This window comes from Stenotrophomonas sp. S39 (genome assembly GCF_016624665.1).
GTDB lineage: Bacteria > Pseudomonadota > Gammaproteobacteria > Xanthomonadales > Xanthomonadaceae > Stenotrophomonas.
Genome location: NZ_JACVTT010000019.1, coordinates 1 through 54,191, shown reverse-complemented (window position 1 = coordinate 54,191; position 54,191 = coordinate 1). Strand labels below are relative to the sequence as shown.

General features: G+C 67.2%; 54 protein-coding genes, 1 other RNA gene and 1 riboswitch. Of the genes, 22 read left to right on the top strand and 33 right to left on the bottom strand.

Annotated elements, in window-relative coordinates:
• Positions 1-396 precede the first annotated feature (396 nt).
• Together IAE41_RS07490 and IAE41_RS07485 are read right to left on the bottom strand one after the other, a co-directional pair.
• Entirely contained in the window at positions 397-1,719 is a 1,323-nt protein-coding gene (locus IAE41_RS07490; protein WP_200732638.1) for an aminopeptidase P N-terminal domain-containing protein, read from the bottom strand.
• Between the two features lie 5 nt (positions 1,720-1,724).
• Positions 1,725-2,273 (bottom strand): UPF0149 family protein, encoded by a 549-nt coding sequence (locus tag IAE41_RS07485; protein ID WP_079223078.1) that lies wholly within the window; start codon positions 2,271-2,273, stop codon positions 1,725-1,727.
• A 152-nt stretch (positions 2,274-2,425) separates the two neighbouring features.
• On the opposite strand from IAE41_RS07485, the gene IAE41_RS07480 reads away from it, so the two are divergent.
• From IAE41_RS07480 to IAE41_RS07445, 8 genes are all read left to right on the top strand, one after another.
• On the top strand, positions 2,426-2,647 hold the full coding sequence (locus IAE41_RS07480; RefSeq protein WP_079223080.1) for a TIGR02449 family protein: 222 nt from the start codon (positions 2,426-2,428) through the stop codon (positions 2,645-2,647).
• Complete coding sequence (locus IAE41_RS07475; protein ID WP_108747297.1) at positions 2,644-2,940, top strand: cell division protein ZapA; 297 nt, start codon at positions 2,644-2,646, stop codon at positions 2,938-2,940. The genes IAE41_RS07480 and IAE41_RS07475 overlap by 4 nt, the downstream gene beginning before the upstream one ends.
• 97 nt (positions 2,941-3,037) lie before the next feature.
• A non-coding RNA gene (gene ssrS, locus IAE41_RS07470) (6S RNA) lies at positions 3,038-3,223 on the top strand.
• 84 nt (positions 3,224-3,307) lie between these two features.
• Positions 3,308-3,901 carry a 5-formyltetrahydrofolate cyclo-ligase gene (locus tag IAE41_RS07465; RefSeq protein ID WP_200732635.1) on the top strand — a complete coding sequence of 198 codons (594 nt, stop codon included), beginning with the start codon at positions 3,308-3,310 and terminating at the stop codon, positions 3,899-3,901.
• Positions 3,898-4,377 (top strand): EVE domain-containing protein, encoded by a 480-nt coding sequence (locus IAE41_RS07460; RefSeq protein ID WP_200732634.1) that lies wholly within the window; start codon positions 3,898-3,900, stop codon positions 4,375-4,377. Before IAE41_RS07465 ends, IAE41_RS07460 begins: the two co-directional genes overlap by 4 nt.
• Before the next feature lie 23 nt (positions 4,378-4,400).
• Complete coding sequence (gene rpiA, locus IAE41_RS07455) at positions 4,401-5,048, top strand: ribose-5-phosphate isomerase RpiA (protein WP_200732633.1); 648 nt, start codon at positions 4,401-4,403, stop codon at positions 5,046-5,048.
• Positions 5,049-5,067: 19 nt separating this feature from the next.
• Positions 5,068-5,511, top strand: coding sequence for a DUF192 domain-containing protein (locus tag IAE41_RS07450; protein ID WP_200732632.1), 444 nt, complete (start codon positions 5,068-5,070; stop codon positions 5,509-5,511).
• Between the two features lie 126 nt (positions 5,512-5,637).
• Complete coding sequence (locus IAE41_RS07445) at positions 5,638-6,483, top strand: SirB1 family protein (protein WP_079223091.1); 846 nt, start codon at positions 5,638-5,640, stop codon at positions 6,481-6,483.
• A gap of 76 nt (positions 6,484-6,559) precedes the next feature.
• Here the strand turns inward: IAE41_RS07445 and IAE41_RS07440 are convergent, their stop codons facing one another.
• Positions 6,560-6,784 (bottom strand): rubredoxin, encoded by a 225-nt coding sequence (locus tag IAE41_RS07440; RefSeq protein WP_079223092.1) that lies wholly within the window; start codon positions 6,782-6,784, stop codon positions 6,560-6,562.
• Positions 6,785-6,818: 34 nt separating this feature from the next.
• On the opposite strand from IAE41_RS07440, the gene thiE reads away from it, so the two are divergent.
• Entirely contained in the window at positions 6,819-7,445 is a 627-nt protein-coding gene (gene thiE / locus IAE41_RS07435; RefSeq protein ID WP_200732631.1) for a thiamine phosphate synthase, read from the top strand.
• 16 nt (positions 7,446-7,461) lie between these two features.
• Positions 7,462-8,751: a glutamate-1-semialdehyde 2,1-aminomutase gene (gene hemL, locus IAE41_RS07430; RefSeq protein WP_200732630.1), complete on the top strand. Its 1,290-nt coding sequence runs from the start codon at positions 7,462-7,464 to the stop codon at positions 8,749-8,751.
• A 139-nt stretch (positions 8,752-8,890) separates the two neighbouring features.
• On the opposite strand, the gene azu is transcribed toward hemL, so the two are convergent.
• Positions 8,891-9,340 (bottom strand): azurin, encoded by a 450-nt coding sequence (azu, locus tag IAE41_RS07425; protein WP_200732629.1) that lies wholly within the window; start codon positions 9,338-9,340, stop codon positions 8,891-8,893.
• 122 nt (positions 9,341-9,462) lie between these two features.
• Between azu and IAE41_RS07420 the strand changes: the two genes are divergently transcribed.
• A complete protein-coding gene (locus IAE41_RS07420; RefSeq protein WP_200732628.1) occupies positions 9,463-10,065 on the top strand; it encodes an HAD-IA family hydrolase in 603 nt (200 codons plus the stop codon).
• An 86-nt stretch (positions 10,066-10,151) separates the two neighbouring features.
• Here IAE41_RS07420 and IAE41_RS07415 read toward each other — a convergent pair whose 3' ends face one another.
• Complete coding sequence (locus IAE41_RS07415) at positions 10,152-11,378, bottom strand: acetylornithine transaminase (protein ID WP_079223099.1); 1,227 nt, start codon at positions 11,376-11,378, stop codon at positions 10,152-10,154.
• Between the two features lie 63 nt (positions 11,379-11,441).
• Between IAE41_RS07415 and IAE41_RS07410 the strand changes: the two genes are divergently transcribed.
• Complete coding sequence (locus IAE41_RS07410) at positions 11,442-12,314, top strand: ion transporter (protein WP_108760427.1); 873 nt, start codon at positions 11,442-11,444, stop codon at positions 12,312-12,314.
• A 119-nt stretch (positions 12,315-12,433) separates the two neighbouring features.
• On the opposite strand, the gene IAE41_RS07405 is transcribed toward IAE41_RS07410, so the two are convergent.
• The 4 genes from IAE41_RS07405 to IAE41_RS07390 all read right to left on the bottom strand — a co-directional run bounded on the left by IAE41_RS07405 (position 12,434) and on the right by IAE41_RS07390 (position 16,380).
• Entirely contained in the window at positions 12,434-13,384 is a 951-nt protein-coding gene (locus tag IAE41_RS07405) for a YiiG family protein (RefSeq protein WP_200732627.1), read from the bottom strand.
• A 33-nt stretch (positions 13,385-13,417) separates the two neighbouring features.
• Positions 13,418-14,413, bottom strand: coding sequence for a YiiG family protein (locus IAE41_RS07400; RefSeq protein WP_200732637.1), 996 nt, complete (start codon positions 14,411-14,413; stop codon positions 13,418-13,420).
• An 80-nt stretch (positions 14,414-14,493) separates the two neighbouring features.
• Positions 14,494-15,513, bottom strand: a complete 1,020-nt coding sequence (locus tag IAE41_RS07395; protein ID WP_200732626.1) for a DUF3829 domain-containing protein — start codon at positions 15,511-15,513, stop codon at positions 14,494-14,496.
• Between the two features lie 24 nt (positions 15,514-15,537).
• Positions 15,538-16,380, bottom strand: a complete 843-nt coding sequence (locus IAE41_RS07390) for an NAD(P)-dependent oxidoreductase (RefSeq protein WP_079223103.1) — start codon at positions 16,378-16,380, stop codon at positions 15,538-15,540.
• Positions 16,381-16,464: 84 nt separating this feature from the next.
• Here IAE41_RS07390 and IAE41_RS07385 point away from each other — a divergent pair, with 84 nt between their 5' ends.
• A complete protein-coding gene (locus IAE41_RS07385; protein ID WP_200732625.1) occupies positions 16,465-17,145 on the top strand; it encodes a hypothetical protein in 681 nt (226 codons plus the stop codon).
• A 66-nt stretch (positions 17,146-17,211) separates the two neighbouring features.
• On the opposite strand, the gene IAE41_RS07380 is transcribed toward IAE41_RS07385, so the two are convergent.
• The 5 genes from IAE41_RS07380 to IAE41_RS07360 all read right to left on the bottom strand — a co-directional run bounded on the left by IAE41_RS07380 (position 17,212) and on the right by IAE41_RS07360 (position 20,517).
• Positions 17,212-17,574 (bottom strand): DUF4288 domain-containing protein, encoded by a 363-nt coding sequence (locus IAE41_RS07380; protein ID WP_200732624.1) that lies wholly within the window; start codon positions 17,572-17,574, stop codon positions 17,212-17,214.
• A gap of 32 nt (positions 17,575-17,606) precedes the next feature.
• Positions 17,607-18,110, bottom strand: coding sequence for a hypothetical protein (locus IAE41_RS07375; RefSeq protein ID WP_200732623.1), 504 nt, complete (start codon positions 18,108-18,110; stop codon positions 17,607-17,609).
• Between the two features lie 125 nt (positions 18,111-18,235).
• Positions 18,236-18,706: a hypothetical protein gene (locus tag IAE41_RS07370; RefSeq protein WP_200732622.1), complete on the bottom strand. Its 471-nt coding sequence runs from the start codon at positions 18,704-18,706 to the stop codon at positions 18,236-18,238.
• Between the two features lie 645 nt (positions 18,707-19,351).
• Positions 19,352-19,858 (bottom strand): DUF2867 domain-containing protein, encoded by a 507-nt coding sequence (locus tag IAE41_RS07365; RefSeq protein ID WP_200732621.1) that lies wholly within the window; start codon positions 19,856-19,858, stop codon positions 19,352-19,354.
• Complete coding sequence (locus tag IAE41_RS07360; RefSeq protein WP_079223107.1) at positions 19,855-20,517, bottom strand: serine/threonine-protein kinase; 663 nt, start codon at positions 20,515-20,517, stop codon at positions 19,855-19,857. Before IAE41_RS07360 ends, IAE41_RS07365 begins: the two co-directional genes overlap by 4 nt.
• A gap of 85 nt (positions 20,518-20,602) precedes the next feature.
• On the opposite strand from IAE41_RS07360, the gene IAE41_RS07355 reads away from it, so the two are divergent.
• Positions 20,603-22,597 (top strand): bifunctional DedA family/phosphatase PAP2 family protein, encoded by a 1,995-nt coding sequence (locus IAE41_RS07355; protein ID WP_200732620.1) that lies wholly within the window; start codon positions 20,603-20,605, stop codon positions 22,595-22,597.
• Between the two features lie 167 nt (positions 22,598-22,764).
• Here the strand turns inward: IAE41_RS07355 and IAE41_RS07350 are convergent, their stop codons facing one another.
• The 3 genes from IAE41_RS07350 to IAE41_RS07340 form a co-directional block, all read right to left on the bottom strand.
• Complete coding sequence (locus tag IAE41_RS07350; RefSeq protein ID WP_079223110.1) at positions 22,765-23,343, bottom strand: LON peptidase substrate-binding domain-containing protein; 579 nt, start codon at positions 23,341-23,343, stop codon at positions 22,765-22,767.
• Positions 23,340-24,704 (bottom strand): UDP-N-acetylmuramate:L-alanyl-gamma-D-glutamyl-meso-diaminopimelate ligase, encoded by a 1,365-nt coding sequence (mpl, locus tag IAE41_RS07345; protein ID WP_200732619.1) that lies wholly within the window; start codon positions 24,702-24,704, stop codon positions 23,340-23,342. The genes IAE41_RS07350 and mpl overlap by 4 nt, the downstream gene beginning before the upstream one ends.
• A gap of 330 nt (positions 24,705-25,034) precedes the next feature.
• Positions 25,035-25,598: an adenylate kinase gene (locus tag IAE41_RS07340; protein WP_079223114.1), complete on the bottom strand. Its 564-nt coding sequence runs from the start codon at positions 25,596-25,598 to the stop codon at positions 25,035-25,037.
• A 136-nt stretch (positions 25,599-25,734) separates the two neighbouring features.
• Between IAE41_RS07340 and IAE41_RS07335 the strand changes: the two genes are divergently transcribed.
• From IAE41_RS07335 to IAE41_RS07325, 3 genes are all read left to right on the top strand, one after another.
• Entirely contained in the window at positions 25,735-26,991 is a 1,257-nt protein-coding gene (locus IAE41_RS07335) for a 6-phosphofructokinase (RefSeq protein ID WP_079223116.1), read from the top strand.
• A gap of 183 nt (positions 26,992-27,174) precedes the next feature.
• On the top strand, positions 27,175-27,969 hold the full coding sequence (locus IAE41_RS07330; protein ID WP_200732618.1) for a hypothetical protein: 795 nt from the start codon (positions 27,175-27,177) through the stop codon (positions 27,967-27,969).
• Positions 27,970-28,095: 126 nt separating this feature from the next.
• Positions 28,096-28,488, top strand: a complete 393-nt coding sequence (locus IAE41_RS07325) for a DUF488 family protein (RefSeq protein ID WP_200732617.1) — start codon at positions 28,096-28,098, stop codon at positions 28,486-28,488.
• Between the two features lie 114 nt (positions 28,489-28,602).
• On the opposite strand, the gene IAE41_RS07320 is transcribed toward IAE41_RS07325, so the two are convergent.
• Positions 28,603-29,106, bottom strand: coding sequence for a hypothetical protein (locus IAE41_RS07320; RefSeq protein ID WP_200732616.1), 504 nt, complete (start codon positions 29,104-29,106; stop codon positions 28,603-28,605).
• Between the two features lie 347 nt (positions 29,107-29,453).
• On the opposite strand from IAE41_RS07320, the gene IAE41_RS07315 reads away from it, so the two are divergent.
• Positions 29,454-31,481: a sodium-translocating pyrophosphatase gene (locus IAE41_RS07315; protein ID WP_200732615.1), complete on the top strand. Its 2,028-nt coding sequence runs from the start codon at positions 29,454-29,456 to the stop codon at positions 31,479-31,481.
• Positions 31,482-31,516: 35 nt separating this feature from the next.
• On the opposite strand, the gene IAE41_RS07310 is transcribed toward IAE41_RS07315, so the two are convergent.
• Genes IAE41_RS07310 through IAE41_RS07290 form a run of 5 tightly spaced genes read right to left on the bottom strand, consistent with a single transcriptional unit; the run spans position 31,517 to position 34,442 of the window.
• Positions 31,517-32,236 carry an energy transducer TonB gene (locus IAE41_RS07310; RefSeq protein ID WP_200732614.1) on the bottom strand — a complete coding sequence of 240 codons (720 nt, stop codon included), beginning with the start codon at positions 32,234-32,236 and terminating at the stop codon, positions 31,517-31,519.
• Entirely contained in the window at positions 32,233-32,658 is a 426-nt protein-coding gene (gene exbD, locus IAE41_RS07305; protein ID WP_200732613.1) for a TonB system transport protein ExbD, read from the bottom strand. Before exbD ends, IAE41_RS07310 begins: the two co-directional genes overlap by 4 nt.
• Positions 32,659-33,387 carry a tonB-system energizer ExbB gene (gene exbB / locus IAE41_RS07300; RefSeq protein ID WP_200732612.1) on the bottom strand — a complete coding sequence of 243 codons (729 nt, stop codon included), beginning with the start codon at positions 33,385-33,387 and terminating at the stop codon, positions 32,659-32,661.
• Positions 33,374-33,838: a YbaN family protein gene (locus IAE41_RS07295; RefSeq protein ID WP_200732636.1), complete on the bottom strand. Its 465-nt coding sequence runs from the start codon at positions 33,836-33,838 to the stop codon at positions 33,374-33,376. Before IAE41_RS07295 ends, exbB begins: the two co-directional genes overlap by 14 nt.
• 13 nt (positions 33,839-33,851) lie before the next feature.
• On the bottom strand, positions 33,852-34,442 hold the full coding sequence (locus IAE41_RS07290; protein ID WP_108760410.1) for a biliverdin-producing heme oxygenase: 591 nt from the start codon (positions 34,440-34,442) through the stop codon (positions 33,852-33,854).
• A gap of 110 nt (positions 34,443-34,552) precedes the next feature.
• On the opposite strand from IAE41_RS07290, the gene IAE41_RS07285 reads away from it, so the two are divergent.
• Complete coding sequence (locus IAE41_RS07285; protein WP_200732611.1) at positions 34,553-34,810, top strand: DUF2789 domain-containing protein; 258 nt, start codon at positions 34,553-34,555, stop codon at positions 34,808-34,810.
• A 142-nt stretch (positions 34,811-34,952) separates the two neighbouring features.
• On the opposite strand, the gene IAE41_RS07280 is transcribed toward IAE41_RS07285, so the two are convergent.
• The 5 genes from IAE41_RS07280 to IAE41_RS07260 all read right to left on the bottom strand — a co-directional run bounded on the left by IAE41_RS07280 (position 34,953) and on the right by IAE41_RS07260 (position 40,725).
• Entirely contained in the window at positions 34,953-37,868 is a 2,916-nt protein-coding gene (locus IAE41_RS07280) for a TonB-dependent receptor (protein WP_200732610.1), read from the bottom strand.
• 235 nt (positions 37,869-38,103) lie between these two features.
• Positions 38,104-39,066: a FecR domain-containing protein gene (locus IAE41_RS07275; RefSeq protein WP_200732609.1), complete on the bottom strand. Its 963-nt coding sequence runs from the start codon at positions 39,064-39,066 to the stop codon at positions 38,104-38,106.
• Between the two features lie 103 nt (positions 39,067-39,169).
• The gene (locus IAE41_RS07270) at positions 39,170-39,670 is read right to left on the bottom strand and encodes an RNA polymerase sigma factor (protein WP_079223135.1); all 501 of its coding nucleotides are present in this window, start codon (positions 39,668-39,670) and stop codon (positions 39,170-39,172) included.
• Positions 39,671-39,757: 87 nt separating this feature from the next.
• Complete coding sequence (locus IAE41_RS07265; protein WP_200732608.1) at positions 39,758-40,234, bottom strand: hypothetical protein; 477 nt, start codon at positions 40,232-40,234, stop codon at positions 39,758-39,760.
• Positions 40,234-40,725, bottom strand: a complete 492-nt coding sequence (locus IAE41_RS07260; protein WP_200732607.1) for a hypothetical protein — start codon at positions 40,723-40,725, stop codon at positions 40,234-40,236. The genes IAE41_RS07265 and IAE41_RS07260 overlap by 1 nt, the downstream gene beginning before the upstream one ends.
• 185 nt (positions 40,726-40,910) lie before the next feature.
• On the opposite strand from IAE41_RS07260, the gene ppa reads away from it, so the two are divergent.
• Positions 40,911-41,447, top strand: a complete 537-nt coding sequence (gene ppa, locus IAE41_RS07255; RefSeq protein ID WP_005410935.1) for an inorganic diphosphatase — start codon at positions 40,911-40,913, stop codon at positions 41,445-41,447.
• Between the two features lie 151 nt (positions 41,448-41,598).
• Complete coding sequence (locus IAE41_RS07250; protein ID WP_079223137.1) at positions 41,599-42,720, top strand: HDOD domain-containing protein; 1,122 nt, start codon at positions 41,599-41,601, stop codon at positions 42,718-42,720.
• A 153-nt stretch (positions 42,721-42,873) separates the two neighbouring features.
• Here IAE41_RS07250 and IAE41_RS07245 read toward each other — a convergent pair whose 3' ends face one another.
• The 5 genes from IAE41_RS07245 to thiC all read right to left on the bottom strand — a co-directional run bounded on the left by IAE41_RS07245 (position 42,874) and on the right by thiC (position 51,969).
• The gene (locus IAE41_RS07245; protein WP_200732606.1) at positions 42,874-45,741 is read right to left on the bottom strand and encodes a TonB-dependent receptor; all 2,868 of its coding nucleotides are present in this window, start codon (positions 45,739-45,741) and stop codon (positions 42,874-42,876) included.
• 49 nt (positions 45,742-45,790) lie between these two features.
• Positions 45,791-46,690: a helix-turn-helix transcriptional regulator gene (locus IAE41_RS07240; RefSeq protein WP_079223139.1), complete on the bottom strand. Its 900-nt coding sequence runs from the start codon at positions 46,688-46,690 to the stop codon at positions 45,791-45,793.
• Between the two features lie 115 nt (positions 46,691-46,805).
• The gene (locus tag IAE41_RS07235; RefSeq protein ID WP_200732605.1) at positions 46,806-49,121 is read right to left on the bottom strand and encodes a winged helix-turn-helix domain-containing protein; all 2,316 of its coding nucleotides are present in this window, start codon (positions 49,119-49,121) and stop codon (positions 46,806-46,808) included.
• 258 nt (positions 49,122-49,379) lie between these two features.
• A complete protein-coding gene (locus IAE41_RS07230) occupies positions 49,380-50,051 on the bottom strand; it encodes an ion channel (protein ID WP_079223143.1) in 672 nt (223 codons plus the stop codon).
• A gap of 121 nt (positions 50,052-50,172) precedes the next feature.
• A complete protein-coding gene (gene thiC / locus IAE41_RS07225) occupies positions 50,173-51,969 on the bottom strand; it encodes a phosphomethylpyrimidine synthase ThiC (RefSeq protein ID WP_200732604.1) in 1,797 nt (598 codons plus the stop codon).
• 83 nt (positions 51,970-52,052) lie between these two features.
• Positions 52,053-52,153: riboswitch (TPP riboswitch) on the bottom strand.
• Between the two features lie 138 nt (positions 52,154-52,291).
• Between thiC and IAE41_RS07220 the strand changes: the two genes are divergently transcribed.
• Positions 52,292-53,869: a BCCT family transporter gene (locus tag IAE41_RS07220; RefSeq protein ID WP_200732603.1), complete on the top strand. Its 1,578-nt coding sequence runs from the start codon at positions 52,292-52,294 to the stop codon at positions 53,867-53,869.
• The last annotated feature ends 322 nt before the right edge of the window (positions 53,870-54,191 follow it).

The window sequence follows — 54,191 nt, the reverse complement described above, 5'->3', positions numbered from 1 at the left end:
GATACCTGACCGATGTGCCGACCAACGGTCGGCACCCACCAACAGCAACCGTTGCCAGTAGATCCACGCCATGCGTGGATGATTCATTCGATACCTGACAGATGTGCCGACCCACGGTCGGCACCCACCAACAGCCGCCGTTGCCAGTAGATCCACGCCATGCGTGGATGATTCATTCGATACCTGACCGATGTGCCGACCAACGGTCGGCACCCACCAACCGCCGCCGTTGCCAGTAGATCCACGCCATGCGTGGATGATTCACTCGATACCTGACCGATGTGCCGACCAACGGTCGGCACCCACCAACCGCCGCCGGCACCAGTGCTGTTGAGGTTGCCGGCCAGCGGCCGGCACTACCGCAGGTGCAGGGCTGCAAGCCCTGCAAACAAACCCTCAACCCGCCATCACCGCTTCAATCTCGTCGGCACTACGCGCCAATCCTTCGGTCAGCACGCGATGACCCTCATCGGTAATCAGCACGTCGTCCTCGGTGCGGATGCCGATACCACGCCAGCGCGGCTCCACCGTCGTGTCGTCGGCGCTGACGTACAGCCCCGGCTCGATGGTGAACGCCATGCCCGGTTCCAGCAGGCGCGAATCGCCGGCCAGGCGGTAGTCGCCCACGTCATGCACGTCCAGCCCGATCCAATGCCCGGTCTTGTGCCGGTAGAAGCGCTGGTACAGGCCCTCGGACAGGTTCTTCTCCAGCGTGCCCTTCAGCAGGCCCAGCCGCAGCAGGCCCTCGGTCAGGGTCTGCACCGCCGCCAGGTGGCCGGTCTCGTAGGCCACGCCCGGCTTGGCCTGGGCCAGCGCCGCCGCCTGTGCTTCACCCACCAGGTCGTGCAGCGCACGCTGCTCGGCACTGAAGCGGCCATTCACCGGGAACGTCCGGGTGATGTCGCTGGCGTAGCCGCGGTACTCGGCACCGGCATCGATCAGCACCAGCTCGCCATCGCGCGACCGTGCGTTGTTGTCGCGGTAATGCAGGATGCAGCCGTTGCGGCCGGCGCCCACGATGCTGCAGTAGGCCGGCACGGCGTCGTTGGCGCGGAACACGCGCTCCAGTTCGGCCTGCAGTTCGTACTCGTGGATGCCCGCCTTCGCCGCGCGCATTGCTGCCAGGTGCGCACGCACGCTGATCTGCGCGGCGTGGTGCATCAGCGCCACTTCCGCACCGGATTTGAACAGGCGCTGTTCGTGCAGCAGATGGCCCAGTTCCAGGAACTCATGCGGCGGTTGCGCGCCGTGGCGCACCTGCGAACGCACGCGGTTGACCCAGCCGATCAGCTTCAGGTCGAAATCCGCATCGCGGCCGAAGTGGTAATAGACACGCGACCGCCCTTCCAGCAGGCCCGGCAGGATGTCGTCCAGATCGTCGATCGGGTAGGCATCGTCCATGCCGTACTGCGCGACCGCGCCTTCCTGGCCGGCGCGACCGCCGTCCCAGGCCTCGCGTTCGGCATCGCGCTCACGGCAGAACAGGATCACCTCACCGTGGCGGCGGCCGGGAATCAGCACCAGCACCGCTTCCGGCTCGGGGAAGCCGCTGAGGTACTGGAAATCCGAATCCTGGCGGTACGGGTAATGCGTATCCAGGCTGCGCACCTTCTCCGATGCGGCCGGCAGCACCAGGATCGCGTCATCGCCGGCCATGTCCATCAACTGGCGGCGGCGACGCTTGTACTCGCCGGCCGCGATGCCGGTGCGCTGCTTGATGTCCATCAGTTCAGGCGCTGGCGGTGGCGCGCGGCCAGCACCACGTCACCGTGCAGCAGCAGCACCGCCACGCGGATGAACTCCTCGATCTCGGACAGGGCTTCGTCGTCGTCCTCGCCACCGGCCTCGAAATCCTCGCTGGAGGCACGGGCCAGGCTGGCCATGTCGGTCAGCGCTTCCTCACCCTCTTCGGACAGGGTCGGGCGGCGGCCGCCGCTGCCCAGGCCGAAGCCACCGAGGAAGCTGCGGGTCCAGGCAAACATCGCGTCGGCCTGCGCGGCCACGTCGTCGTTGTCGGTCAGCAGCAGTTCGAAGGCGAAGTCGCGGTCTTCCAGCTGCTTGATGGTGGCTTCCAGCAGCTGCGCCAGCGCACTGCCGTCAGCCACCGGGGCCAGGTTGTCGTCGGCCAGCACGCGTGCCGGCCAGTCATTGCCGGGCGCGCCGCCGGCGGCCAGCCAGCCGCACAGGCCGCCATGCAGCTCGGCAGCGGTGGCGCCCAGGCCCAGTTCCTGGCTGGCGCGGGAAACGTCGTCGACGGAGGGAAGTTCGGTCATCGTGCGGCTCGTTCGTAAAGGGAAACCCGGGGTGCGCACGCGCGCGCCCGTGAGCCCGGTAGTGTAGCAACCCAACCGGGTCCTCCCCGTGGCAGCCCGGCCCTGCTGCGGCAACGCTTGACCGCCCTTGCCCGGCTTGCCTATCGTGCGGCATGGAACCCGCCGACCCCCTTGCCCAGTTGCAGGCCTTCGCCGCCCGCGTGGAAGCGTTGCTCGAACGCAACCAGCGCCTGGCCGAGGAGAACCGCAGCCTGCGCCACCAGCAGGAACAGCTGGTGGCCGAGCGCTCGACGCTGCTGGCCAAGAACGAGCAGGCACGCTCGCGGGTGGAAGCGATGATCAGCCGGCTCAAATCCCTGGAGCAGCACACATGAGCGCCGAACCGGTCAGTGTCCGCATCCTCGACCGTGAATACACGGTGGGCGTGGGTGGCGATGAACGCGACAGCCTGATGGCCGCCGCCCGCCTGCTCGATGCGCGCATGCGCGAGATCCGCGGCAGCAACCGCATGGCCGCGGTCGACCGGGTCGCGGTGCTGGCCGCACTCAACCTGGCCCACGAGCTGCAGCAGCTGCGGGATGAGAATGCCCGGCAGGCCGTGGCCCTGCAGCAGACCCTGGCCGATCTGAACCGGCGCCTGGACCGGGCGATCGACAGCAGCACGTGAGAAGGGTGTGCATCGCGCCTTTTCATAACTGAATTGGCACGTACTGTTGCCGACGAACGGCCTATCCAGATCGCGCGCGCTGGCTATAATGGCCACGCGTTCTCTGCGGTACTCGACGGCATGTGCAAACATTCGCCTTGTCCCTTAAGAACGACACCGGGAGCGCGACAGCGCCGGGAGTGCAGGTCCGCCTTGTAGCGGGAAGCCCGATGGTTCTCCAGCGTTCCCACTTGAGCCCCCGGGTTCAAGGTCGTTTCGCATGCATCGACATTGCGGAGAATGCAATATTCCAGCAAGGGCGGCGTCTTCGGGCGTCGCCCTTGTTCTTTCCGGCACAATGACGGCTGTTCCCCCGCCGCACGCTGCCATGACCGACCCGCGCCAGGCCCTGCGCCACGAACTGCGGCAACGCCGCCGCGATCTTTCCGCGCCCGCGCGCATCGCCGCCGCCGAATCGCTGGCCGATGCCCTGCTTGCCCTGTCCTTCGCCCCGCGCACCGGCCCGGTGGCAGGCTACTGGGCGCTGGATGGCGAGATCGCCCTGCACCGCTGGCAGCTGCAGTTGCCCGAAGGCCTCACCTACTGCCTGCCGGTGCTGGCCGGCGAGGTGCTGCGCTTCGCACCGTGGCGCCCCGGCCAACCGCTGACCAGCAACCGCTACGGCATCCCCGAACCCGACGTGGCGCTGGCAGACACCCTGGAACCGGCGCAGATGGCGCTGGTGGTGACCCCGCTGGTGGGCTTCGACCACCAGTGTCGGCGGCTGGGCATGGGGGGCGGCTGGTATGATCGCAGCTTCGCCTTCCGCCACGACCGGCCGGCGCCGCCCTGGCTGGTCGGTGCTGCATTCGCGGTGCAGCAGGTCGAGTCCTTGCCGGTGGCGTCGTGGGACGTGCCGGTGGATGCGATCTGCACCGAAGACGGCACCCTGTTCCCCTCCGCTGCCCCCGTGAACGCATGACCGCCCGCAAGCGCTATTGGCTGATGAAGTCCGAACCGGACGCTTTTTCCATCGATGACCTGGCCAAGGTGAAGGTCGAGCCCTGGAACGGGGTGCGCAACTACCAGGCGCGCAACTTCATGCGCGATGGCATGCAGGTCGGCGACGGCATCCTGTTCTATCACTCCAATACCAAGGTGCCCGGCATCGTCGGCCTGGCCACGGTGGCCAGTGCGGCCTACCCGGACGACACCCAGTTCGATCCCGAATCCGACTACCACGACCCCAAGAGCACGCGCGAGAATCCGCGCTGGATGCTGGTGGACGTGGGCTTCGACCGCAAGCTGAAGCAGGTGATCGCGCTGGACGAGATCAAGCTGCACGCCGAGGAGCTTGGCGAAGGCTTCCCGCTGGTTGCCAAGGGCAACCGCCTGTCGGTGTTCCCGGTGACCGCCACGCAGTGGAAGCTGCTGCTGTCGCTGGAAAAGAAATCCTGATTCCCTGCCTGAGAGTTCTTCCCATGTCCGAAGCCAAGCGCCTGGCCGCCGAGAAAGCCATCGAGTACGTTGAAGACGGCATGATCGTCGGTGTCGGCACCGGTTCCACCGTGGCCTATTTCATCGATGCCCTGGCCCGCATCCAGCACCGCATCAAGGGCGCGGTGTCCAGCTCCGAGCAGAGCACCGCGCGCCTGAAGCAGCACGGCATCGAGGTGATCGAGCTGAACCATGCCGGCACCCTGTCGCTGTACGTGGACGGCGCCGATGAGTGCGATGCCAACAAGTGCCTGATCAAGGGCGGCGGTGCCGCGCTGACCCGCGAGAAGATCATCGCCGAGGCCAGCGAGCGCTTCGTCTGCATCGTCGACCCGAGCAAGCAGGTGCCGGTGCTGGGCAGGTTCCCGCTGCCGGTGGAAGTGATCCCGATGGCGCGCAGCCTGGTGGCCCGCCAGATCCGCGACATGACCGGCGGCCAGCCGACCTGGCGCGAGGGCGTGGTGACCGACAACGGCAACCAGATCCTGGACATCCACAACCTGGAGATCACCGATCCGGAAAAGCTGGAGCGCGAGCTCAACCAGCTGCCGGGCGTGGTCTGCGTCGGCCTGTTCGCCCGCCGTCGCGCCGATGTGGTGATCGTCGGCGGCGAACCGCCGGTCGTGCTCTGATTTACGGAAGGATGCTGACATGTCGCTGCGCTCGCTGCTGATCCTCCCGCTGCTGGCCCTGACCGGCTGTGCCACCGATGCCGCCCGCCACTGGGTGGAACTGAATGGCGCCCGCTACCAGGTCGAGCTGGCCACCAATGACGAAACCCGCGCCCGCGGGCTGATGTTCCGCGACCAGATGCAGGCCGACCACGGCATGCTGTTCGTCCACGACCGCGAGGAAATGCAGGCGTACTGGATGAAGAACACCAAGATCGCGCTGGACATCCTGTACTTCGACAGCGAGCGCAAGCTGGTCAGCCAGCAGCGCGACGTGCCGCCGTGCTCGGCCGGTGACATGTGCCCGCCCTACCCCAGCGGCGGCCCGGCGCGGTACGTGCTGGAGCTCAATGCCGGGCAGGCCGAGAAGTTGAAGCTGAAGGACGGCACCCCGCTGACCTTCGGCCCGGGCATCGACAAATAAGGCCGCCGGAATCCGGTGTCGGATCCCTTTCGCGCGCGGAAGGGCTCCGGCCCCGCTTCTTCATGGCGCTGTTCTTTTCACGCCACACCGCTTGAAACCGCCTGCAATTGCCTCCAGTCTGTGGCCATGCAGGACCGGATCACACTCCCCGACTGGGACGCACTGGCCGACGTCGATGACGAGGCGCTGCCACTGTTGCCGACCGCGTTGCTGATCGCGCGCGATGAATACCCCGACCTGCAGCCCGGCGTGTACGACGCGCTGGTGCAGAGCCATGTCGACCACCTGCGTGCGGAAGTGGACACCATCGAGCGCTGGCCGCTGAAGATGGCCGCGGTCAACCGCCACCTGTTCGACGAACTGGGCTACAGCGGCGACCACCAGGAGTACTACGACCCGCGCAACAGCTACCTCAACCAGGTGTTCGAGCGACGGCTGGGCAATCCCATTTCGCTGGCCCTGGTGCAGATGGAAGTCGCCCGGCGGCTGGGCATTCCGCTGGATGGCGTGTCCTTCCCCGGCCACTTCCTGGTGCGCCTGCCGGTGGATGACGGCGTGCTGGTGATGGACCCGTTCAATGGTGGCCGCCCGCTGGACGTGGACGAACTGCGCGAGCGGGCCAAGTCACACCTCGGCGGGCAGGCCCCGGACGACCAGGTGCTGGCGCAGATCCTCGACCCGGCGCCGACGCGCGCGATCCTCATCCGCATGCTGCGCAACCTGCACGGCGTGTATGCCGAAGCCAGCGAGTGGGACCGCGCCGCGCGCAGTGCCGACCGCCTGCTGAAGCTGGCCCCGGAACAGGACGACGCCCTGCGCGACCGTGGCCTGGCCTACCTGCAGCTGGATTACCTGGCCGGCGCCCGCCACGACCTTGGCCAGTACCTGCGCCGCAACCCCGAGGCCAGCGATGCGCAGTGGCTGCGCGAGAAGCTGATCGACCTGGGTGGGCCGATGCCGCGGCTGCATTGATTTGCCGCTGTGCGGACCAACGGTCCGCACCCACCCCAACGGTCCGCACCCACAGCAAGGGCCCGGCGGCCCTCGATCAATCGATCTCGACCATCTCGAAGTCGTCCTTGGTCACCCCGCAGTCCGGGCAGGTCCACGTCTCGGGAATGTCCTCCCAGCGCGTGCCCGGGGCGATGCCTTCTTCCGGCAGACCGTCCGCTTCGCGGTAGATGAAGCCGCAGACCACGCACATCCAGGTACGCAAGGTGGTGGGGGTGGCGTCGGTCATCGGATAATCAGGGCTGGATTCACGGGCTGCCATTGTCCCATCGCGGCCCACTCACCGGTAGCCATCAATGACTTCTGCTTCCCCGGCGCCTCGCGGCGTCTACCTGATCACCCCGGATGAACCCGATACCGCACGCCTGCTGGCGCGCACGGCGCCGCTGCTGGCCGCCGGTGCCACCTGGCTGCAGTACCGCAACAAGACCGCCAGCGATGCGCTGCGGCGGGAGCAGGCCACCGCCCTGCAGGCGCTGTGCGCCGCCCACGGCGTGCCGCTCATCATCAACGACGACCCGCAGCTGGCCCTAGCCGTGGGCGCGGCCGGCGTGCACCTGGGCGGCACCGACGGCGATATCCCCAGCGCGCGCGCCCTGCTCGGCCCGGCCGCCATCATCGGCGCGTCCTGCTACGACCAGCTGGCCAATGCCGAAAAGGCCGTGGCCGCCGGTGCCAGCTACGTGGCTTTTGGCGCCTTCTTCCCCACCACCACCAAGGTCACCAGCAGCCGCGCCCATGCCGACCTGCTGCGGCAAAGCGCCGCACTGGGTGTGCCGCGGGTGGCGATCGGTGGCCTGACGCCGGACAATGTCGGTCCCATCATCGATGCCGGCGCCGACCTGGTGGCCGTGGTCAGCGGCATCTACGCCGCACAGGACCCGGTCGCGACCCAGCGCGCCTTCCTCGCCCAGTTCGCGTAACGCCCAGGAAAGCCCCATGAACCACGACCAGTCCCACGCCCTGTTCTCCCGCGCCCAGCAACTGCTGCCGGGTGGCGTCAATTCGCCGGTGCGCGCGTTCAAGTCCGTCGGCGGCGAGCCGTTCTTCGTCGAGCGCGCCGATGGCGCCTACCTGCATGACGTCGACGGCAACCGCTACATCGACTACGTCGGTTCCTGGGGCCCGATGATCGTCGGCCACAACCACCCGGCCGTGCGCCAGGCGGTGAAGAAGGCCATCGACAACGGCCTGTCCTTCGGCGCGCCCTGTGCGGCCGAAGTGACCATGGCCGAGACCATCACCCGCCTGGTGCCGTCCTGCGAGATGGTGCGCATGGTCAACTCGGGCACCGAAGCCACGCTGTCGGCCATCCGCCTGGCCCGTGGCGCCACCGGCCGCAACCGCATCGTCAAGTTCGAAGGCTGCTACCACGGCCACGGCGACTCGTTCCTGGTCAAGGCCGGCAGCGGCATGCTGACCCTGGGCGTGCCGACCTCGCCGGGCGTACCGGCCGGCCTGAGCGAACTGACCCTGACCCTGCCCTACAACGACTTCGAAGCCGCTACCGCGCTGTTCGAAGCGCAGGGCAGCGACATCGCCGGCCTCATCATCGAACCGGTGGTGGGCAACGCCAACTGCATCCCGCCGCGCGAGGGCTACCTGCAGCACCTGCGCGACCTGTGCACCCAGCATGGTGCGCTGCTGATCTTCGACGAAGTGATGACCGGTTTTCGCGTCGCCCTGGGCGGTGCGCAGGCGCATTACGGCGTCACCCCGGACCTGAGCACCTTCGGCAAGATCATCGGCGGCGGCATGCCGGTGGGCGCCTACGGTGGCCGCCGCGACCTGATGCAGCAGATCGCCCCGGCCGGCCCGATCTACCAGGCCGGCACGCTGAGCGGCAATCCGGTGGCGATGGCTGCGGGTTTGGCGATGCTGGAACTGGTGTCGCAGCCGGGCTTCCACGCTGACCTGGCCGAGCGCACCGCGCGCCTGTGTGCAGGCCTGGAAACGGCCGCCGCCGAAGCGGGCGTGGCCGTGACCACCACCTGCGTGGGCGCGATGTTCGGGCTGTTCTTCACCAATGAAAAGGTGGAGACCTATGCGCAGGCCACCGCCTGTGACATCCCGGCGTTCAACCGCTTCTTCCACGCGATGCTGGAACAGGGCGTGTTCCTGGCACCGTCGGCCTACGAGGCCGGCTTCATGTCCAGCGCGCACGACGACGCGGTGATCGAGGCCACCCTGGCCGCTGCCCGCGTGGCGTTCAAGGCTGCCAAGGGGTAAGCCTCCGGTGGGTGCCAACCCTGGTTGGCACCTCCGGACCATCATCCACGCATGGCGTGGATCTACCACGCATTGCCGTGGCACGGCATCCAAGCATGGCGTGGATCTACCGGTAGAGCCACGCCATGCGTGGCTGCCATCAACCGAAGACGAAGCTGCCCTTCATCATCGCGAAGTGGCCGGGGAACGAGCAGAAGAAGGTGTAATCGCCGCCCTTCTGCAGGCCCTTGGTGGAGAAACGCACGCGCGTGGTTTCGCCGCCGCCGATCACCTTGGTGTGCGCCAGCACGCGCTTGTCGGCCTTGGGCAGATAGCTGTCGGCCAGGGTCATGCGCATGCCGGCCATCGCCACCGGCTGGTAGTCGGCGGTGCGGGTCAGCACCCAGTTGTGGCCCATCGCCGTGGCGGCCAGCTTGCCGGTGTGGCGCAGGGTCAGGTCCACTTCGCTGCAGTCGGCGGCCACCTTGATCTGGCGCGTGCTGAAGCTCATCTGGTCGGTGCTGTCGATGCTCACCGCGCACACGCGCGCCATCGCCGACGGCGCCAGCATCAGCGCGCCCAGTCCCACTGCCACCATCCAAGCCTTCATCGTTGCGTCTCCTTCTGGTTCACCGGCCATTCTAGGCAGGGCCATGCGCTACCGGCTGCGACCGTCTGTCGCACGCGCACGCCGCGGTATTCGCGCTTCCACGGCGATGGCATGCTCAGGCCATGCGGATCGACCTGTTGCTGCTCGATGTGGACGGCGTGCTGGTGCAGTACCAGCGCGCGCAGCGCGTACTGCATCTGGCGCAGGCGCTGGACGTGAGCGCCGATGCCGTGCAGGCGGCGCTGTATGACAGTGGGCTGGAAGCGGCACACGACAGCGGCGCGCTGGATGGCGCGACCTATCTGGCACGTCTTGGCGAACTGCTGGGCCGCAGCGTGGATGCGCAGACCTGGATCGCCGCACGCCAGGCCGCCAGCCATCCGCAGGACGCGGTGCTGCAGCGCCTTGAGCACCTGCAGGTGCCGCTGGCGGTGCTGACCAACAACGGCGCGCTGATGGTGCAGGCGCTGCCCCAACTGCTGCCGGGCCTGTTTCCTGCGCTGCACGGGCGGGTGTTCTGCAGTGCCGATTTCGGCCTGCGCAAACCCCAGCCGGCGGTGTTCCAGCGTGTGCTCGACGTGCTGCAGGTTGCGCCTGCGCACACGTTGTTCGTCGATGATCTGTTCGCCAACGTGCGCGGCGCACGCGCGGCCGGCCTGCACGCGGAAACGGTGCGCGACGGGCGCGGGCTGGGGAAGGTGCTGAGGCGCTACGCGATCCTGTAGAGCCGAGCCCATGCTCGGCTGCCGTTGCCTGGCATCGCGATGAGCCGAGCATGGGCTCGGCTCTACAGTGCCCCCCGACGCCGGGATCAGCGCGCGGCGACGAACGCGGCGATTGCGGCGTGCAGGCGCTTGAGGCCTTCGGCCACTTCTTCGTCGGTGATGTTCAGCGACGGCACGAAGCGCAGCACGTCCGGGCCGGCCTGCAGGGTCAGCAGGCCCTGGTCGGCGGCATGGTCGAGGATCGCACCGGCCTGGCCGGCGAAGGCCGGGCTCAGCACCGCGCCCAGCATCAGGCCGCGGCCCCGCACGCCACTGAACACGCCGAACTCTTCGCTGATGCGGGCAAACCCATCGCGCAGCGCCTTCGACTGGCGGCTGACGTTGGCGGCGATCTCCGGCGAGGCCAGCTTGCGCAGGGCCACGCGGGCCACGGCAGCGGCCAGCGGGTTGCCACCAAAGGTGGTGCCGTGGGCGCCGAACTGCATGGTCTCGGCCACCTTCGGGCCGGCCAGCATCGCGCCGATCGGGAAGCCACCGCCCAGTGCCTTGGCCAGGGTGACCATGTCCGGCACCACGTCGTCCTGCCAGTGCGCGAACAGGGTACCGGTGCGGCCCATGCCGGCCTGGATCTCGTCCAGCACCAGCAGGGCATCGTGCTGGTCGCACAGCTCGCGCACGCGCTTGAGGAAGCCGGACTTGGCCGGCATCACGCCGCCCTCGCCCTGCACCGGCTCAAGCATGACGGCGGCCACGTCGCCGGCGGCCATCGCGGTTTCCAGCTGCACTTCATCGTTGAAGTCGATGTAGCGGAAACCACCGGGCAGCGGCTCGTAACCTTCCTGGTACTTCGGCTGGGCGGTGGCGGTCACCGCGCCCATGGTGCGGCCGTGGAAGCTGCCGCGGAAGGTGATGATGACGCGCTTGTCGGCCGGGCGACCCTTGCTGGAGGCCCACTTGCGGACCATCTTGATCGCCACTTCGTTGGCTTCGGCGCCGGAATTGCACAGGAACACGCGCTCGGCGAAGCGGCTGGCCTGCACCAGTTCCTCGGCCAGGTGCAGCGGCGGCGCGCTGTAGAACACGTTGCTGGTGTGCCACAGCTTGCCAGCCTGCTCGACCAGCGCGGCCACCAGGTCCGGGTCGTTATGGCCCAGGCCACACACGGCAATGCCGGCGGCCAGGTCGATGAACTCGCGGCCCTGGCTGTCCCACACGCGGGCGCCCTGGCCTCGCTCCAGCACCACCTGGCGGGGCTTGTACACCGGCAGGTAGTAGTGCGACAGGGAGATCAACGGATCGGTAGCGGCGGTCATGGCAGTGGAGTGGGTTCAGGAACCCCCATTCTCGCCCCCCAGCCCCTGCGGCACAATGTGCGGATGCGCCCGTTTTCCGCCCCCCAGCTGAACCCCGCCACCGCTTCCGGCTGGCGCCGGACCTGGTTCGACATCATCTACCGCCACGACACCCGGCCGTCCCGCAATTTCGACCTGATCCTGGTGGTGGCCATCATCGCCAGCATCCTGGTGGTGATGATCGACAGCGTGCAGCACCTGCACGTGGCGTGGTCGGACTGGCTGTACGTCATCGAATGGGGCTTCACCGCCCTGTTCACGATCGAGTACCTGCTGCGGCTGGCGGTGGTGAAGCGGCCGCTGCGCTACGCGGTCAGCATCTGGGGCATCATCGACCTGCTGTCGATCCTGCCGGCCTATCTGTCGCTGTTCATCCCCGGCGCGCAGAGCCTGCTGGTGGTGCGCGCACTGCGCATGCTGCGGGTGTTCCGCATCCTCAAGCTGACCCGCTACATCGAGGAAAGCGGCGTCCTGCTGCAGTCGCTGTGGCGCAGCCGGCGCAAGATCCTGCTGTTCCTGTTCACGGTCATCACCATCACGATCATCGCCGGCACCCTGATGTACATCATCGAGGGCCCGGCGCATGGGTTCAGCAACATCCCGGCCAGCATGTACTGGGCGGTGGTGACCATGGCCACGGTCGGCTTCGGCGACATCGTGCCGCAGACCGTGCTGGGCCGCTTCGTCACCTCGGTGCTGATCCTGATCGGCTACAGCATCATCGCCGTGCCCACCGGCATCTACACCGCCGAGCTGGCCAGCACCATGCGCGAGGCCGACATGGCGGCGCGCCGGGATGCGCGTGGCTGCCCGCACTGCGGGCTGGAAGGCCACGAACCCGACGCGCGCCATTGCCGCAGGTGCGGCAGTGCCCTGCCGGACACCTTCAACACGTAGATCCACGCCATCCTGAGCCAGTAGATCCACGCCATGCGTGGATAAGACCCGGCACAGTGCGGACCAACGGTCCGCACCCACCAGAGTCAGTAGATCCACGCCATGCGTGGATGCACCCGTCAGCGCATGCGGTTGCTGGTGGTCACCAGGTCGTTGTACGCATCCAGGATGTCCGACTGCGCGCCTTCCGGGGCCGAGGTGAGCCAGCTGCCGGAGGCCTTGCGCTCGGCAGCCAGACCTTCGGCGCTGATCGGCTTGCCCTGCTCGATGCGTTCGATGCCACGGCCGGCCTTGCGGATCAGCATCTCGGCCGAGCGCTGCACATGGCCCCACATCGGGTCGTCCTTGCCGATGCCGGCGGCCTGCATCTCCTTCACCAGCGCCTCGTAATCCGCCAGGCGCGTACGCAGCGCGGTGACGTCCGGCTTCTCATCCTGGAAGGCCACCGCAAGCTGCTTGCCCTCGCCCACCAGGCGCAGGTGGTAATAGGCCATCGAGCGGCCTTCGCTCTTTTCGATCTGCTTCAGCTGCGCGGTACGGCGGTCTTCCTCGTTCTTTTCCAGCGCCACGTCCAGTGCGTCGCTGGCCTTGAAGAAGGCCGCATAGGCCTGCATCAGCGGCGCATGCTGGCTGCGCATGCCTTCGCCACCATCGCGACGGAACTCTTCGCGGGTGAAGTAGCCATCGGCCTGCTCGATCTTCGCGTACAAGGCCTGGAATGCCTGCTGGTAGTCGCGCACCGACGCATCCATCGGCGTCGCCGGTGCCATCACCAGGGCATCGGTCAGCGGCTGGCCGCAGTACTCCACCCGGTGCGAAAGCACCTTGCCCGGCGAGCGCGGCTGCGCCTCCTTGCCGGTCGGGCCGGCCTCGACATCCTTGATCCAGCCGGTGTAGGTCTCGAAGCCCTCGTGGATGGGCTGCTCCACACCGTTGTAGCACTCGATGTAGGCATTGACCTTGGCCAGGCTGGGATCAGCCAGCGACAGGCCGGTGGAGTTGTTGCAGCCGGCCAGGCCGGCCACGGCGCCGAGCAGCAGCACCGGCAGTACACGTACAGAAGCGTTCACATCAGTTCCTTGCAGAAAAAAAAGAGCACCGCCTTATTGGCGGTTGCTCTGGAATACCAGTGAGTTGTATTCCTGCATCAGCTTACCCGGCGAGCCGTGCGGTGCCATGGTGGTGTCCAGCATGCGCCGCTCGATATCGCTGTACGGGGTCTTCTCCGCGACGCGCTTGAGGCGCTCCTTGCTCTCGCGGCGGAAATTTTCGGCGGTGCGCTCGAAGCTGTTCCAGTCCAGCTTGCCCGGCTCCTGCTCGGCCACTTTGGCGTGGGCCTCGTCGGAGATCGCGTTGAACGCATCCAGGCGCCGGCGCGCCTCGGTCACGTCGAAGTTGTCTTCGGCCATCAGGTCCATCAGCGCCTTGGCATCACGCATGATGGCCAACCGATAGAAGTTGCGGGTACGGCCTTCCTGCGCTTCCACCTTGGCCAGCTGGGAGTCCTGCAGGCGGTCGTTCGCGACATCCAGCGCATCGCTGAACACACCGCTGGCCTCGACGAAGGTGCCGAATGCAGACATCAACGGCGCGTGCAGCGCCTTGCCGCGCGCGAAGCCATCGTCTTCGTAGTCGTCGCGCTGGTAGTAGTCGGCCGCTTCGTGGGTGATCGGCTGCAGTGCATGCAGTGCATCCAGGTAGCCCTGCGCAGCCTTGTCCAGCTCGGGCAGCGACGGCTGCGCGGCGATGGCTTCGGGCAGTGCCTTGTCGCAGAGCTTGAGGTCACCGGCGGTCAGGTCCGGCGGACCGATCGGGCGTTCCTCGCGACCGGTCGGGCCGGCCTCGGGGTCCTTCATCCAGACCGTGTACGGGCCGATGCCCGCGTGGATCTTGCGGTCCACATCGTTGTAGCACTCGATGTAGTTGTTGAGCTTGCCCATCAGGGCCTGGTCGGCCTTCTCTTCCGGCGAGGGGCCGGAGGACGCCGGCGTCGGGTCCGCGTGGTCACTGCCGGCGGTGTTGCCGGGCAGCTTGCTGCACGCTGCCAGGGAAAGGGAAACTGCGGCGGCCAGCGCCGCAGCGCACAGGGAACGATTGATCATGTCACGTCCTTGATGAGAGTCATTGAGGTCTGTATCGCCCCGCGCCAAGCGGAACGGAAGGGGGGGCATGCGGGGCCCTACTTCGGAGCGGCTGCCGCAAGCGCGTCGTACGCCCGCTGCACGGCATCGGCCGATCCTGTGTCGACCGCCGTAACATCCAGCAGGGCCCGCTGTTCGTCGGAAAACCGGGCGCGTGCTGTCATCAGATCCAGCCGCGCAGCCGCTTCGGCCAGATAGATACCTGCCGGCGCGTCGATGGCGTCCCAGCCTTTTCCACCGCGCCGGAGATGCGGCACCTTGGTGCGCGCCTCGTTGACGACCGCGGCGAACGCCGCCACGCGCTGGCCTGCCACATCCACGTTGAAGTCTTCTTCCTCGGTGATGTCATCAAGAAGAAGGCGTGCTTCCAGCATCAGGGATGTCTGGTAGAACTCGCGCGAGCGCCCGTCCCTGGCCTCGATGCCGGCCAGCTGGGCGCGGGTTGCGTGCTCGACCTCGGCATTCAGTGCCTCGCTGAAGCGCATGCTGGCGTCCAGGAAACCGGTCAGTGCTTCCCACAGCGGTGCATGCAGTGCCTTGCCGCGAGCGAATCCATCACGCTGGTAGGCGCCCTCTGCATAGTAGTTCGACGCTTCGTGGGCCAGCGGCTGCAGCCTGCTCAGCGCTGCGAGGTAGGCCTTGGCCGATGCGTCCAGCGCCGGCATGGCCGGCTGCGCGGCGATGCCGGCCGTGAAGGATTTCTCGCAGGCTTTCAGTTCGCGCGGGCTGATGTCCGCAGGACCGACCGGATCGGTTTCCAGGCCCGTCGGGCCGGTGCGGGGATCATCCATCCAGTACATGTACGGGCGCAGTCCGCTGAGGATGCGCGTATCGAGAGCATTGAAGCAGCCCACGTAATGGTTGAGCTTCAGCCCGGCCGCCACGCCCGGCGCGCCTGCAGCGGCCGACGTCCCCCGGCATGCCACGAGCACCAGCGCCAGCACCACGGGCAGCCCCAAGGCTGCAATGCGCACCATCGTGTCCATGACAACGTCCTTGTTGAAAACGGTTCCAGCCCCACATTCTACCCAACCTTGGCGGTGGCCATCCTTGACCACTGCCTCAGAAGCACTCGTCGCCGATCAATCCAGGAACAGGTCCGGCAGCAGCGGCCGCGAGGCGTCCACCGCGTAAGCGGACAGATCGGTCACACCGGCTTCGGCCAGCACCTCGTCATCAATGAGGAAACGGCCGTGGAAACCGGCGGCCTCGCGCACCAGCACCGCGTGTGCGGCGTCGGCCATGATCTGCGGCGTGCGGCAGCCGGCCGCATCCACGCCGGGGATCATGTTGATCGCATCGGTGGCGATGACGGTGCGCGGCCACAGCGCATTGACCGCCACGCCCTGCGGGCCGAATTCAGCGGCCAGGCCGAGGGTAACGAAGCTCATGCCCATCTTGGCCAGCGTGTAGCCGGTATGCGGGCCCCACCACTTCGGTTCCAGGCTGGGCGGCGGGGCCAGGGTCAGGATGTGCGGGTTGGGCGCCTGCAGCAGGTACGGCAGGCAGGCCTGCGCGCACAGGAAACTGCCGCGCGAATTGACCTGCTGCATCAGGTCGAACCGCTTCATCGGCGTGTCCAGCGCGCCGCGCAGCCAGATCGCGCTGGCGTTGTTGATGAGGATGTCGATGCCACCGAAGGTATCCACCGTGGCGGCCACGGCCGCCTTCACCTGGTCCTCTTCGCGGATGTCGCACTTCAGCGCGAGGCCCTGGCCACCGGCTGCGGTCACCGCTTCGGCGGCGCTGTGGATGGTGCCGGGCAGCTTCGGGTTGGGCACCGACGACTTCGCAGCGATGGCCACGTTGGCGCCATCGCGTGCCGCACGCAGTGCGATGGCCAGGCCGATGCCACGCGAGGCACCGGTGATGAAAAGGGTTTTGCCCTGCAGACTGCCCACGTTCCACACTCCAGCGTATGCCATGAGCCGCTAGTATGCCGCGCCGACGCGGAGTTCACCGCGCGTTGACGATACTGGCGCCCCGGTCACACGCACGAGGTATACGCCATGCGCCGTTCCCGCCTGCTGCTGCCTGCCCTGGGCCTGGCCCTGCTCACCGCCTGCCAGGGCCGTTCGCCTGAACCCGGCACCGAACCCGCCACGGGCGATGCGCCTGCCGCCAGCAAGGCGGCCGATGGTTCACTGCGCTGGAGCGAGTCGGTGGTCTGGGATGGCGACCTCAACGCATGCCGCCAGGGCGAGAACAACGCCACGCGCGCGTGCCTGGCCGAGACGATGAAGTCCGCCGGCGCCAGCGCCGATGCCGTCGCCGCTGCCGAGCAGCTGTCCACCGGCGGCGAGCTGGCCTACGTGACGGCCTGGCATGAACACGATGGCCTGGGCGTGGCTACGGTGGAATATCCGTTCCGCGCCAACACCAACGAAGGCACGCGACTGGTGGATGCCGCTGGCAAGCGCATCGATGTCGACGCGGTGCAGCTGGACGACACCCTGCGCGCCGATCCGGGCGTGCAGGCCGTGCTGGCCGCGCATCCGCAGGCCACGCCGTTCGCACCCGCACAGGCGGCCGGTACCGCGCCGCTCGATGGCGGCGGCATCCGCCTGCTGTACCGCACGCCGCTGCGCGACTGCCATGCCTGCCCGGATGTCGGCCAGCTGCAGATCGGCTATGACTTCGATGGCAAGCGCAATTTCATCGGCCAGCAGGTGGTGCCGGCGGCGCCGTGATACCGGAACGTTGCGTGCCCGCCGGGCATGGCCCGGCGCTACCGAACCGGGCCCGGCGGCCTTGGTCTATTCCTGGTACAGAACGTCGAGGGCATCACCGCCGGCAAGACGCTGCACTTGGTCCAGCGTGTCCACGGCCATGACCGAGTACGTTACTTCCACACCGGAGTGCAGGCGTCCCTCAGCAGTGTGCTCGTCAGTCTCCACTGATATCAGCTTGCGGATTCCGGCGAACCGGTAGTGGGATGGCTTGCCGTCGTCCCCCATCAGGCGGCCGCTCAGATCCTCGTACTCGGAGGCCAGAGCCGTTGCATCCGCCAGCGCCTGCTCGTCGCTGTCCGCGCTGATCAGGTAGACGTTCTCATGCACCAGGAACGATTCCTGTCCTTCGCTTTCGTAGTAGAAGATGGCGTGCGCGCAGTACCACATGGATCACCCCGATCAATTTTCTGGTGCTTAAATCAACGCGTGCGGGCCGCGAATGCTTCGATGCGAAGGCGGCTTTCGATGACGGACCTCACATACGATGCCCGCTTGGTGCTGGAGGCCGCACAACCGGCGAGCACGGTCATCGCCTCTGCCCGCATCTCCTGCCCTCCGGTGAACGCGAACACGGAGAACGCGGGCTCGATATAGCCGGGATCATGCTGCGCGAATTCCCTTTGATCTTCGATGCTGAACAGGGTCGCGTAGTCAGCCCACTCGATGTAGCGCTTCCAGAAGGCAGGCGGACTCCACGGCCCGCAGGTTTCTTCAACCGACTGCAGGAGTTCGCGGAGCTGCCCAGCGCAGGCATCGAAAAGATCGCCGCGCAGATCCGTGGCTGCGACATTCCCTGGATCAAGGGTCTGCCAACAGAAAACCATGAAGTCCGCAACAAAGCCCTCTTCACAGCCTTCGAAGAAACTGCTCCTGTACCAGGCAAGCGTTTTCGCAACATCAGCCGATTCATCAGAATCAATCATCGCCCCCACCTTTCCGGCGACATCAATGCCTGCGCTGACCGACAAACGCGACTCACCCGAACATCAACCATCGGGCCAGCTACCGAGCAGGGAAGCTTGCCCACTCCCTGGATGCGCAACACCACTCAATCCGCCTCTTCAACTTTCGATACTCTCGAAATGATCGGTCGTTTAATGGACCCTACGCACGCGCCATTCACCGCCCCATCAACGTAAACCCCCTGCACCATTGCAAAGTATATTCCCGGCTCGAGCACGTCCGAAGAATCCTCGTATCTCACACCATCAAGGTCCACCGCCGCACATGCGATGAAATCAATGCGACGGAGAGCATCGGCTGACGGCCCAAGGACATCCCCACCTCCCTCTCCATGAAGAAGATAACCAAACACTGCAACGTTCCTGTTCTTGTAATCGACCGAGTTGGCAAGGAGCGCATGGATCGGAATCTGGCAGTACTGAACTCCCTCGTACGCACCTGTCAGATCCTGACACCGCCCTCCACCTTCAGCGGCAACCTGCGCAGTCGACTCAACGGCCCACAACAGAAGGACCATTGGGAGCAGCCTATGGATCTTTTTCAAACCGACCAGCATGGATCACCTCATCCGGCTTAGAATTTTTTACAGCGTGTTCACGGCCATGACCGGGTAGGTGACCTCAACGCCCGAGGGCAGCCCGCCGTCTCCGGCGTCATGATCTGCTGCGACGGATATCAGCTTGCGGATTCCGGCGATGGGCGCAGCGGTCAGGATACGGGACAGCGACGTTGCCGTGCATGCTCCCCTTGCAGGCAATCAACACTCCGCACAGCAGAACAGCCATGAACCAGACGCCCCCTCACGCGATCTTCCTTGATGGGTCATCCAGCCATCGATGCACAGGCACCCCCTTCTTCTATACAGCGTGCCTTCCCGAGTACACAAGACGATCAGTCGGTTTCTTGCTAGCCGAAATCAAGAAGGCATCAAGATAGTCCGGCACATACCAATCATCCCAAGACGCAAGACCGTAGAAGGCATTTACAAACTCTTCCACGATACCCGAGCCTCGAACTTTGGCGCCGATGAATCCGCCCCTGCGCAGCGTCTCATAGGGGGCCGCTTCGACCACGCCACCAGTGTCACGAACTGGGCCGCGCGGCCCTGCCAGACTATGATTTGATTCACGCCGTCCCCTTGCGTCCGCATGCGCACCCGCACCATGCGGGCCGGCTCGACGCTTCGCAACACATCCCGTCTTCAGTCGTAGGCCTGCACCTGCCTGCGCAGCAGATGCGGCACGATCCGTCGATGCACCGGCGCCACCGGCAGCATGTAGACGCGCCCGAACGCGTTGTGGGTATGCACCACGGTGGCCACTTCCAGCACGTCGCCCTGCCACTGCAGCGCAAGCTGCACGCGCAGATGGCGGTCGTTGTCTTCCAGCACGATGGCGTCCTCATCCAGCGACTGCAGGGTGAAGATGCCCAGACGCTGGCCCGCTCTCGGCGCGGCGGTGTCCTGCACGGCGCGCAACGAGCCCAGGTCCTTCATGCCGAGCAGGCGCATGCCGCGGTTGCGCAGCGCCATCAGGCCATCGAACCAGCCGGGGATGGTCGCGGCCATATCGCGGTAGGCCTGCAGCGCGCTGCGGCCATCGCGCCGGGTGCGAGCCTGGCAGGCGTGCACGAAGCCGGCACCAGGCAGCTGCGCGCGCAGCACGCTGGCCGCACTCGGCGGCGCGGTCACCACCTGCGATGGACTCACGGCTTCGGCCCCTGCCCTTCGTTGTCTTCCCAATGCAGGATGCGGCGGGTGACGAAGCGGTAGACCGGCTTGCCGGTGGCGAACCACAGCTCGCGCACCCACGAAGTGCGCTTGAGCACGCGCTTCTCCACCGGGGTGAGCGATTCGCGGCAGTACATGCGCTTGTGCTTGAGCAGGTGGCGCAGGTCTTCGCGGGCCAGCAGGCGCATCCAGCGCGAACGCGGGTGGCCGATCACCGCCAGCTGGAAATCGATCAGCGCCGGCCGGCCGTCCTCGGTCACCAGCCAGTTGGCCTCCTTGGCCAGGTCGTTGTGGGCCACGCCGCGCCGGTGCAGTTGCTGCAGCAGCCGGCGCGCAGCACGGAACCAGGCCAGGTCACCCCGCGGCGGGCGCTGGTACATGGCATCGCCGGCCATGAAGCTGCGGTCGAGGTGGCGGCCATCCCAGTCCAGCAGCTGCGGCACGTCGGCCATGCCGTGGATATGCCGCAGCGCGCGTGCTTCGCGGCGGGCCAGCCACCACGCCGGCACGCGCAGCCACAGCGGCGTTGCGCCCAGGTCGCGGCGTACGAAGGGGCCCTGCGGCCCCTGCACGAGCAGGATGCGGCCGAAGCTGTCGGCCTTCAGGGCATGCGTTGGAGCGTCGGTCGAATGCGGCATGCGCCCATTCTAGGCGATGGCGCTGGTTGCAAACGGTCACCAAGCCGCTGGGAACCAGTCACCTTCACGCCTCTATAATCGGGCAATGGACTCTTCATGGATCGACGCCACCCTCGCGTGGATTGCCGCCCATCCCGTACTCGCGGGCGCGGTTATTTTTCTGATCGCCTTCTGCGATGCGGTCATCATTCTCGGCGCCATCGTGCCGGCGCTGCCCCTGCTGTTTGCAGTGGGCGTGTTCATCGGCCTGGGGCAGATCTCCGGGCCGTATGCCGTGGCCGCAGCAGCGCTGGGTGCGTTTGCCGGTGATGGCATCAGTTACTGGATCGGCCGCCGCTGGGGCGACCGCCTGCGCGGGGTCTGGCCGTTCAGCCGCTACCCGCAGCTGCTGGACCGTGGCGAGAACCTGTTCCGCCGCAATGCGTTCAAGAGCATCCTGATCGCGCGCTATGTCGGTGCCATCCGGCCGTTCGTGCCGGCCATCGCCGGCATGCTGAAGATGCCCGCCAGCCGCTACGTGCAGGCCAGCGGCATCGCCAGCCTGTCCTGGGCGGTGCTGTTCCTGGCCCCGGGCTGGATCCTGGGCGAGGCGTATGACGCGGTTGCCGCAGTTGCTGGACGCCTGGTGGTGGTGGTCGGCCTGCTGATGGTCATCCTCGGCCTGGTCTGGGCCATCGTGCTGTACGGCTACCGCTGGTCGGCCGCGCGCATGGACCACTGGCTGGCGCGCCTGCTGGACTGGTCCAACCGCCACCCCACGCTGGGCCGCTACACGGTGGGCGTGCTCGACCCCAAGCGTCGTGAATCGGTACCGCTGGCGATGCTGGCGCTGATGCTGCTGTTGCTGGGCTGGGGCTGGTTCGCGCTGCTGACCGTGGTGGTCGCCCATGGCGAACCGCTGGCCATCGACCTGCTGGTGCACCAGGCCATGCTGGCCCTGCGCAACCCGCTGGCCGACTACCCGATGGCGGCACTGGCCTCACTCGGCGCATGGCAGGTACTGATGCCGGCCACCGCCGCGGCCATGGGCTACCTGGTGTGGCGCCGGCGCTGGATGGCCGCCGCGCACTGGCTGGCCGCACTGGCCTTCGGCCTGGCCCTGACCAAGCTGCTGGGCACCACCGTGGACGTGGTGCGCCCGGTCGATGCCAGCAGCGGCTTCGGCTTCCCCTCGGTGTCGGTCACCATGGCCACCATCACCTTCGGCTTCTTCGCGGTGCTGATCGCCCGCGAGATGCCCGGCCGTACCCGCGTCTGGCCGTACCTCGTCTCGGGCATCGTGGTCAGCCTGATCGGCTTCGCGCGCCTTTACCTGGGCGCGCACTGGCTGAGCGATGTCATCGGCGGGATGCTGTTCGGCACGTTCTGGCTGCTGGTGCTGGGCATCGCCTACCGCCGCCGCTTCAACCGCTCGTTCTGGGTGAAGCCGGTGGCGTGGCTGTTCTACGGCGTCTTCGCAGTGGCGGCCATGTGGTACGCGCCGCGCAACATCCCGGTGAAGCTGGAACGCTTCGAACCGACCCTGCCCGCACCCACTGCGATCGACATGCAGGCCTGGTGGCAGCATGACTGGGCCAAGCTGCCGGCGCGCCGCAACGAGTTCGACGATGACCAGCGCTGGCCGCTGGACGTGCAGGTGGCCGGCCCGCTGGCGCCGCTGCAGGCGCAGCTGCAGGCGCGCGGCTGGACCGTGCAGGCGCAGGCCGGCTGGGAAGAAGCGCTGCTGATGCTGGACAAGAACACCGGCGCCGACGAACTGCCGGTGCTGCCGGCCACGCTGGAAACGCGCGTGGAGGCCCTGCTGATGGTGCGCCAGGGGGCAAGGCCGGATGAGCGTTACGTGCTGCGCCTGTGGCAGGCACCGGGCCAGCTGCAGCCGGGCGACGTGCCGCTGTGGCTGGGCAGTGCGCAGACTCTGCGCTACGAGCGCCACTTCGAGTGGATCGGGATGTGGCATCCGGTGCGTGGCATCGACCCCGCGTTCAATGCGGTGAAGGACGCCGTGCAGGGCATGCCGCAGCACGAGGACGTGCATGCCGAGACCGGGTTGCCGGTGCTGCGGTTGAAGACGCAGCCGTGATGGATCCGCCGGGCATGGCCCGGCGCTACCGGAACGTGTAGAGCCGAGCCTGTGCTCGGCTGATCTTCGCGCGATCCGGCAAGCCGAGCATCGGCTCGGCTCTACAGTAGATCCACGCCATGCGTGGATGGCCGTTCCCGTAGATCCACGCCACGCGTGGATGGCTGTTACGGCATCCAGCCCAGCAACTGCTGCAGGCGCTGATGCGGGTCGTCCATCTGCAGCAGCTGCAGGCGCTGCTGCTCGCCCAGCGGCAGCAGTTCGGCCAGCCGCCAGCCGACCCAGCTGGCCTGGTCCAGCAGCGCCGGGTTGGCCGGCGCATAGGCCTCGCCGGCCTGTTCGATGATGTGCCCCAGCACCGTGGCCAGCAGCGCATGCTGTGGCTTCAGTTCGTCATCGGGGTCCTCTTCGCACCAGCGCACATCGGCCACGACCAGGCCGTTGTCGCGCACGCGGGTACGCTCGACATGGAAGCGGCGGGTGCCGCGCAGGCGCAGCTGCAGCACGCCATCGGCACCGACATCGAAATCCTCGATGCGCACCTGCACGCCGTAGGCGGCCGGAGTGGCCGGCTCCCCCACTTCCTGCCCTTCCAGGATCAGGCAGACGCCGAAGCCCTCGCCGCTGCGGCCGGTGTCGCGCACCAAATCCAGGTAACGGCGCTCGAACACGCGCAGGCCAACCGCCGCGCCGGGCACCAGCGTGGTGTGCAGCGGAAACAGCGGCAGCGAAACGTCGGTACTCATCGGGCCTGCAGGGCGGCGAGGAAGCGGCGCGGGGCGCCGTCGAAGCCACCGTTGGACATGAACACCACGTGGTCACCGCTGCGCGCGCTGGACTGCAGCTGCGCCAGCAGCGCGTCGGTGTCCGGCACGGCATGGGCCTGGCCACGCACGGCGGCGATCACCGCTGCGGCATCCCAGGCCAGTTCCGGCCGGTGCAGGAACACCACTTCGTCGGCCAATGCCAGCGACGGCGCCAGCGCCTGCGCGTGCGCACCGAGCCGCATCGAATTGCTGCGCGGCTCCATCGCCACCACGATGCGCGCGTCGCCGACCTTGGCGCGCAGGCCTTCGAGCGTGGTCGCGATCGCCGTGGGGTGGTGGGCGAAATCATCGTAGACGGTGATGCCGTCATGGCTGCCGATCACTTCCATGCGGCGCTTGACGCTGCGGAAGCGCGCCAGCGCCGGGATCACCTCGGCGGGGGCCACGCCCACCGCATGTGCGGCGGCCAGTGCGGCCAGGCCGTTGAGCACGTTGTGGCGGCCCAGCAGTGACCAGTGCACATCGCCCAGCGCCTGCCCACGGTGATGCACGCGGAAGGCGCTGCCATCGGCGGCCAGCAGCTCGGCATGCCATTCCAGCGCCGGGTCGAAACCGAAGCGCTCGACCGGGGTCCAGCAGCCCATCTGCAGCACCTTGGCCAGGTGCGCGTCCTCGCCATTGACGATCAGGCGGCCGCGCGCGGGCACCGTGCGCACCAGGTGGTGGAACTGGCGCTCGATGGCCTCCACGTCCGGGAAGATGTCGGCGTGGTCGTATTCGAGGTTGTTGAGGATGGCCACCAGCGGCCGGTAGTGCACGAACTTGCTGCGCTTGTCGAAGAAGGCGGTGTCGTACTCATCGGCCTCGACCACGAACTCGCGGCCCTGGCCCAGGCGGGCGGAGACGCCGAAATCCTCGGCCACGCCACCGATCAGGAAGCCCGGCGAGCGCCCGGCGCTTTCCAGCAGCCAGGTCAGGATGGTGGTGGTGGTGGTTTTGCCATGGGTGCCGGCCACGGCCAGCGTGTCGCGGCCCGGCAGGACCTGCTCGGACAGCCACTGGGCGCCGGAGATGTAGCGCTGGCCGGCATCGAGCACGGCTTCCACGGCCGGGTTGCCACGCGACAGGGCGTTGCCGATCACCACCTCGGCGGTGCCCGGCGGCACGCTGTCGGCGCGGTAGCCCTGGTCCAGGGCGATGCCCAGCTGCTCCAGCTGGGTGGACATCGGCGGATAGATGGCCTGGTCGCTGCCGCTGACCGTATGGCCCAGTTCCCGTGCCAGGGCGGCCACGCCACCCATGAAGGTGCCGGCGATTGCAAGGATATGTACGCTGCTCATGACCGGGGATTGTGACCGATCACGGCTGTATAGGGCCATTGTCTGCAATGGGGTCAGACAACTCCTACACCGGTTGTGAGAAAACTCCAATCGTCTGTCAGGGAATTCCCGATAGCGCAGGTATGTGAACCTGTACACAATTCAGGAAGCCAGCCGTAGTACCCGAACCGGTCCTACTCCCCAAGAGGCCATCCCCAAGGGAGCTCATGCTGCGGAGCCCTGAGCAAGCTCATCGCTGGCACCTATGAAACGAAACAGGCCTGGTCCGCAAGGACCAGGCCTGTTTCGTCGTAGCTGCACGGTGGCCGGCACCGGGCCGGCCGACCGCCATCAGCCCTTGATCGCCGCCAGGATGCGGGCTTCGATCTCGTCCAGGTCACCGACGCCATCGACGCGGGCCAGGGTGCCACGGCCGGCGTAGAAGTCGACCACCGGGGCGGTCTGGTCGTTGTAGACCTGCAGGCGCTGGCGCACCGCTTCCGGGTTGTCGTCGGCGCGGCCCTGTTCCTGGGCGCGGCCGGCGATGCGCTCGACCAGCAGCTCGGTGGCCACGTCCAGCTGCACCACGGCGTCCAGCGGCTGGCCGATCTTGGCCAGCAGGCCGTCCATCGCATTGGCCTGGGCCACATTGCGTGGGTAGCCGTCCAGGATGAAGCCCTTGGCGACATCGGCCTGGGTCAGGCGCGACTCCAGCATGCCCAGCAGGATGTCATCGGACACCAAGTTGCCGGCATCCATCACCGCCTTGGCCTGCTTGCCCAGCTCCGAGCCCGCGGCGATTTCCGCGCGCAGCATGTCACCGGTCGAAATATGGGCGATGCCCAGCTTTTCCTTCAGGCGCGTCGCCTGCGTCCCCTTGCCCGAACCGGGCGGTCCCAACAGAACCAATCGCATTGACCTGACTCCAACGTGTTGAAAACAAAGAAGGTTCGCGCCCCGGACGGACCGGTATCGCTGCACCGCAATAGCGCCACTTTAGCGCATACGGGTAATGTCACTGCAATGTCCCCCTCACCGAGCAGGTAGAAGCATGCGCAACGGTACCCTCCTCTACGCCCAGTCCGGCGGCGTCACGGCGGTCATCAACGCCACCGCAGCGGCGGTCATCGAGCAGGCCCGGGCCAAGGGCATCAAGGTCCTGGCCGCCCGCAACGGCATCCTCGGCGCCCTGCGCGAGGAGCTGATCGACACCAGCAAGGAGAGTGCCGCCGCCATCCGCGCCCTGGCCCACACCCCGGGCGGCGCCTTCGGGTCGTGCCGGGTCAAGCTGAAATCGCTGGAGGCCGACCGGGCCCGTTACGACCGCCTGCTGGAGGTGCTGCGCGCCCACGACGTGCGCTGGTTCCTCTACAACGGCGGCAACGACTCGGCCGACACCGCGCTGAAGGTCTCGCTGCTGGCCAAGGCCTCCGGCTACGACCTGACCTGCATCGGCGTGCCCAAGACCATCGACAACGACCTGGCCGTGACCGACACCTGCCCGGGCTTCGGCTCGGCGGCCAAGTACACCGCAGTCTCCGTGCGCGAGGCCGCGCTGGACGTGGCGGCGATGGCCGAGACCTCCACCCGCGTCTTCATCTACGAAGCAATGGGCCGCCATGCCGGCTGGCTGGCCGCCGCCGCGGGCCTGGCCGGCAACGGCGAGGACGAGGCCCCGCACATCATCCTGCTGCCCGAGCGTGCCTATGACGAGGCCACCTTCCTGGCCAAGGTCAAGGCCGTGGTCGAGCGCGTCGGCTACTGCGTGGTGGTGGCCTCCGAAGGCATCGCCACCGCCGACGGCCGCTTCGTCGCCGATGCCGGCGGCAGCAAGGACTCCTTCGGCCATTCGCAGCTGGGCGGCGTCGCCGCGCACCTGGCGGGCCGGGTCAAGGACCAGCTGGGCCTGAAGGTGCACTGGGCCCTGCCCGATTACCTGCAGCGCTCGGCCCGGCACCTGGCCAGCAAGACCGACTGGGAACAGGCGCAGGCGGTGGGCAAGGCGGCCGTGCAGCTGGCACTGAAGGGCCAGAACGGGGTGATGCCGGTGATCGTGCGCAGCAGCGATGCGCCCTACCGCTGGAAGATCGAGGCCGCGCCGCTGGCGAAGATCGCCAACCACGAGAAGAAGATGCCCGCCAGCTTCATCCGCCGCGATGGTTTCGGCATCACCGCCAAGGCGCGCGCCTATCTGTCGCCGCTGATCAAGGGCGAAGCCCCCCTGCCCTACGGCAGCGACGGCCTGCCGAAGTACGTCACCCTCAAGAACGTGGCGGTGAAGCAGAAGCTGGCCGCCTTCGAAGGTTGATCCACGTCACAACTTGTGACCCAGGGCTCTTTCCAGCGGAAAGGGCCCTTGATGGTTGGATTGCGGCGAACTGAGAAGCAGCCCACAATCGGGGCCCGGCCCGGGGCAAGGGGCCGATGCGTGCCAACCCGTCTGTCGCCCGCTCCTGCGGGCGCGTAGTGCCACACCACAAGGACTGTATCCATGAAGCGCCAGACCTTCCTCGCCGTGCTGCTGTGCACGGCTGCCGCGCCCGCGTTCGCCGCGACCTGCGAAGCCAACTTCCAGAAGAAGGGCAACCCCTTCACCGGCACCACCTTCACTTCGTCGGTCAGCCACCCGGACCTGAGCGTGGCCAGCGCCATCGGCCAGATGCGGGTCATCGCCAAGAACGCCAACATGGACGTGCTGAGCGAGGACATCGAAGGCGGTTCGATGCTGATCGAAGAACCGGAGAGCATGGCGCACAAGCCGATCCCGATGATCATCAGCGCTACCTCCGAAGGCGGCCAGGGCACCGTTGCCATGGTGGTGAAGGTCAACAAGGGAGCCATCGCCTCGGCTGACGGCGTGCGTACCGAGATGTGCAAGCTGCTCAACCAGGTCAAGCCGGGCAAGGCCGGTGACCAGGCTGCCAAGGCCACGCCGCAGGCATCGGCAGTGACCATTGCCGCCGACCGCTTCGGCTTCCAGCTGCGCAACCAGAACAAGGACAACCCCGCTGCGATCGAGCCGCGCTACAAGGGCAAGACCTACGTCATCAGCGGGCGCATCGCCTCGGTGCTGAAGAGCGGTGGCACCTACAACACCACCTTCGACCTGCCCAGCGATGGCAGCATCGATTTCGAGCGCGTGGCCATCTCCTGCTCGTTCGCCGCCAACCAGACCGCCTATGCGCTGTCCCTGCGCCCGCGCGAGAAGGTGACGCTGACCGGCGTGGTCGACAACTACGACCAGATCGGCCGCGTGCTGTGGCTGAAGGACTGCCGCGGCAACTGACCGCCGCCGCCATGGCATGACCGAAGGCCCGGGTGCGCAAGTGCCCGGGCCTTCTGTTTGCGGCCCGGTTCACGCCTGCGGCACGTCACGGGCGCGAAGATGTGGTCCTGCACAAGGAGAAACAGCATGGCCCTGCATGTGGTCCGTCTTGGCAGCCCGCGCACGCCCGGTGAGGGCCTGCGCATCGGCACGGTGCGGCGGCCGTCACGTGGCGTGGCGCGCAGTGATTTCGCCCGGCAGGACTGGTATGACGTCTGGTTTCCGACCCTGGCCCCCAGCCCGGAGCTGGTGAAACAGGCCCACGGGGCGACCACCGCGGCGGACTGGAATGCCTTCTTCCGCCACTACAAGGCCGAAATGAAGGCGCCCGATGCGGCGCATGCGCTGGATCTGCTGGCGGCGCTGTCGCAGCACAGCGACATCGCCGTGGGTTGCTACTGCGAAGACGAGGCGCACTGCCACCGCACGGCACTGCGCGAGCTGCTGGTTGCGCGCGGGGCGAAGCTGGCTGGGGAGTAGATCCACGCCATGCGTGGATGAGGCATCGGTGCCGACCAACGGTCGGCACCCACCGATAATTCACCAACGGTCGGCACCCACCAATAATTCACCGATGGTCGGCACCCACCTGTATCAATTGCAGGCCTTGCCTTCCACCTGCAGCTGCGCGGCGAACATCGTCACCTGCGGGATCTTGCCCGCGGCGGCCTGCTTCTTTGCCTCTTCCAGGTAGATGCGCGACTGGCCCTGGCCATCCAGCGCCTGGGTGTTGTTGACCGGCAGGCGCCACACCCGCACCACCGCCTGCTGTGCCGGGCAGGCGGCATTCGGCACGCGGATCACGTCGTTGAGCTTCCAGCCCTTGTCGGCACTGGGCTGTGCCTTGGCGTAATCAACGAAGCGGGCGCGCGGCTGGCACTGTTCGCTGGTGCGCACGGCGGAGAAGCGGTACGGCTCGGCGGCCTGGCCGGTGAACACGCCTTCCAGCCGCGCGCAGGCCTCGGGAATCTGCCGCAGGGTGTGCACGGCGCCCACCGCCTGCGGGGCGCCCACCGCCCGCTGCAGTTCAGGCGTTTCCGCGGCCAGCGCGGGCATGGCCGGCACCAGGGCGGCAAGCATCAGCAGGGACAGGCGCATGGGGAATCTCCGTCAGGACTGTGCGCAGGCTTGCAGAGCGTGGCTTAACGGGGTGCAAAGGGTCTGTGGCTCTCAAAGCATGCCCATGGACCGGCGGCGGGTTCCGCGCGCATGGCGATGCGTTCATCTGGAGGGCGCCCACGGATCATGCGGCGCGGCGCGGCCCGGCGCTACCATCCGGGCGCGGAGCGACGCATACTGCGGGCACCAGGGAATGCTGAACACCGCCATACGTCGGACGACCGTTCCGGTCGGCACGGGTTGGTTCCAGGCTGCAACCCGTCGTCCCCCTCGTGGTGCCGTTCATCGCCACTGGATGCTCACCATCCATTCTGCGGAGGGGTCTGATGCTGGAACGTCATGGGCTGTCACTGGCGCTGGGCTGCGCCATTCTCGCGATCCTCTACGGGATCATCTCGGCGCGCTGGATCCTGCGCCAACCCACCGGCAATGAACGCATGATCGCGATCGCCACCGCGATCCAGGAAGGCGCGCGTGCCTACCTCAACCGCCAGTACCTGACCATCGGTGTAGCCGGCGTGGTGCTGTTCGTGCTGGTCGGCGTCTTCCTCAGCTGGTACACCGCCATTGGTTTCGCGGTCGGTGCGGTCCTGTCCGGCGCGGCCGGCTACATCGGCATGAATGTCTCGGTCCGCGCCAACGTGCGCACCGCCGAGGCCGCACGCAACGGCATCAGCGCGGCGATGGACGTGGCCTTCCGCGGCGGCGCCATCACCGGCATGCTGGTGGTCGGCCTGGGCCTGCTGGGCGTGGCCGGTTACTACGCACTGCTGCTGCGCATGGGCCTGCCGATGGAACAGGCGCTGCACGCGCTGGTCGGCCTGGCCTTCGGTTCTTCGCTCATCTCGATCTTCGCGCGCCTGGGGGGCGGCATCTTCACCAAGGGCGCTGACGTCGGCGCCGACCTGGTGGGCAAGGTGGAAGCCGGCATTCCCGAGGACGACCCGCGCAACCCGGCGGTGATCGCCGACAACGTCGGTGACAATGTCGGCGACTGCGCCGGCATGGCTGCCGACCTGTTCGAGACCTACGCGGTCACCGTCATCGCCACGATGCTGCTGGGCAGCCTGATGCTGAGCGAAGCCGGTGCCAATGCGGTGCTTTACCCGCTGGTGCTGGGCGGGGTGTCGATCATCGCTTCGATCATCGGCGCACTGTTCGTCAAGGTGAAGCCGGGCGGCTCGATCATGGGCGCGCTGTACAAGGGCGTGATCGTCTCCGGCGTGCTGGCCGCCATCGCGTTCTACCCGATCACCACCGGGCTGATGAGCGACAACGTGCATGGCCCGATGGCGCTGTATGGCTGCGCACTGATCGGCCTGGTGCTGACCGGCCTGATCGTGTGGATCACCGAGTACTACACCGGCACGCAGTACAAGCCGGTGCAGCACGTGGCGCAGGCCTCGACCACCGGGCATGGCACCAACATCATCGCCGGCCTCGGCATTTCGATGAAATCCACCGCCCTGCCCGTGGTAGCCGTATGTGCGGCGATCTGGGGCGCATATGCGCTGGCCGGCCTGTACGGCATCGCCATCGCCGCCACCGCGATGCTGTCGATGGCCGGCATGATCGTGGCCCTGGATGCCTACGGACCGATCACCGACAACGCCGGCGGCATCGCCGAGATGGCTGAGCTGCCCTCGGACATCCGCGACATCACCGACCCGCTCGATGCGGTGGGCAACACCACCAAGGCGGTGACCAAGGGCTATGCGATCGGTTCGGCGGCGCTGGCCGCGCTGGTGCTGTTTGCCGATTACACCCACAACCTGCAGGCTGCCAACCCCGGCCAGGAGTTCCGCTTCGATCTCAGCGACCACACGGTGATCATCGGCCTGCTGATCGGCGGCCTGATTCCCTACCTGTTCGGTGCGATGGCGATGGAAGCCGTCGGCCGCGCCGCCGGTGCGGTGGTGGAGGAAGTACGGCGCCAGTTCCGCGAGATCCCCGGCATCATGCAGGGCACCGCCAAGCCGCAGTACGACAGGGCCGTGGACATGCTCACGCGCTCGGCGATCCGCGAAATGATCGTGCCTTCGCTGCTGCCGGTCGCGGTGCCGGTGGTGGTCGGCCTGCTGCTGGGGCCGCGTGCACTGGGCGGCCTGCTGATCGGCACGATCGTCACCGGCCTGTTCGTGGCCATTTCGATGACCACCGGCGGCGGCGCCTGGGACAACGCCAAGAAGTACATCGAGGATGGCCACTTTGGCGGCAAGGGCAGCGAGGCGCACAAGGCCGCGGTGACCGGCGACACCGTCGGTGACCCGTACAAGGACACCGCCGGCCCAGCCATCAATCCGCTGATCAAGATCATCAACATCGTGGCGCTGCTGCTGGTGCCGCTGCTGTAGATCCACGCCATGCGTGGATGGCAGGCCAGACGGGATCAGCGCCCGCGCAGATGGAACGCCACGGGCACCATCACTTCCACCGGGTCGCCGGCCACTTCGGCCGGCGGCACCGGAACCGGGCTGGCGCGCTGCACGGTTTCCAGGGTTTCCTGGTCCAGCAACGCGAAGCCACTGCCGCGCTCGATGCGCGCGGCGGACACGCGCCCGTCGCGGTACACGGCAAACCGCACATACACCACGCCCTGCTGGCGCAGGCGCTCGGACTGGCGCGGGTAGCGCCGGTGCTGCTGCAGGTGGCCCAGCAACAGGCCCTGCCAGGTGGCGTTGGCGCGGCTGCGCTCGCCAGCGGTGGTCTGCTGCGCGGCGTATCGCGTGGCAACGTCGGCGGGAACCTCCGGCGGTGCGGTGCTGCGCTCGACATTGGCGTCCGCGCTGTCCTGCGCCGTGCTGGCCGGCACCTGCGGTTTCGGCGGCAGATCCCCCTGCGGCTGCGGCGGCACCTTGGGCACGGGCGGCGGTTGCGGCGTGGTTTCGCGGCGCTGCTGTTCCTGCTGCAGCGGCCCGGTCGGCAGCGCGCGTGGCGGAGCCGGTGGCGCCTGCACGGTCGGTGCCAGCTCCAGCATCAGCGCGGCCGGTGGCGCTGCCGTGGGCGCCGGTGCAGCGCGCGCATGCCACCACCACACGATGCTGGCCAGCACCGCGTGTGCCAGCAGCACGATCGCCAGGCTGGTCGCCCAGCGCCGCAGCGTGCTCATCGTGCGCCCTGCTCCAGGCCAACCAGGGCCACCTTCAGGTAACCCGCCGCACGCAGTGCATCGAGGGTGCCCATCAACTCGCCATAGGGCACGCGCTGGTCGGCGCGCAGGTAGATGCGCTGCTCCGCATCACCGTGCGTGGCCGCCTGCAGCGCAGCGGACAGGCCGTCGCGCGCGACCGGCATTTCGCCCACGCGCAGCGACAGGTCGGCCTGCACGGTCACGTACACCGGTGCCTGTTCGTTGGGCGTGGCCTGCGCGCTGCTGGCCGGCAGCTGCACCGGTACCGACACGGTGGCCAGTGGCGCGGCCACCATGAAGATGATCAGCAGCACCAGCATCACGTCGATGAAGGGCGTGACATTGATCTCGTGCGCTTCTTCGGGCGTGTCGTCGCGGTCGGATGCGGTCCTGATCGCCATTCAGTGCACCGCACGCAGTGCACTGGCAGGAGCACGCGCAGCGGCACGGTCCAGATCGCGCGAGACCAGCTGCTGCACCGCCGCCGACAGATCACCCAGCAGGCCACGCAGACCAGCCAGCACGCGGCTGAAGTGGTTGTAGACCAGCACGGCGGGAATCGCCGCGACCAGGCCCAGCGCGGTGGCCAGCAACGCCTCGGCGATGCCCGGTGCAACCACCGCCAGGTTGGTGGTGTTGCTGTGGGCGATGCCGATGAAGCTGTTCATGATGCCCCACACGGTGCCGAACAGGCCCACGAACGGCGCCACCGCACCGATGCTGGCGAGTACGCCGATGCCGCGCCGCTGCGCGCGTGCGGTGTCCAGTTCCAGCCGGTCCAGGCGCGAGGCGACGCGTTCCTTGATGCCGTCACGGCACGCCAGGTCCTGCGACAGGCGCAGTTCGCTGCGTGCCGCCTCCAGCATCGCCGCCGCAGTGCCTTCGGCCAGCGCAGCATCCACATCGCCGGCCGGCAGGCTTGGCGCCTCCAGCAGCCGCGCGCGGGCCGCACGCAGCGCGCGCGCCTGCCGCGACAGCTCCCAGCCCTTGGCCAGCAGCACGGTCCAGGTGGCGAGCGAGGCGACGGCCAGCGCGATCATCACCGCTTTGACCACCACGTCGGCGGCCAGGTACATGCCCCACGGGGTCAAGGCGGGTGTGGCCAGGGGCGCCAGGTCAGCAGGCAGCATCGTCGGGGGTTCCATCAGAATCATGAGTAGACGCGCGGCGGCGGGCCGCGCGGGGTTCGGCATCGTCCACTTCCACCAGCGGGGTGGGATCGAGCCGCGGCGCTGGCCGGCTCAGGACGTAGCCGGCGCTGGCCGCAAAGAACAGGCCCACGCCCAGCAGCAGCCGCCAGGAGGGATGCGCGCCCCAGCAGAACAGCGCGAAGCCCACCGCCATGCCGGCGCTGGCGAACGCCTTGCCCTTGCGCGACACCGCCCCCTGCTCGCGCCACAGGCGCAGCGAGGGGCCATAGCGCGGATGGGCCAGCAGGCGCTGCTCGAACTTCGGCGAACTGCGGGCGAAGCAGCCCACCGCCAGGATCAGGAAGATGGTGGTGGGCATCACCGGCAACAACGTACCGATCACGCCCAGGCCGACCATCAGCCAGCCCAGCGCGAACCAGAGCCAGCGCATCAGCGGTGGCCGCTCATGCGCCGAATTCCACTTCGACATGGCCATGCACGCTGCGGAAGGCCGCGTCGGCGGCGTCGATCACCTGCTGTTCCTGCTCGGCCGACAGCGGCACCGCGTCCAGCGCCGCCGTGAACTCGCGCCAGTGGCGGGCGGCGCCATCGGGGTGTGCCGCCAGGTGGCGCGCGCCGAAATCACGGTCCAGGCCCAGCGCGGCGGCCATCTTGTACAGCACCGTGCCGCCCAGGTTGGAGCCTTCGGCCACGTACAGCCAGCCCAGCGCGGCCGGCAGCGGCAGGTCCGCAGCCAACGGCATGATGTCCTGGCCCGGCAGGGTCTGCTCGAGATCCTGCAGGTCGTTGCGCACCTGCTGCAGGCGGCGGCGTTCGTGCAGGGCCGGCAGCAGTGCGTCCAGTGCGGGGCTGGCGTAGAGCGCGTCGATGCTGCGGTGGAAACGGTACTGCACGCGCAGGAAGCGGGCGAAGTTGCCACGGTCGGCGAAGATGTCGCCGGCCATGATGCGCTTGTCGAGCGCGCCATGGCTGTCACGGGTGGCGGCCTTCAGGCGCACGCTGCGGCTGTCGTCGGGGGAAGTTGTCGCGGTCATCGGGGGGTGCCAGGGGGAAGCGTCGATCATGAGACGTGCCACGAGGGGGTTCCCCCAAGGCGGCATGCGTCGATAATGCAGCTTACCTTTCCCCTGCCAGGCAGCTTCCGATGATCACCACCGAACCGAGCATGACCAACCTGTTCCTGCAGCTGGGCCTGGACGCCAGCGCCGATGCCATTGCCGGGTTCATCGCCCAGCACCAGCTGGCCACGGAAGTGGAAGTGGCCGACGCCCCGTTCTGGAGCGATGCGCAGCGCCAGTTCCTGGCCGAGTCGCTGCAGGCCGATGCAGCCTGGAGCACCGTGGTGGACGAGCTGAATGAGGCGCTGCACGAAGACGCGGTGAAGGCCGCGCGCGGGTTGTAAGCGCGCCAAAGGAAACGCCGGGCATGGCCCGGCGCTACCGTTTCATCTGCGCGATCCGCCGGGCATGGCCCGGCGCTACCGTCTTTCTGCCTGATCCGCGCTACCGGTTTTCAGTAGATCCACGCCATGCGTGGATGGCCGGTCAGTACTTCCAGGTCAACGCCAGGCGCGCGGTGCGGCCCGGGGCCGGCATCACGCCCAGAGCCAGCGGGTCCAGGTAGTAGCGGTCGGTCAGGTTGTCGACGTTGGCTTCCACCGACAGCTGGTCGTTGAAGCTCCAGCTGGCGAACACGTCCACCAGGGTGGTCGGGCGGTACAGCTGCTGGATCGCCGACAGGCCGACGTTCCATTCCTTGTCCAGCTTGCTGATCGGGCCGGCGTTGTGGACCACGCGGGTACCGAAGGTCAGCCGCTCGTCGAACAGGCGCGAACCGACGGTCAGGTTGACCATGTAGCGCGGCGGGTTCTGCGTGTTCGAGTACGAACCCTCGAAACCACCATCGACGCAGTCGGGCGTGTTGGCCAGTTCCTCGATCCTGCGCTGCACGCCATAGGCGCGACGCTCGGCGGCGATGTCCGGTGCGCAGGTCTTGGCCTTGAAGTAGTAGTGCGCCGACAGATCGGCGAACAGCTTGCCGCTGTCATAGCTGGACTGGAACTCCAGGCCCGACACCTTGAACTGATCGACGTTGCGGATCAGGCCGGCCGACAGCGTGCGGTAGTCGCGGGTGATCAGGTCGTCGATGCGGGTATCGAAGTAGGCCAGCTTCAGCGCCAGGCGGTCACCGGCGGTGAACAGGTCGTGGCGGATGGTGCTGGCGCCCAGTTCCCAGCTGCGCGCACGTTCGGGCTTGAGTTCGGCCACCGGCTTGGCGGCGGTGAACAGCCCCAGAGTGGTCTCGAACAGGCTCGGCAGCTTGGTGCCTTCGGCGTACTTCAGGTAGACCATGCTGTCTTCGCTGAAGCGGAAGGCGACGCTGGCGGTCGGCGAGAAGGCGCTGTCGCGGCGGCGGATCGGCTTGGACCAGGTCCAGCTGACCGGCACTTCCAGGTCTTCGGCTTCATCGGCGTCGTAGAAGTTCCAGCCGCCGATGTCAGCCACGGTACCGCGCTCGTAGGGCGAGGCCAGCAGCGAATCCTGGGTGAAGTTGCCGTTGGCATCGGGGTACCAGTTCAGCAGGGCGATGCGCTTGGCCCGCCACGACGGCAGGCTCGGGTCGCCGTTGAGCAGTTCGGTGTAGCGGTACTGGCCCTGCACCTCGTACTGGTCCGGGGTGGCCAGGCGGTTGCGGTCGTGCACGTCCACGCGGTTCCAGCGGCCACCGGCCTGCACTTCCCAATGCTCGTCCGGTGCCCACTTCAGCGAGGCCACGGCACTGTATTCCTTGCGCTCGGCGTTGCGCAGGAAGCGGTTGTTGACCAGGTCGTCGTGCATGATCGGGCCGGAGCTGCCCGGCGCGATGTCCTCGTCGCTGTAGGCCAGGCCATAGTCGAGGGTGAAGCGGCCGGCGCTGGTCTCGAAGATCGAGGTGTTGCTGGCGTCCAGGCCGAAGCGCTTCTGCCGCAGCGGATTGCGGTAGGCGTCCTTGTAGCCGGGGTTGCCACTGAAGCTCGGTGCGTCGTACCACTCGGTGCGGCGGTCGTAGTACCACGGGGTGATGCCGGTTAGGTTGTTGTACATCACGCTGTCGGTATCGGTGTACCAGGCGTTGATGCGCAGGTCGACCTTGTCGCTGTCCGGGTTGAAGCGGTAGCGCGCGCTGTAGCTGTCCATGTCGACGTGGCCCGGATCCCACTGCGGCACGCGGTCGCGGTCCACGCGGATGATCTGCGAGGCCATGATCTCGCCCGCCGTGCCTTCATAGCGGCGGTAGCCCAGCTCCAGGGTCTGTACATCATCGATGCGCCAAGTGCCCTTGAGCAGCGCCGACTTCGACCGCGAGGACGTGTTGAACACTTCCGTGCGCGGCGGGTTCAGCGGTGCCAGCGTGCGCCGCGTCTGCGGAAAATCGTCGTAGCCGTGCTTGCCCGCGAAGTAGTTGCCGTTGTCGCGGTACGCATAGGCGGCGACCAGGTCGAAGCGATCCCAATGGCCGGCGGCGGCGACGTTGAAGAACTGGCTGCCACTGGCGCCACGGTCGGTGCGCGGTGCGGCGTCGTAGCCCGGCAGGTTGTTGGCGCTGTTGTTGGCCAGGCCACCACGCACGCGTACGCCGACATCGCGGCCTTCGCGCAGGACGTCATCGACGTTCAGCGTTTCCATTTCCACCACGCCACCGATGCCGCCGGAGGCGTTGGCCTGCAGGCTCGGACCCTTGGTGATGGTCAACCGCGAGATCAGGTCCGGGTCCAGGTAGGTGCGCTGCGACTGGCCGGCGTAGCCACGGTAGGTGTCCATGCTGGACTGGCCGCCGTCGATGATGACCGGCACGCGGCTCTGCCCCTGGATGCCGCGGATGTTGACGTCGAAGCCGTTGCCCACGCGCGGATCGCCCGCAGTGACGCCGGCCACGCCCTTGACGATGTCGCCGTTGGAGGTACCGCGGAAGCGTTCCAGCTGGGTACGGTTGATCGTGGTGGTGGAACCGACGCTGCGGTAGCTGTCGAGCAGGCGCGCTTCATCGCTGACCGCACCGCCTTCGATGTGCTCGCCGGACACGCTCAGCGTGTCGGTGACGATGACGCCGTTGCCGGCCTGTGCCGGCGCCGCTTCCAGCGTCACCGCGTCGCTGCCGACCCGGCGCGCGACCAGGCCGCTGCCCTGCAGCAGGCGCGACAGCGCATCACTGGCCGACAGCGTGCCGTTGACCGCCTGCGAGGTGACACCGTTGCCGAGCGTGGCCGGATAGGCCACCTGCACGCCGGACTGGCGCATGTAGGCGCGCAGCGCGCCATCCAGCGGCTGGGCAGGAATGTCGAAGCGCAGCAGCGCGGCGGGCGCGGTGGTGCTGGACTGGGCCAGCACGGTCGGCGCGGCGCCGGCCAGGCCAGCGGCGAGCAGGGCGATGCACAGACGGGACGGGCGCGGTGCGCGGCCCGGACGACGGAAGTCGGACATGGGAAACCTGTGAGGGGAACGGAGCCGCGGGCGCGGCGTCATCCGCGCGGGGCGCGGACACAACGACGTACGTGGCGGCGGCGGGTACGTTCGCTGGGTAGGACGAATGGGGCGCGGGGAACCCCAAGGCCGATTCATCCACACGTGGTGTGGATCTACCGGTGCGTGATCCAGTAGAGCCACGCCATGCGTGGCTGCAGGGTTGCCGACCGATTCATCCACGCATGGCGTGGATCTACCGGTGGACGATGGCTACGCCGAGCGGCAGGCGGGTGACCTGCAGGCCTGCGGTCGCGGCCAGGGTGTCCAGCGCCTGTTCCGGCTGGTCGATGCGCAGGGCCGCGCTGACTGCCGGCAGGCGCGACAGGTCACCGCGCACGAAGGTCGGGCCACGGCGATAGCGGCCCACCTCCTGCACGGCATCGGCCACTGTGGCGTCATCCAGCAGCAGCTCGCCCTGGCGCCAGGCGCCGACGCGGTCGGCAGCCACGTCCGCCAGGCGGGTCACGCCGCTGTGTGCGCCGTACATCGCGCGCTGCCCCACCTGCAGGTAGGTCCAGCCGCCATCGATCGGGTTGGCCACGCGCACCCGTCCCTGCCCCACTTCGGTTTCCACGGTGCTGTGATGGCGGGCGACGGTGAACGCAGTGGAGATGTCTTCGACCACGCCATTGCCGGCGGCCACGCTGAAGCGGCGCTGCGCATCCGGGGTCACCTCGAACCAGGCGCGACCCTGCAGCAGCTCGATACGGCGGGCGTGTGCATCGAAGTGCACGGCAATGGCGCTGTCGGCATCGAGCACTGCACGGCTGCCGTCGGGCAGCTGCACCGCCTGTACCTGGTGGTTGCTGCGATGGTCGGCCTGCAGGCGCAGCCAGGCGTCGGGGGCGGTTACCAGCAGCGCCAGTGCGGCGGCGGCTGCGGCGGCCCAGTGCAGGCGGCGGCGGGGACGCACACGCCCACGCGCCGCTGGAAGCGTTGCGGCTGTGGCCACTGCCACCGGCGATGCGCCGAGGCTGCGCCACAGGCGCCGTTCGTGCTCGAAGGCACGACGATGCCCTGGCTGCGCCAGCCACTGCTCGAACGCCTGCATGCGCGCATCGCTGTGCTCGCCGGACGCCAGGAACACGATCCAGTCCCGGGCCTGTTCGGCCACGGGGTCGTCTGCGCGGGCGCTGGAAGGGGAGTGCGGGCTCATCGGCTGGCAGGCGGGCGCGGTCAGGCGCAGTGGAAAGGACGGAACCGCACTGCGGCCCGTGGATCAAGACGTTCGTCGTGCAGCGGCCCCCAAGGGCGATTGATCATCGACCCTCGCGGGCCCAGGCCAACCGGGCCAGGGCGCTGCGCACGTGGTTTTCCACCGTGGTGACCGACACGCCCAGGCGGCGGGCGATCTCGGCCTGGGTCAGCCCCTGCAGCCGGTTGAGGCGGAAGATGGTGCGGGTCGGCTCGGGCAAGTGCCCGGCGGCATCCAGCACCCGCTGCAGCTCATCCTGGGCCATCACCTGGTCTTCGGTGGACACCTCGTCCTCCTCCTGCCACAGGTAGTGCTCGGCCAGCAGGCGGTTGCGGCGCGTCGACTCGCGGCCATGGTCGGTGGCCAGGTTGATCGCCAGGCGGTACAGGTAGGCACGCGGGTTGTCGATGCACTGCTGGTTGTCGACACCACGCGCCTTGAACCAGACCGCCTGGATCACATCCTCGGCACCACTGTCGCCGCCGAGGATGCGCTGCACCCGGCGCAGCAGCGCTGGCCGTTCACGGATCAGCAGTTCGGTGAGGGTGGCGGCATTGGAAGGCATGCGCGGAGGACGGGACAGACGGGGGCGGCGCGCATGCTACTCCGTAAATGCGAATCAGTCACGTTTACACCTCCGTCACCCCCGCTCCTAGAGGCAGTCGGTCAGTGCCTCATAGGCGCTGACCGTACTGCCTGGCAACGAGGCATCCAGCGCGTCGTCGGGCGACCCTGCTTCCCACAGCTGAAGGAGCTGTTCGAGCGAGGTGCCGGCAGCCAGCGGCAGCTTGCAGGCGTACATCGCGTGGTCAACATCGATCTTTCCGGTCTGCCGCACCCACGTCTGGCTACCAGCGAATGTCCAGACGCAGCTGCCAACGGCCCCCGAGGCCTGATGCACCGAACAGCGCAGACGCATGGCGCGAAGGTTGTAGTACTCGCCCTCGCAGAAGGTGTCGCCGCAGATGTTGTCAAACCCCCTTACAAGACGACGCTCGGCGGCCAGGAAGCGCTCGCGGCCGCTCGCCGGATCGGGATAGTCGCGGGCATCAACAGAGCTGGGGGCGGCCTGGGCACCCATCGCCATCAGCAGCGTGCAGGCCAGCAATCCTGTCGGGAAAATGCGCATCACCCCACCCTCCCCGCCTTGCGCAGGCAATCGGGCAGTGCATCGAACAGCCCGTGGTCGAGGCCAGGCAGGGGCGCCGCCAGCCCCTCCGGTGCTTCCAGTGCCGCGTGGAAGGCTTCCACCGGCACGCCCGGCTGCAGTTCCAGAGGGCAGGCCCAGCGGCCATTGTCGACCTGCACTTTCCCGGTATCGGCATCGATGGCGACCTCACTGGCCGCGATCACCCACGTGCAGCGCTGCACGGTGCCGCGATGGGCCAGCACGGCACAGCGGAACTCCAGCGCCTGGTAGTTGCTGTAGTCACCCTCGCACCAGGTATCAGCGCAAAGCCGGTCAAACTCCCGCTGCAAGGCCGCCTCCAGCCCATAGGCGCGGTCCCAGTTGGCCTCCGGCCGGGGGTAGTCGATCAGGTCGACGTGCAGGCCACGGGCGAGCACGGGCAGGGGTGCCAGCAGCAGGGCGACACAACAGCACCAGCGGTTCCAGTTCATGGCAGGGCTCCTTGGTATGGACGTCCAGCCTGCCCATGCGGCGGGGAGGAGCCCATCGGGGAACCCCGCCCCGGCCCCTCCGGCGGGGACCACTACGAAGGTCGGCGCTGCCCTACCCTGCACAGCGCCCGGCAAAGGCATAAAATGGTCAGCTATCCGTCCACATCCCCCACCTGGAGCACACCATGGGTCTGGAACTCGTCTCGCCCGGCAAGAACCCGCCGGAAGAAATCAACGTCATCATCGAGATCCCGAAGGACTCGGAGCCGGTGAAGTACGAAGTGGACAAGGAAACCGGCGCGATCTTCGTCGACCGCATCCTGTCGACCCCGATGCGCTACCCGTGCAACTACGGCTACGTGCCGAGCACCCTGTGCGGCGATGGCGACCCGGCCGACGTGCTGGTGGTGCTGCCGCTGCCGCTGGTCCCGGGCTCGGTCGTGCGTTGCCGTCCGGTCGGCGTGCTGAAGATGAGCGATGAAGCGGGCAGCGACGAGAAGATCCTGGCCGTGCCGGTCTCGAAGATCTTCAGCGGCTACGCCCATGTCGAAGACATCGCCCAGGTGTCCAGCCACTGGCTGGAGCGCATCGGCCACTTCTTCGAGCACTACAAGGACCTGGAAAAGGGCAAGTGGGTCAAGCTGGACGGTTGGGGTGGCGCGGCCGAGGCCAAGCAGATCCTGATCGAGGCGCACCAGCGCCACCTCGACAGCAAGGCCTGAGCCTGAACAGGATCGCTCCGGTGCTGCGCGCCGGAGCGATGCTGGTCACGTTTCAACACTGCGGGCCATCACTGCTGGCGCCGTATTAGGTAAATTGCGTCACTTCACACGTCATCGACGCACACCGTCGAGACAGCCAGGGGAATGTGTCGTGCGTATTCTGCTAGTTGGGGATTCAGCCAGCCTGCCGGCTGAGCTGAGCGAATTCATTGCCGATCTTGGGGAAGAATGGCAACCGCTGACCGCCGTCGATGGCCACACTGCGATGACCGCAGTGGCTGCGCAGGGCGTGGATGCGGTGATCGTCTGCCCGCAGCTGCCCGATCTCAACGCAACCACGTTGCTCGGCCAGATCCGCACGCTGCGGCCTGAAACCATCCGTATCGCGCTGGTCGATGCCCAGCATGGCAACCGGCCGCCGCCGGCGCGCCTGATCGGCGTGGCCCACCGCTTCCTGCCGCTGCCGCTGGCGCCGGAAGTGCTGCTGGAAGCGCTGACCAGCCTGGAAGAGCTGCGCGACGTGCTGGACAGCCCGCGCCTGCGCGATGCCATCGGCCGCATCGAGAAACTGCCCTCGCCGCCGCATCTGTACCTGAGCCTGACCCAGGCGCTGGAACATGACGACGACACCGACAGTGCCGACGTGGCCAAGCTGGTTGCCGCTGATCCAGCGATCGCGGCCAAGGTGCTGCAGCTGTCCAATTCGGCGTTCTTCAGCCAGGGCCGCACCATTGCCGACCTGCGCACCGCGGTGACCCGCCTGGGCCTGGCCACGCTGCGTGACCTGGTGCTGGCCAGCGAAGTGTTTTCCGCACCGACGCTGTCCACTGCCGAGCGCAATTCGCTGCAGCAGCGCGCGCTGATGGCCTCGCGCCTTGCCGCGCGCCTGCTGCCCGAATCCAGTGCCGAGCTGGGCGCGACGGCCGCCCTGCTGGCCGATATCGGCCTGCTGCTGCCGGGCGTGCGCAACGAGCGCAGCGAACCGGCGCTGGCCGACGATCCGCGCCCCGGCCATGCCGAGGCCGGTGCCTACCTGCTGGGCCTGTGGGGCCTGCCGATGCCGATCATCGAAGCAGTGGCCTTCCACCTGCAGCCGCAGCGTGCCAACACGCGCAGTTTCTGGGTGACCGGTGCGGTGCACGTGGCCCTGGCGCTGGTCAACGGCGACCCGGTGGACGAGGACTACCTGCAGCGTGCCGGCGTGCTGAACAAGCTGCCGCAGTGGCGCGAGCATGCCAACAGCCTGATGGGGCTGGTACCGACCGAAGCCTGAGCCTGGCGGCGCGGGCAAAGACCAGGGGGCAGGCCGCGAGGCCTGCCCCTTTTTCATGGGCGCGTGCCACACGGCAGGCGCCGCACAAAGAAAGAGGGCGGACCTTGCGGCCCGCCCTCCTCTACTACGTACCTATTGCGACGCTTCGATGGATCAGAAGCGCTGGGTGTACTTCATGTACAGGAAGCGACCCACGTCGAAGCCACCGTAGTAGGCGAACGACGAGTTCGGGGCCGAGTACATCAGCGGACCCTTGTGATCGAACACGTTGTTGGCGCCCAGGGCGATGGTGGCGTCCCACGGTGCCTTCCAGCTGACCTGCAGGTCGTGGAAGGTGTTGGAGCCGGTCTTGCGCAGCGGGTCAGCCTCGCCATTGGCGTAGTGGTTCGGCGCATTGCACCAGAACTCACCGGTGTCGATGCAGCTTTCCTTCATGCCCGAGTAGTAGCGAGCGGTGTAGTTCACGCCGAAATCGCCGTACTGCCAGTTGACGCCCAGGTTCGAACGCACGCGGAACAGGCCGGCTTCGCCGACACGACCGATCATGATGTTGTTGCCTGCAGCGTTCTGGCCCTGCTCGTCGTACTTGGACATGTAGCTGGTCGTCCAGTCGATGTTGAACTGGCCGATGGCCAGCTCCGGCAGGCGGTACTTGACACCCAGGTCGTAACCTTCGGTTTCCATCTTGCCGAGGTTGGCGGTGCCGTAGGTGATGGCGCTGACGTGGCCGTCATCGGCACGGACGACGTCCGCGCAACGGGCCGAGTTGCCCAGCACGTAGCAGTCACGCAGGATGCGGTCGACGCTGTCAGCGATGATCATGTCGCTGATTTCGTACTTGTACCAATCCAGCGACAGGTCCAGGCCCTGCACGAACTGCGGGCTCCACACCAGGCCGAAGGTGGTGCTCTTCGAGGTTTCCGGCTTCAGGTTCGGGTTGGCACCGGAGACGAACTGGTCACCCGACTGGCACGGCAGGGTCGAGCAGACCTTGTTGCCCTGGCCAATCTGGGTGTAGCCCACCGGCACGCCACCGGCGTTGCACGCGGCGTTGCCGTTGACCGAGCCCGGAGCGGTGATGCCGCAGGGATCGATGTACGACTCGAAGCTCGAGCTCAGGCCACCGTACAGGTCGCTGATGGTCGGGGCGCGGAAGCCTTCGGCGTAGGTGCCGCGGACCAGCAGGCCGTCCATCGGACGCCAGGTCAGGCCGAACTTGCTGTTGGTGGTGCCACCGAAGTTGCTGTAGTCCGAATAACGGCTGGCAACGTTCAGGGTCAGTTCCTTGGCGAAGGCCACGTCAGCCAGCAGCGGCACGTTCAGTTCGAGGTAGACCTCGTTCAGATCGTACTCACCACGGGTCGGCTTCTGGCCCAGGCCAGTGGACTGGCCCGACTGTGCGAAGGCGTCCGGCACGTAGCTGCCTTCTTCCTTGCGGTGCTCGACACCCAGGGCGAAGCCCAGGTCACCGGCCGGCAGGGTCACGATGGAACCGGCCAGGTTGGCGGTGAAGCTGGTGGTCTTGGTGATGCCGCGGGTGGTGAAGGTCGGGAACAGGAAGTCCTGCAGTTCCTGGTCAGCCAGCGAACCCTGGCCTGCAACGCCGTACGGCAGCAGCGGGTTCCACGGGCGGCAGCCCGACAGCGACGGGTCCAGCACGCCCTTGACGCCGCACTGGGCAATGCCGTTGTCGTCGATGTACGAAGCGCCCAGTGCCTGGCGGGCACCGATCAGGCTCATGTCACCGCGGTTGGTCTTGATCGACTCGTTGCGGTTCCACAGTGCGCCGACGTCCCAATCGAAGGTCTTGCCGGCGAAGTCGAAGTAGCCGCTGACGGTCGGCGCGAAGCGCAAGGTCTTCAGCTGGCTGTCGGTGGTACGCGGCACTTCCCACAGGCGACGGCGGAAGCTGACGTCCTGGCCCTTCACCGGGTTGAAGGCGCTGCTGCCGCTCAGCGGGGTGTTGATGTCCGTCGAATTGGACTGGTACGGGTAGCCGGCGATCTGCTGGAACGTCTGGCGCTCGTTGTAGAGCAGGTCAGTGTTCAGGCTGATCGAATCGGTGAAGTCGTAGGTGCCGTTGATGTAGACCGACTTGCGCTTCACGCCGGTCAGCAGGGTCATCTGCTGGTTGGCGTTGGAGTACTCGTCTTCGGTCAGCTCGTGGTAGTCGGCTGCGTTGGTCGGGTTGCCGCCCTGGTTCAGGGTCTGCCACACCGCGGTCTTGGACGTGCGCGAGCAGTCGTACAGGGTCGGGTTGCACCAGGTGCTGTTCTGGCTGATCGGGCTCCAGTCAGCCGAGGTCGAGTTCGGACCCAGCGAGCCGTCACGGCTGTACCAGCGGTCCTTGGCCCACACCGGATCCTGCTTGTTGTATTCGGCCGACAGGGTCAGGCTGCCGCGCTCACCGCGGGCACCCAGGGTCATCGAATAGGTTTCGGTGTCGCCGTCGCCGTTGCCGTACTGGCCAACGTAGACCTGGGCTTCGCCACCGTCGAAGTTCTTGCGGGTGATCACGTTCACGACGCCGGCGATGGCATCCGAACCGTAGATCGAGGACGCGCCGTCCTTCAGGATCTCGATGCGCTCAACGGCCGACATCGGGATCTGGCTCAGGTCCTGCAGGCCGGCGGTGGAAGCGCCCAGGCGCTTGCCGTTCATCAGCACCAGGGTGCGCTCGGCGCCCAGGTTGCGGATGTCGACGTAGTAGCCGCCGACGTTCTCGCCCGAAGCCAGCGACTCCGAACGGGAGATGGCCGGGGAGCCGGCCGAAGTGAGGTTGTTCAGCACGTCAGCGACGCTCGAGAAGCCCTGCTTTTCCAGGCTTTCACGGGTCATCGTCAGGATCGGCTGCTGCGTCTCCATGGCGGCGCCGCGGATGCGCGAACCGGTGACCGAAATACGATCGAGGTCGGTGGTGCCAGAAGCCGCTTCCTGGGCGGAAGCAAACGCAGGCGTCAGCGCCAGCGCAATGCCGGCCGGCAGCAGGCCGAGACGCACTGCGGGATTACGGAAGTTCATCAATCTCTCCAAGGTACGTGTTAGCAGCGTGTTAAAACACCCCAGCACGTTACGATTGCGTTGCAGCGCTGTATTTGCGCGACACACCCGGAGACTTTGCCGATTGTGGCGGAAGCTTCGCGCCGTTTTCACGAAAACGCGAAGCAGAGGTGCCATAGCGCGCGCGGAAGGCGCGGGCGAAGCTGCAGCAGTTGTCGAAGCCGCTGGCGGCGGCCACCTCGCCCACCATCATGTCGGTGTCGCGCAGCAGGTCTGCGGCACGCTCCAGGCGCAGGCGTGCGGACAGCGACTGCGGGCTTTCCTCGTACAGGCTCTGGAAGGTCTTGGAGAGGTACCAGCTGGAGAAGTTGGTCAGCTCGGCGAGTTCGCCGATGCGCACCACGCGGTGGCTGTTGCCTTCCAGGTACAGGCGGGCGCGCTGCATTCGGCCGAATACCTGGCGCTTGCGGCTGCGCGAGCGGCCCGGGCAACGCTGCACGTTGTCCGCCATGCTGCGCTGCAGGCCGGCCAGGTGCAGCAGCAGCGGGCGCAGTGCCGGCGCCGGCAGGCCATTGGCCAGCGCATCACGCCACAGGCGCAGGCCGACACGGGCGTCGCTGCGGCTCATCCGGCCGCGCCCTGCGTACAGGCCGCAGTCGGCCATCTCGGCCAGCACGCGCAGCGCTTCGGCGTTCAGGCTCAGGCCCACGCACAGGCCGTTGCGGCCGGCCTGCACCAGCGGGCGCGATTCCTTCTCGAACGCGATCCATTCGCCCTGGCGCAGCCGGAAGCGGCCTTCCTTCGCCTCGACCCAGGAGGTGCCACGCACCTGCATCCACACCGTGAAGCTGGTGCCGGAGGTCTGCAGGCTGCCGAGACGGGCCACGCCCAGGCAGGTCGGCGAGACGTCGTCGATGGCCTTATCGAGGGACACGGTTTGGCCGCGATCGGCCAGGGAGAGTTGACGCATGGAGGCACCACGGATTTGCCAAGTACAGGCCACCGTTTTGCCCAATCAGGTGCCTCCGCGTCAGGAAAGTCTGACGAGATCGCCACGAATTCGCGACGAGATCCCCACGAAGAAGTTACGAAGGCCCATTCTCTTTGAAAATCATGAACTTGCTGAAGGCCGGAAACAGCGGCGGCGGCTGCCGGGGCAGGCGCATGACGCCGATGTCAGCGCCGTCACTGACCGCCAGGGCGAGATACAGGTCGTTTCCGTCAGCGCTGGCGCTCAGGCCATTGCCAGCACTCAGCCGCTGCGCATCCAGGCAGCGCTCCGGCTGCTCCTGGCCATCGCGCATGCGCACCAGCGTGGTGGCGCAGGCATTGCTCGTGCCCAGGTAATCAACACCGCCCTGCCCCGCCACGGTCCAGGTCCGGTAGCGCCAACGGCTGGGCCGGTCCTGGCTGATCTGCTGGACGCTGTCCGGCGCCAGGGCCGGATCGATCGACCACAGCCCGCTTGCGGCCAAGCGGGTGAACACCACGCGCCCGCCGCTGCGGTCGAAGCGGGCCTGGGACACGCCTTCGAGGCTGGCCAGACGCCGCCACGGCTGGCTGCTGCGGTCGAACAGGCTCAAGCGGGTGTGCTGGTCCGCATCGCGCTCCAGCACCAGCAGCTGGTCCGACGTCGCCCCGTACAGGACCTGCAGGGGCTGCTCGACCGGCACCGGCAACAGCTGCAGCCGCTCGTCGCGGGGAGCGATCTCATAGACCACCGCGTTGCCATGCTCATCGCGGCCTACCACCAGCACCTGGCGGCTGTCCTCGGACCAGTCCGGGGCCTGCCGGGCTTCCGGGCGCAGCCCTTCGATCGGCCGCAGCGAATCAGGCCGCTGCAGGTCCGCCCACCACAGCGCGAAGCTGCCGGAACGGTCGGAACTGAAGACCATCTGGTGGCCATCGGGGGCCAGCATCGGCTGCCCGTCACGCCCGCTGGAGGCAAACAGGCGCTCGCTGGCGCCGGTCGACGGCACCCTGAACACGCCGAACTGGGCGCGGCGATGGACGAAGGCGAGCATGTCGCCGCGTCGCGACACCGCCGGCCATTGCGCATCATCCAGGCCGGCATCACGCAGGGTGCGCCGTGCCACGTCCAGGTAGTACAGGCGCGCTTCGCTGTCCACGCGGCGGCCGAACACGATGCTGCGGCCATCGCCGAGCCAGGCCCAGCCGCGCAGTTCCGCCGCCTCGTTGGTCAACTGCTCGGGCGTGCCGCCCGCAGCCGGCACACGCCACAGATCGCCCAGCTGAGGGTTGCGCACGAACACCAGCCAGCGGCCGTCCGGCGAGTAACGCGGGGCGTAGTCGAAATCGTCCTCGTCCACGGCGTAATCGAGCGCACGCCACTGCCCGGTAGGCAGGTCCAGCACGCGGATGCCGCGATGGGCGTAACGGCCCACCATGCTGCCGAACACCAGGCCACGGCCATCAGGCGTCCAGTCGAAGCTCAGCAGTTCGGTGCCATCACAGCGGGTGGCCTGGCGCAGCGCGCCGCCCGTGGCACTGGCCACCAGCACCTGGCAGCTGCCGCCAGCGCCGAAACGCGCAAAGGCGATCTCGCGGCCATCCGGCGACCAGGTGGGGAAGCGGTCGTTGGCACCTTCCGGCGGCGACAGCAGCTGGCGCGCCGGCGCATTGCCGGAGGTCTGCACCTTGATCGCGTTGCCGCCCTTGCCGTCCTCGTTGGCGCCTTCATAGGCGACCTGCGAACCGTCCGGCGACAGCGTGGGATAGGTCTCGAATCCAGCGGTTGCGGTGATCAGCCGGTACGGGCGCTCGGGGCTGCCGATCACGCGCGTGCCATCTTCCACAGCGGCATCCACCGGCGAACTCACCGGGGACGGACGCCGCACCAGCAGCACGGTCATCACCAGCAACGCCAGCAACATGGCAATGCCCAGCGCCAGCAGCAGGCGCCGGCGCCAGTAACGCCAGCGACGGCGTGCCAGCGACGGCGCAGCAGGCGGCGGCGTTACCAGCGCAGCATCGATGCCCTCGGCCAGCGGCGGCGTTGCGTCTTCCACGCCTTCCGGCGCTGCATCGGCCAGCACCTGCACCGGTACAAGCAATCGATAGCCGGTCTTGGCGATGGTTTCGATGTACGCCTGGCCGTTGTCCTGGTCGGTGCTGAACGCCTTGCGCAACTGCGTCACAGCCTGGGTCAGCACATCGTTGGTCGGCAGCGTATCCGGCCACACTTCGGCGAACAGTTCTTCGCGCGTGACCACGCGCCCGGGTTGACGCAGCAGCACGCGAAGCACGCCCAACGCCTTCGGCGTCAGCCGACGCGGACGACGCGCGCCCACGACATCGACCTCTCGCGAGGACAATGTCACGGTGCAATCGCCGATGCGTATGCGATCGGCTTCAGGCGGCTGGGTTTCGCTGCTGGTCATCTGCTGCTACAGGTTTGAAACGGGCCACGGAAACAACGATGGGTCGATACCACTCAGTCCGGGGCACAGCGAGAAGCCAGATTCCGCAAAAAGCATCAGCGCATACCGCAAAAAAAACCAAGCCGACGAATATTAGCCTATGCAGGTTACCTCGCCTACGCGTGGACGACATCAGGCTCTCTCTCGCCGACGCATTCACATAAGCAGCAACATCATTCGCGCCCTTCTGGGCGCGAAATTTTTATCTGACGTTCATTTTCAGAGCCGCCGGATCATGGTCAGGCCGACCAGTCGCGAAACCACCAGAGCGACGTACATAACCCCGGAAAACTGCTCCAGCATGACCAATGCGCGTGCCTGCGGATGCAGCGGAACGACGTCGCTGAGCCCTACCCCCGACAGCAAACTGAAGCTCAGATAAAGCAACTCCATCCACGTGCGTTGAGGGCCCTCTCCGCTGCCCTGGAAACTGCCCGGATACCACTGCTGGCACACCGCGAATGCGAACGCGAATCCCCACGCCAGCAACGTGAACGTGGCACCGGCAGCGAACAGTTCATCGCGGGTGACCTTGTGATCCTGCAGCATGTAGGCGATCAACGCGCCTGCCGTGTAGAAATACAGCAGGCTTTCCAGCAGCTGCGCCGTGGTGCCCAGCGCCGGGCGGTCCAGCAGCGCACCGGCGATGGAAAACACCACTGACGGGATGGCCAGCACCAGCGCCAGCCATGTTCCCAGCGGGCTGCGCTGCACCACCCACAGCGCCAGGCCGAGCACGGCCATGCCGAACACGCCGAGTGCGGCACGCCCGCCTGCAGTGTCATCCAGCGCCGGGTACAGCAGCACGGCAATCAGCTGCGCACCCAGCAACCAGGCAGAAGGATGACGGCGGGCGATGGCCAGCCAGCGGGTGGTGATGGCAACGGGCATGGCGTCCTTCCCCTGGTCGATGGCGCGAGGATAGCCGGTGCGGCGTGGATGCGTGGTGGTAGCGCCGGGCCATGCCCGGCGGTTTCCACAGACCGCTGCGCTCGCCGGGCATGGCCCGGCGCTACCGCTGCCAACCGGCCTCGGCGTAGTCGCGCACATCCTGGGTGATCTTCATCGAGCAGAAGTTCGGGCCACACATCGAACAGAAATGCGCCTGCTTGTGTGCATCCTTCGGCAACGTTTCGTCGTGGAAGGCCTTGGCCTTTTCCGGATCCAGGCCGAGGTGGAACTGGTCGTCCCAGCGGAATTCGAAGCGTGCCTTGCTCAGTGCGTTGTCGCGCACCTGCGCACCGGGATGGCCCTTGGCAAGGTCTGCCGCATGCGCCGCGATGCGATAGGCCATGATGCCGTCGCGCACGTCCTGGCGGTTGGGCAGTCCCAGGTGTTCCTTCGGCGTCACGTAGCAGAGCATCGCCGTGCCGAACCAGCCGATCATCGCCGCACCGATGGCGCTGGTGATGTGGTCATAGCCCGGCGCGATGTCGGTGGTCAGCGGCCCCAGCGTGTAGAACGGCGCTTCACCGCATTCGCGCAGCTGCTTGTCCATGTTTTCCTTGATCAGCTGCATCGGCACGTGGCCAGGGCCTTCGATCATGGTCTGCACATCGTGCTTCCAGGCGATCTTCGTCAGTTCGCCCAGCGTTTCCAGCTCGCCGAACTGCGCCGCGTCGTTGGCATCGGCAATGCAGCCCGGGCGCAGTCCATCGCCCAGCGAGAAGGTCACGTCGTAGGCCTTCATGATTTCGCAGATCTCTTCGAAATGCGTGTAGAGGAAGTTTTCCCTGCGGTGCGCCAGGCACCACTTGGCCATGATCGAGCCGCCGCGGCTGACGATGCCGGTCACTCGGCTGGCGGTGAGCGGCACATAGCGCAGCAGCACGCCGGCGTGGATGGTGAAGTAGTCCACGCCCTGCTCGGCCTGTTCGATCAGCGTGTCGCGGAAGATCTCCCACGTCAGCGCTTCGGCGCGGCCGTCGACCTTCTCCAGCGCCTGGTAGATCGGCACGGTACCGATCGCCACCGGCGAGTTGCGGATGATCCACTCGCGCGTTTCGTGGATGTGCTTGCCGGTGGACAGGTCCATCACGGTGTCGCCGCCCCAGCGGATCGCCCACACCAGCTTCTCCACCTCTTCGGCGATGCCCGAGGACACCGCGCTGTTGCCGATGTTGGCGTTGATCTTGGTGAGGAAGTTGCGGCCGATGATCATCGGCTCGCTTTCGGGGTGGTTGATGTTGTTGGGCAGCACCGCGCGCCCGCGGGCGATTTCATCGCGTACGAATTCGGGGGTGATGATGTTCTGGATGGCAGCGCCGAACGATTGCCCCGGATGCTGTTGCAGCAGCGCTGCATCACGGATCGCTTCCAGCCGCTGGTTTTCGCGGATGGCGACGAATTCCATTTCCGGCGTGATGATGCCGCGCCGCGCGTAATGCATCTGGGTGACGTTGGCACCGGCACGCGCACGCCGTGGCAAGCTGCGCGCGGGGAAACGCACGGGGTCGAGCTTTGCATCCTGCTCGCGGCCACGGCCGAACGCAGAGCTCAAGCCATCAAGCTGCTCGGTATCGCCACGCTCCTCCACCCAGCCACGGCGCAGCGCCGGCAGGCCTGCGGAGAGATCGATCTGCACCTCTGGATCAGTGTACGGGCCGGACGTGTCGTAGACGGTGACCGGTGCGTTCTCGCCGCCGCCGAACAGCGCGGGCGTGCGCGCCAGCACGATCTCGCGCATGGGCACGCGCAGGTCCGGGCGTGAGCCGGGCACGTGGATCTTGCGCGAACCGGCAATCGGCTCGGTCACCGAGGCGGAGAGTTGCTGGGCCTGTTGCTGCAGGGCGGAAAGCTGTGCGTTCATCGGGCATCGTCCAGAAAGGTCAGGGACGAAGCGGCGGCGCACTGCGCACCGCGCCCGGACGGTCCTTGGGCGGACTCCGGGCACGGCTGCACTGCAAAGCTCCCTACGCCGGTATGAGCCGGATCAGGTTCCAAGGGACTATCTCAACCGCGACCACCAGGCCGCGGTACCCCCGCTTCTTGCCGCGCATTAGAGCACAGAGCGACCGTCGTTAACGGAACGATGACATTCCGTTCAGTAACGTGATGCGGTGCCGCATGCGCGGCACTCGCTGCAAGCTCTGGCTCGCTCTCCTCAATCCCTTGATCGGAGAAGCTCCTTCATGGTGTTTCGCGTTTCCATTGCACTGGTTCTGCTGCTGGTGCTGCTCGCCGGTGTCGCTCCCGGCCCCTTCAACAGCGTCGTGCAGAGCATCCTCGGCGAACTCATCCGCGGCATCGGCTGGCTGTACCTGCTGGTCGTGTTCCTCGCGCTGGTGTTCCTGATGTACCTGGCGTTCGGCCGCTTCGGCAACCTGCGCATCGGCGGCGAAGACGCCGAACCCGAGTTCTCGCGCGCCAGCTGGATGTCGATGCTGTTCGCCGCCGGCATGGGCATCGGTCTGGTGTTCTGGGGCGCGGCCGAGCCCATCTCGCACTTCAGCAAGCCACCGGAAGGTCTGGCGCCTGAAAGCATGGAAGCGGCGCGCGCTTCGATGCGCTACGCGTTCTTCCACTGGGGCCTGCACCCGTGGGCGATCTACGCGCTGATCGGCCTGGCGATGGCCTGGTTCCAGTTCAACCGCAATGGACGCGGCCTGGTCAGTGACATGCTGCAACCGATCATCGGCCGCCACCACCGCGGCTGGATCGGCAAGGTGGTGAACATCGCCGCCGTCGTCGCCACCGCGATCGGCGTCGCCACCACGTTGGGCTTCGGCACCATCCAGATCGGCGCCGGCGTGGAGCGCATCTTCGGCCTGCATGCCGGCGTGCCGCTGCAGCTGACCATCATCGCGGTCGCGTTCGTGCTGTACATGGCCTCCACCCTGAGTGGCGTGGACAAGGGCATCAAGTGGCTGTCCAACTTCAACCTGGCGCTGGCGGCATTGCTGCTGGCGCTGGTGCTGGTGCTCGGCCCGACCGGCGCGATTTTCAATACCTTCACCACCACGCTGGGGTCTTACCTCAACCAGCTGGTGACGATGAGCCTGCGCATGTCGCCGTTCTCGTCCAGCACGTGGGTGGCCGACTGGACGATCTTCTACTGGGCATGGTGGATTTCCTGGGCGCCCTTCGTCGGTTCGTTCATCGCCCGCATCTCGCGCGGCCGCAGCGTGCGCGAGTTCGTGGTGGGCGTGGTGCTGGCACCGACGCTGCTGGGCTTCTTCTGGTTCTCGGTGTTCGGCGGCACGGCCATCTGGTCGCAGATCTTCGGCCACGCCGATCTGGTGCAGGCACTGGGCAATGGCTACGAGACGGTGCTGTTCACCCTGTTCGACAGCATGCCGCTGCCGTTGCTGCTGTCATGCATCGCGCTGGTGCTGCTGATGATCTTCTTCGTGACCTCGGCCGACTCGGCGGTACTGGTGCTGGCCAGCATGTCGACCGACGAGGCGGGCGATCCGCCGCTGAAGCGCAAGCTGGCCTGGGGCGTGGGCATCGCGCTGATTGCCGGGGCGCTGCTGCTGGCAGGCGGCCTGGATGCGTTGCAGGGGATGATCACGATTGCGGCGCTGCCGTTCGCGCTGTTGATGGTGCTGGTGATGGTGTCGCTGTACCGGGTGTTGGATGAGGAGTACACGCGGGAGCGGCGGCAGGGGCAGCGCCAGCGGCACATGATCGATGCGTGGATTGCGCGGGAGATGGCGGCGCAGGAAGAGACGCAGGCGGAGGCGGCGCGCGCGCAGGATTCGGATTGAGGGTGTTTTTTTGCAGGGCTTGCAGCCCTGCACCTGCTCAATACAACAGCAACGGCAGAAGCAAGAGCGGCTCTGGGTTGATGTTGGTTTGGCGGGGAGGGGACAATTTCCCGGCGACGGCAGTAGATCCACGCCATGCGTGGATGAGGTGTATCGGAAAACAAGAAGGGGCGGAGCGCGCGGCTGTTGCCTTTGCTCTTGCTCTTCTTTTTCTTTTCCTGCGGTGGCGGCCACGGAAACTGTCCGTGGCCGGGCGGGTGGGTTGGCTGGAGGTGTCCGCGGCATGGATGCCGCGGCCAAGCCTACAAGGACGTACTTGCGG

Coding starts and splice junctions, on each gene's coding strand:
- IAE41_RS07475 (WP_108747297.1), top strand. CDS start 2,644: ATGAGCGCCGAACCGGTCAGTGTCCGCATCCTCGACCGTGAATACACG.
- IAE41_RS07360 (WP_079223107.1), bottom strand. CDS start 20,517: ATGCCGCATTCGACCGACGCTCCAACGCATGCCCTGAAGGCCGACAGC.
- IAE41_RS07265 (WP_200732608.1), bottom strand. CDS start 40,234: ATGCGCATTTTCCCGACAGGATTGCTGGCCTGCACGCTGCTGATGGCG.
- IAE41_RS07390 (WP_079223103.1), bottom strand. CDS start 16,380: ATGGCATACGCTGGAGTGTGGAACGTGGGCAGTCTGCAGGGCAAAACC.
- IAE41_RS07375 (WP_200732623.1), bottom strand. CDS start 18,110: ATGATTGATTCTGATGAATCGGCTGATGTTGCGAAAACGCTTGCCTGG.
- IAE41_RS07280 (WP_200732610.1), bottom strand. CDS start 37,868: ATGTCCGACTTCCGTCGTCCGGGCCGCGCACCGCGCCCGTCCCGTCTG.
- IAE41_RS07440 (WP_079223092.1), bottom strand. CDS start 6,784: ATGGCAGCCCGTGAATCCAGCCCTGATTATCCGATGACCGACGCCACC.
- IAE41_RS07460 (WP_200732634.1), top strand. CDS start 3,898: ATGACCGCCCGCAAGCGCTATTGGCTGATGAAGTCCGAACCGGACGCT.
- IAE41_RS07310 (WP_200732614.1), bottom strand. CDS start 32,236: ATGAGCACGCTGCGGCGCTGGGCGACCAGCCTGGCGATCGTGCTGCTG.
- exbD (WP_200732613.1), bottom strand. CDS start 32,658: ATGGCGATCAGGACCGCATCCGACCGCGACGACACGCCCGAAGAAGCG.
- IAE41_RS07240 (WP_079223139.1), bottom strand. CDS start 46,690: ATGCGTCAACTCTCCCTGGCCGATCGCGGCCAAACCGTGTCCCTCGAT.
- IAE41_RS07420 (WP_200732628.1), top strand. CDS start 9,463: ATGCGGATCGACCTGTTGCTGCTCGATGTGGACGGCGTGCTGGTGCAG.
- IAE41_RS07385 (WP_200732625.1), top strand. CDS start 16,465: ATGCGCCGTTCCCGCCTGCTGCTGCCTGCCCTGGGCCTGGCCCTGCTC.
- IAE41_RS07295 (WP_200732636.1), bottom strand. CDS start 33,838: ATGCGCTGGCTCTGGTTCGCGCTGGGCTGGCTGATGGTCGGCCTGGGC.
- IAE41_RS07410 (WP_108760427.1), top strand. CDS start 11,442: ATGCGCCCGTTTTCCGCCCCCCAGCTGAACCCCGCCACCGCTTCCGGC.
- IAE41_RS07465 (WP_200732635.1), top strand. CDS start 3,308: ATGACCGACCCGCGCCAGGCCCTGCGCCACGAACTGCGGCAACGCCGC.
- IAE41_RS07480 (WP_079223080.1), top strand. CDS start 2,426: ATGGAACCCGCCGACCCCCTTGCCCAGTTGCAGGCCTTCGCCGCCCGC.
- IAE41_RS07235 (WP_200732605.1), bottom strand. CDS start 49,121: ATGACCAGCAGCGAAACCCAGCCGCCTGAAGCCGATCGCATACGCATC.
- thiE (WP_200732631.1), top strand. CDS start 6,819: ATGACTTCTGCTTCCCCGGCGCCTCGCGGCGTCTACCTGATCACCCCG.
- IAE41_RS07380 (WP_200732624.1), bottom strand. CDS start 17,574: ATGTGGTACTGCGCGCACGCCATCTTCTACTACGAAAGCGAAGGACAG.
- azu (WP_200732629.1), bottom strand. CDS start 9,340: ATGAAGGCTTGGATGGTGGCAGTGGGACTGGGCGCGCTGATGCTGGCG.
- IAE41_RS07220 (WP_200732603.1), top strand. CDS start 52,292: ATGGTGTTTCGCGTTTCCATTGCACTGGTTCTGCTGCTGGTGCTGCTC.
- IAE41_RS07325 (WP_200732617.1), top strand. CDS start 28,096: ATGGCCCTGCATGTGGTCCGTCTTGGCAGCCCGCGCACGCCCGGTGAG.
- IAE41_RS07290 (WP_108760410.1), bottom strand. CDS start 34,442: ATGACCGCGACAACTTCCCCCGACGACAGCCGCAGCGTGCGCCTGAAG.
- IAE41_RS07485 (WP_079223078.1), bottom strand. CDS start 2,273: ATGACCGAACTTCCCTCCGTCGACGACGTTTCCCGCGCCAGCCAGGAA.
- thiC (WP_200732604.1), bottom strand. CDS start 51,969: ATGAACGCACAGCTTTCCGCCCTGCAGCAACAGGCCCAGCAACTCTCC.
- IAE41_RS07340 (WP_079223114.1), bottom strand. CDS start 25,598: ATGCGATTGGTTCTGTTGGGACCGCCCGGTTCGGGCAAGGGGACGCAG.
- IAE41_RS07315 (WP_200732615.1), top strand. CDS start 29,454: ATGCTGGAACGTCATGGGCTGTCACTGGCGCTGGGCTGCGCCATTCTC.
- IAE41_RS07415 (WP_079223099.1), bottom strand. CDS start 11,378: ATGACCGCCGCTACCGATCCGTTGATCTCCCTGTCGCACTACTACCTG.
- IAE41_RS07450 (WP_200732632.1), top strand. CDS start 5,068: ATGTCGCTGCGCTCGCTGCTGATCCTCCCGCTGCTGGCCCTGACCGGC.
- IAE41_RS07330 (WP_200732618.1), top strand. CDS start 27,175: ATGAAGCGCCAGACCTTCCTCGCCGTGCTGCTGTGCACGGCTGCCGCG.
- rpiA (WP_200732633.1), top strand. CDS start 4,401: ATGTCCGAAGCCAAGCGCCTGGCCGCCGAGAAAGCCATCGAGTACGTT.
- IAE41_RS07355 (WP_200732620.1), top strand. CDS start 20,603: ATGGACTCTTCATGGATCGACGCCACCCTCGCGTGGATTGCCGCCCAT.
- hemL (WP_200732630.1), top strand. CDS start 7,462: ATGAACCACGACCAGTCCCACGCCCTGTTCTCCCGCGCCCAGCAACTG.
- exbB (WP_200732612.1), bottom strand. CDS start 33,387: ATGCTGCCTGCTGACCTGGCGCCCCTGGCCACACCCGCCTTGACCCCG.
- IAE41_RS07335 (WP_079223116.1), top strand. CDS start 25,735: ATGCGCAACGGTACCCTCCTCTACGCCCAGTCCGGCGGCGTCACGGCG.
- IAE41_RS07230 (WP_079223143.1), bottom strand. CDS start 50,051: ATGCCCGTTGCCATCACCACCCGCTGGCTGGCCATCGCCCGCCGTCAT.
- mpl (WP_200732619.1), bottom strand. CDS start 24,704: ATGAGCAGCGTACATATCCTTGCAATCGCCGGCACCTTCATGGGTGGC.
- IAE41_RS07370 (WP_200732622.1), bottom strand. CDS start 18,706: ATGCTGGTCGGTTTGAAAAAGATCCATAGGCTGCTCCCAATGGTCCTT.
- ppa (WP_005410935.1), top strand. CDS start 40,911: ATGGGTCTGGAACTCGTCTCGCCCGGCAAGAACCCGCCGGAAGAAATC.
- IAE41_RS07350 (WP_079223110.1), bottom strand. CDS start 23,343: ATGAGTACCGACGTTTCGCTGCCGCTGTTTCCGCTGCACACCACGCTG.
- IAE41_RS07270 (WP_079223135.1), bottom strand. CDS start 39,670: ATGCCTTCCAATGCCGCCACCCTCACCGAACTGCTGATCCGTGAACGG.
- IAE41_RS07320 (WP_200732616.1), bottom strand. CDS start 29,106: ATGCGCCTGTCCCTGCTGATGCTTGCCGCCCTGGTGCCGGCCATGCCC.
- IAE41_RS07275 (WP_200732609.1), bottom strand. CDS start 39,066: ATGAGCCCGCACTCCCCTTCCAGCGCCCGCGCAGACGACCCCGTGGCC.
- IAE41_RS07445 (WP_079223091.1), top strand. CDS start 5,638: ATGCAGGACCGGATCACACTCCCCGACTGGGACGCACTGGCCGACGTC.
- IAE41_RS07285 (WP_200732611.1), top strand. CDS start 34,553: ATGATCACCACCGAACCGAGCATGACCAACCTGTTCCTGCAGCTGGGC.
- IAE41_RS07260 (WP_200732607.1), bottom strand. CDS start 40,725: ATGAACTGGAACCGCTGGTGCTGTTGTGTCGCCCTGCTGCTGGCACCC.
- IAE41_RS07245 (WP_200732606.1), bottom strand. CDS start 45,741: ATGAACTTCCGTAATCCCGCAGTGCGTCTCGGCCTGCTGCCGGCCGGC.